Source organism: Polaribacter vadi, from assembly GCF_018861005.1.
GTDB lineage: Bacteria > Bacteroidota > Bacteroidia > Flavobacteriales > Flavobacteriaceae > Polaribacter > Polaribacter vadi_A.
The window spans coordinates 154,649-212,319 of record NZ_JAHKQL010000022.1; the positions used below are offsets into that span (position 1 = coordinate 154,649).

44 protein-coding genes (2 of these 44 running past the window's edge) are annotated in these 57,671 nt (G+C 28.8%); 30 read left to right on the forward strand and 14 right to left on the reverse strand.

Annotated features, from left to right (window positions below):
• Positions 1-246 carry the 3' portion of a phosphatase PAP2 family protein gene (locus KO506_RS11530; protein WP_215995060.1) on the forward strand. The gene continues 336 nt to the left of window position 1, outside the view, so the window shows 246 of its 582 coding nt (coding positions 337-582); its start codon lies off the left edge, out of view; the stop codon is at positions 244-246.
• A 4-nt stretch (positions 247-250) separates the two neighbouring features.
• Here KO506_RS11530 and KO506_RS11535 read toward each other — a convergent pair whose 3' ends face one another.
• Together KO506_RS11535 and KO506_RS11540 are read right to left on the reverse strand one after the other, a co-directional pair.
• Positions 251-1,912: an ArnT family glycosyltransferase gene (locus KO506_RS11535; protein WP_215995061.1), complete on the reverse strand. Its 1,662-nt coding sequence runs from the start codon at positions 1,910-1,912 to the stop codon at positions 251-253.
• Positions 1,913-1,941: 29 nt separating this feature from the next.
• Positions 1,942-3,162 (reverse strand): peroxiredoxin family protein, encoded by a 1,221-nt coding sequence (locus KO506_RS11540; RefSeq protein WP_215995062.1) that lies wholly within the window; start codon positions 3,160-3,162, stop codon positions 1,942-1,944.
• A 135-nt stretch (positions 3,163-3,297) separates the two neighbouring features.
• Between KO506_RS11540 and pheT the strand changes: the two genes are divergently transcribed.
• The 14 genes from pheT (at position 3,298) to hisIE (ending at position 17,098) form a co-directional block, all read left to right on the forward strand.
• The gene (gene pheT, locus KO506_RS11545) at positions 3,298-5,724 is read left to right on the forward strand and encodes a phenylalanine--tRNA ligase subunit beta (protein WP_215995063.1); all 2,427 of its coding nucleotides are present in this window, start codon (positions 3,298-3,300) and stop codon (positions 5,722-5,724) included.
• A 43-nt stretch (positions 5,725-5,767) separates the two neighbouring features.
• The gene (locus KO506_RS11550) at positions 5,768-6,799 is read left to right on the forward strand and encodes a quinone-dependent dihydroorotate dehydrogenase (protein WP_215995064.1); all 1,032 of its coding nucleotides are present in this window, start codon (positions 5,768-5,770) and stop codon (positions 6,797-6,799) included.
• Positions 6,800-6,923: 124 nt separating this feature from the next.
• On the forward strand, positions 6,924-7,796 hold the full coding sequence (locus KO506_RS11555) for a glycosyltransferase family 10 domain-containing protein (RefSeq protein ID WP_215995065.1): 873 nt from the start codon (positions 6,924-6,926) through the stop codon (positions 7,794-7,796).
• Positions 7,797-7,816: 20 nt separating this feature from the next.
• Positions 7,817-8,431 (forward strand): LysE family translocator, encoded by a 615-nt coding sequence (locus KO506_RS11560; RefSeq protein ID WP_215995066.1) that lies wholly within the window; start codon positions 7,817-7,819, stop codon positions 8,429-8,431.
• Positions 8,432-8,754: 323 nt separating this feature from the next.
• Positions 8,755-9,612, forward strand: coding sequence for an ATP phosphoribosyltransferase (gene hisG, locus KO506_RS11565; protein WP_215995067.1), 858 nt, complete (start codon positions 8,755-8,757; stop codon positions 9,610-9,612).
• 111 nt (positions 9,613-9,723) lie between these two features.
• Positions 9,724-11,010, forward strand: a complete 1,287-nt coding sequence (gene hisD, locus KO506_RS11570) for a histidinol dehydrogenase (RefSeq protein ID WP_215995068.1) — start codon at positions 9,724-9,726, stop codon at positions 11,008-11,010.
• Between the two features lie 37 nt (positions 11,011-11,047).
• Positions 11,048-12,100, forward strand: coding sequence for a histidinol-phosphate transaminase (gene hisC / locus KO506_RS11575; protein WP_215995069.1), 1,053 nt, complete (start codon positions 11,048-11,050; stop codon positions 12,098-12,100).
• Between the two features lie 2 nt (positions 12,101-12,102).
• Positions 12,103-13,239 (forward strand): bifunctional histidinol-phosphatase/imidazoleglycerol-phosphate dehydratase HisB, encoded by a 1,137-nt coding sequence (gene hisB, locus KO506_RS11580; protein WP_215995070.1) that lies wholly within the window; start codon positions 12,103-12,105, stop codon positions 13,237-13,239.
• A gap of 54 nt (positions 13,240-13,293) precedes the next feature.
• Positions 13,294-13,935 carry an imidazole glycerol phosphate synthase subunit HisH gene (hisH, locus tag KO506_RS11585; RefSeq protein ID WP_215995071.1) on the forward strand — a complete coding sequence of 214 codons (642 nt, stop codon included), beginning with the start codon at positions 13,294-13,296 and terminating at the stop codon, positions 13,933-13,935.
• A gap of 12 nt (positions 13,936-13,947) precedes the next feature.
• Entirely contained in the window at positions 13,948-14,463 is a 516-nt protein-coding gene (locus KO506_RS11590) for a TlpA family protein disulfide reductase (RefSeq protein ID WP_215995072.1), read from the forward strand.
• Between the two features lie 11 nt (positions 14,464-14,474).
• Positions 14,475-15,212, forward strand: a complete 738-nt coding sequence (gene hisA / locus KO506_RS11595; protein WP_215995073.1) for a 1-(5-phosphoribosyl)-5-[(5-phosphoribosylamino)methylideneamino]imidazole-4-carboxamide isomerase — start codon at positions 14,475-14,477, stop codon at positions 15,210-15,212.
• Positions 15,213-15,276: 64 nt separating this feature from the next.
• A complete protein-coding gene (gene hisF, locus KO506_RS11600; RefSeq protein ID WP_215995074.1) occupies positions 15,277-16,032 on the forward strand; it encodes an imidazole glycerol phosphate synthase subunit HisF in 756 nt (251 codons plus the stop codon).
• A 5-nt stretch (positions 16,033-16,037) separates the two neighbouring features.
• Entirely contained in the window at positions 16,038-16,499 is a 462-nt protein-coding gene (locus KO506_RS11605) for a GNAT family N-acetyltransferase (protein ID WP_215995075.1), read from the forward strand.
• Entirely contained in the window at positions 16,499-17,098 is a 600-nt protein-coding gene (gene hisIE / locus KO506_RS11610; RefSeq protein WP_215995076.1) for a bifunctional phosphoribosyl-AMP cyclohydrolase/phosphoribosyl-ATP diphosphatase HisIE, read from the forward strand. Before KO506_RS11605 ends, hisIE begins: the two co-directional genes overlap by 1 nt.
• Here hisIE and KO506_RS11615 read toward each other — a convergent pair whose 3' ends face one another.
• Together KO506_RS11615 and KO506_RS11620 are read right to left on the reverse strand one after the other, a co-directional pair.
• Entirely contained in the window at positions 17,099-17,590 is a 492-nt protein-coding gene (locus tag KO506_RS11615; protein ID WP_215995077.1) for a hypothetical protein, read from the reverse strand.
• A 65-nt stretch (positions 17,591-17,655) separates the two neighbouring features.
• On the reverse strand, positions 17,656-19,155 hold the full coding sequence (locus KO506_RS11620; RefSeq protein ID WP_215995078.1) for a hypothetical protein: 1,500 nt from the start codon (positions 19,153-19,155) through the stop codon (positions 17,656-17,658).
• A gap of 149 nt (positions 19,156-19,304) precedes the next feature.
• Between KO506_RS11620 and yiaA the strand changes: the two genes are divergently transcribed.
• From yiaA to KO506_RS11635, 3 genes are all read left to right on the forward strand, one after another.
• A complete protein-coding gene (gene yiaA, locus KO506_RS11625; RefSeq protein ID WP_215995079.1) occupies positions 19,305-19,790 on the forward strand; it encodes an inner membrane protein YiaA in 486 nt (161 codons plus the stop codon).
• A gap of 82 nt (positions 19,791-19,872) precedes the next feature.
• Positions 19,873-21,150 (forward strand): DUF2157 domain-containing protein, encoded by a 1,278-nt coding sequence (locus KO506_RS11630; RefSeq protein WP_215995080.1) that lies wholly within the window; start codon positions 19,873-19,875, stop codon positions 21,148-21,150.
• 10 nt (positions 21,151-21,160) lie between these two features.
• Entirely contained in the window at positions 21,161-21,724 is a 564-nt protein-coding gene (locus tag KO506_RS11635; protein ID WP_215995081.1) for a GDYXXLXY domain-containing protein, read from the forward strand.
• A gap of 9 nt (positions 21,725-21,733) precedes the next feature.
• On the opposite strand, the gene KO506_RS11640 is transcribed toward KO506_RS11635, so the two are convergent.
• The 5 genes from KO506_RS11640 to KO506_RS11660 form a co-directional block, all read right to left on the reverse strand.
• Positions 21,734-22,360 (reverse strand): TMEM175 family protein, encoded by a 627-nt coding sequence (locus tag KO506_RS11640; protein ID WP_215995082.1) that lies wholly within the window; start codon positions 22,358-22,360, stop codon positions 21,734-21,736.
• An 84-nt stretch (positions 22,361-22,444) separates the two neighbouring features.
• On the reverse strand, positions 22,445-22,720 hold the full coding sequence (locus KO506_RS11645) for a hypothetical protein (protein ID WP_215995083.1): 276 nt from the start codon (positions 22,718-22,720) through the stop codon (positions 22,445-22,447).
• Between the two features lie 6 nt (positions 22,721-22,726).
• Positions 22,727-22,882 (reverse strand): YqaE/Pmp3 family membrane protein, encoded by a 156-nt coding sequence (locus KO506_RS11650; RefSeq protein ID WP_215995084.1) that lies wholly within the window; start codon positions 22,880-22,882, stop codon positions 22,727-22,729.
• A 305-nt stretch (positions 22,883-23,187) separates the two neighbouring features.
• Positions 23,188-24,135, reverse strand: a complete 948-nt coding sequence (locus tag KO506_RS11655; protein WP_215995085.1) for a DUF5694 domain-containing protein — start codon at positions 24,133-24,135, stop codon at positions 23,188-23,190.
• Between the two features lie 93 nt (positions 24,136-24,228).
• A complete protein-coding gene (locus KO506_RS11660) occupies positions 24,229-25,023 on the reverse strand; it encodes a LytTR family DNA-binding domain-containing protein (protein WP_252726850.1) in 795 nt (264 codons plus the stop codon).
• 118 nt (positions 25,024-25,141) lie between these two features.
• On the opposite strand from KO506_RS11660, the gene KO506_RS11665 reads away from it, so the two are divergent.
• The 3 genes from KO506_RS11665 (at position 25,142) to KO506_RS11675 (ending at position 26,766) form a co-directional block, all read left to right on the forward strand.
• Complete coding sequence (locus KO506_RS11665) at positions 25,142-26,029, forward strand: EamA family transporter (RefSeq protein WP_215995113.1); 888 nt, start codon at positions 25,142-25,144, stop codon at positions 26,027-26,029.
• A gap of 126 nt (positions 26,030-26,155) precedes the next feature.
• Positions 26,156-26,359: a hypothetical protein gene (locus KO506_RS11670; RefSeq protein ID WP_215995087.1), complete on the forward strand. Its 204-nt coding sequence runs from the start codon at positions 26,156-26,158 to the stop codon at positions 26,357-26,359.
• A 203-nt stretch (positions 26,360-26,562) separates the two neighbouring features.
• A complete protein-coding gene (locus KO506_RS11675) occupies positions 26,563-26,766 on the forward strand; it encodes a hypothetical protein (protein ID WP_215995088.1) in 204 nt (67 codons plus the stop codon).
• A gap of 65 nt (positions 26,767-26,831) precedes the next feature.
• Here KO506_RS11675 and KO506_RS11680 read toward each other — a convergent pair whose 3' ends face one another.
• Genes KO506_RS11680 through KO506_RS11690 form a run of 3 tightly spaced genes read right to left on the reverse strand, consistent with a single transcriptional unit; the run spans position 26,832 to position 33,644 of the window.
• On the reverse strand, positions 26,832-27,725 hold the full coding sequence (locus KO506_RS11680; RefSeq protein ID WP_215995089.1) for a transglutaminase family protein: 894 nt from the start codon (positions 27,723-27,725) through the stop codon (positions 26,832-26,834).
• A gap of 1 nt (position 27,726) precedes the next feature.
• Complete coding sequence (locus tag KO506_RS11685) at positions 27,727-30,291, reverse strand: circularly permuted type 2 ATP-grasp protein (protein WP_252726851.1); 2,565 nt, start codon at positions 30,289-30,291, stop codon at positions 27,727-27,729.
• A 5-nt stretch (positions 30,292-30,296) separates the two neighbouring features.
• Positions 30,297-33,644 (reverse strand): DUF2126 domain-containing protein, encoded by a 3,348-nt coding sequence (locus KO506_RS11690; RefSeq protein WP_215995090.1) that lies wholly within the window; start codon positions 33,642-33,644, stop codon positions 30,297-30,299.
• A 247-nt stretch (positions 33,645-33,891) separates the two neighbouring features.
• Between KO506_RS11690 and KO506_RS11695 the strand changes: the two genes are divergently transcribed.
• Together KO506_RS11695 and KO506_RS11700 are read left to right on the forward strand one after the other, a co-directional pair.
• A complete protein-coding gene (locus tag KO506_RS11695) occupies positions 33,892-35,358 on the forward strand; it encodes a circularly permuted type 2 ATP-grasp protein (RefSeq protein ID WP_215995091.1) in 1,467 nt (488 codons plus the stop codon).
• A 9-nt stretch (positions 35,359-35,367) separates the two neighbouring features.
• The gene (locus KO506_RS11700; protein WP_215995092.1) at positions 35,368-36,318 is read left to right on the forward strand and encodes an alpha-E domain-containing protein; all 951 of its coding nucleotides are present in this window, start codon (positions 35,368-35,370) and stop codon (positions 36,316-36,318) included.
• A gap of 20 nt (positions 36,319-36,338) precedes the next feature.
• Here the strand turns inward: KO506_RS11700 and KO506_RS11705 are convergent, their stop codons facing one another.
• Together KO506_RS11705 and KO506_RS11710 are read right to left on the reverse strand one after the other, a co-directional pair.
• Entirely contained in the window at positions 36,339-36,698 is a 360-nt protein-coding gene (locus KO506_RS11705; protein WP_215995093.1) for a hypothetical protein, read from the reverse strand.
• Positions 36,699-36,795: 97 nt separating this feature from the next.
• The gene (locus tag KO506_RS11710; RefSeq protein ID WP_215995094.1) at positions 36,796-37,308 is read right to left on the reverse strand and encodes a hypothetical protein; all 513 of its coding nucleotides are present in this window, start codon (positions 37,306-37,308) and stop codon (positions 36,796-36,798) included.
• Positions 37,309-37,793: 485 nt separating this feature from the next.
• Here KO506_RS11710 and KO506_RS11715 point away from each other — a divergent pair, with 485 nt between their 5' ends.
• From KO506_RS11715 to KO506_RS11745, 7 genes are all read left to right on the forward strand, one after another.
• On the forward strand, positions 37,794-41,948 hold the full coding sequence (locus KO506_RS11715) for a hybrid sensor histidine kinase/response regulator transcription factor (RefSeq protein ID WP_215995095.1): 4,155 nt from the start codon (positions 37,794-37,796) through the stop codon (positions 41,946-41,948).
• Between the two features lie 260 nt (positions 41,949-42,208).
• Positions 42,209-44,770, forward strand: a complete 2,562-nt coding sequence (locus KO506_RS11720; protein WP_215995096.1) for a T9SS type A sorting domain-containing protein — start codon at positions 42,209-42,211, stop codon at positions 44,768-44,770.
• A 50-nt stretch (positions 44,771-44,820) separates the two neighbouring features.
• Positions 44,821-45,000, forward strand: a complete 180-nt coding sequence (locus tag KO506_RS11725) for a hypothetical protein (protein ID WP_215995097.1) — start codon at positions 44,821-44,823, stop codon at positions 44,998-45,000.
• Between the two features lie 556 nt (positions 45,001-45,556).
• Positions 45,557-48,589: a TonB-dependent receptor gene (locus KO506_RS11730; RefSeq protein ID WP_215995098.1), complete on the forward strand. Its 3,033-nt coding sequence runs from the start codon at positions 45,557-45,559 to the stop codon at positions 48,587-48,589.
• Between the two features lie 88 nt (positions 48,590-48,677).
• Positions 48,678-50,495: an alpha-L-fucosidase gene (locus KO506_RS11735; protein WP_215995099.1), complete on the forward strand. Its 1,818-nt coding sequence runs from the start codon at positions 48,678-48,680 to the stop codon at positions 50,493-50,495.
• 40 nt (positions 50,496-50,535) lie between these two features.
• Complete coding sequence (locus tag KO506_RS11740; protein WP_215995100.1) at positions 50,536-55,191, forward strand: CBM96 family carbohydrate-binding protein; 4,656 nt, start codon at positions 50,536-50,538, stop codon at positions 55,189-55,191.
• A gap of 32 nt (positions 55,192-55,223) precedes the next feature.
• Positions 55,224-57,671: the 5' portion of a CBM96 family carbohydrate-binding protein gene (locus tag KO506_RS11745; RefSeq protein ID WP_215995101.1), read on the forward strand. 1,422 nt of this gene lie beyond the right edge of the window; the window shows 2,448 of its 3,870 coding nt (coding positions 1-2,448); the start codon lies at positions 55,224-55,226; its stop codon lies beyond the right edge, outside the window.

A 57,671-nucleotide genomic window follows, 5' to 3' on the forward strand; every position in this document is an offset into this window, starting at 1 on the left:
CACGCAACAACATCTACATTTTTTTCTGTATTTGTAATCCTTTTGCTTAAAGATAAATTCAAATACATTTACTTCATTTTAATTTTTCCACTATTTTTTGCATATAGTAGAATGTATTTAGGAGTGCATTTTCCTTTGGATATTACATTGGGCGCTTTAATTGGTTTTACGCTGGCAAATTTGTATTATTTGCTGTTTAATAAAGTAGATCAGAAGTTGTTTGCAAAACAAATTGCAAAAGAGTAGCTTTTTAATTAACTTCTACCAAATATCTGATTTCTAAAGCCTCTTTTCTAGTATCTTTTTTTAGAAATTTATTATTAATTCTACTTACAGCAAAGTTTTCGATTTCTTTTATTATTTTAAAATTTACGTTTTGTCTTTTAAATAAATCAATTTCTTTTTTATTAAGATAAAAAATACGTCCTTTTTCTTGATGGATTTTTAAAGTATCAATTCTTTTAAAATTATCTTTTAAATAATATTCGAAGGCAAAATGACGATTCATATTATCTAACAAACTTCCTTTGCCTTTATAATTTTTATTTACAAAACGAGCTGCACTTACACCTCCTTGATAAGGTAAAATAGTTGGATAAAAATGTGTGAATAAAAAGGTGTAAATATTTAAAAAAAATACTGTAGAAACAAGGAATAGTTTCTGAATTGAGCTGTTTTTAGATTTGTAAATACTTCTGAATATAAAGATTGAAAAAGCTAAAACTGCTAAAAGTACAAAGTTAAATTCAGGTTGCATTACATAAAATAGAAAGCCGATAATTAAAATGGCAATTACATTTTGAAACCAGAAAATTACAGCATAACCTTTTGTAGTAACAATCCTATTGTTACTTAATTTGTCAATAAAATCAGCAACAATAATTGCCATAAAAGGAAATACAATATTAGTATAATGAGCTAATTGAAATTTACTTAAAGAGAAAATAATTATGGCTGATAAACATCCAAAAAGACTATAGAATTCCTCTTTTGTAATTATTTTTTTAAGGTTTCTTTTTACTTTGCTAAAAGTTGCTATGTAAAAAAGGATTCCAAAAGGTAAAAAAGCCCAAAGAATAGTGTGTAAAAAGAACGTTTTATCTCCAGTTCCTTTTATAGGGCCAGAATTAAAAAATCGACCAAACTGACTATCCCAAAAGAAAAATTTTAGTCCAGAAACATTGTTTCGTTCAAAAACTAGTTTTTCAGGATGCATATCAAACTGAACATATAATGTGTAAAGTTCTGGTAAAATAAAAATGAAAATTAGTACGGTTGCAAATAACCAAATAGGGTTAATAATTTGTTTCCATTTTCTTTTTAAAAACAACTCACCACCCAATGCAGCTATTATAGGAATCATCGCAAAAATACCTTTAGTCATAATTGCAAATGCAGAAAAAAGACAGGCAAAAATTAAATGTTTTATTCGTTTGTTTTTTAAGTAAACATCAAAATAATAAATGCTACTAATCATAAAAGCAGTTAAATAAGCTTCAGCTCTTACATCAAAATTAGAAATAATACTATGAGTTGCAGTTGCTAAAATAATTGCAGCATAAATACCAGTTTTTGTATTGTAATTATTTTTAGTGAATTTATAGGTGGTATAAATTCCGAAGAAAAAAATAAGCACTGCAGGTAGTTTGTAAGCAAAATTAGTAACTCCAAAAATTTTATAAGAAATTGCAGTAAGCCAAAAAGGTAAATGAGGTTTATCTAACCAATCATGGCCTAAAGAATATAGGTTTATATAATCGTTACCTTCTGCTATACTTTTAGAAATTGATGCGTATAATGCAGCATCAGGATCTATTAAATCTAAAGGAAGCCCAATAATAGTAACAATTAAAATTAAAGTAAAAATTAAAAAAAACAGATTATTTTCTTTTGATAAAAATTTGGCTAACATAAGTTTTTTGTAAAGTTTTTAAATCTATTTTATATATTGTGTTCTTCTAAAAGTTCTTGAACAAATTCTTCAAATTCTTTTTTAAACTCTTCATACTTTTTACCAGTTGCAGGTCCATTAAAACCAGTGTGAATTTTTTTAACTTTTCTGTTTTTATCCATAAAAATAGTGGTAGGATAAGAGATAATATGGTTTAACATTGGTAATTTTTTTTGCGCCAAAGTTTTATCAGCAACTTTACCATATTGTGCTAATAAAACAGGGTATTCTACACCAACTCTTTCTTTAAAACGCTTAATTCTTTGGTAAGCAATTTCTCTGGTTTTTGCCACTTCAAAAGCTAATGCAATTACTTGTAAATTTTCATTCGGATTTTCCTGTAAATAGTTTACCAAATACTTACTTTCATCCAAACAATTTGGGCACCAAGTTCCCATAATTTGAATGATGATAGTTTTGTCTTTAAATTCAGGATCACTTAAAGCAACAATTCTACCTCTTGTATCAGGAAAAGAAAAATCGAAATATTCGTACCCCTCTTTAATGTAGGTTAAATCTTCTTCTTTTGGCAACTCATAAGCATTGTTTAGTTTTGCTCTAAAAGGTTCTTTCCAATGATTTCCAGAATAGAAAAAACCATTCATTATAGAATCTGTAACCTTTGCTTTAAATAAAAATGCATGAGCACCATCAAAAGTAGAAAGCTTTAAAGAATCACCATCAATAATACCTTCTAAGTATCTATAATCTCCAGTAGTTGTTCTAAAAGTACCAGTTACTTTATTTTTAGTTTGATTAAAAATTCCTTTGGCAATGTATCTTTCATCAGGATTATTATCACTAAAAACAGTTTGCCAATTACCAGAAATATTAACTGATTCTTTTTTTGTTGATGAAAATCGGACACTATCTTTTTTTGCTTCAAAAAGTACAACTCTGTCTAAACTAGGTTTAATAAAACTACCTTTTAATCTGTTATTTGCAATTTTAGCAATAATATAACCTTCAAAAACAGGTGTTTGTATCGTAATTGAATCATTGCTGTAAGTAATTTCGTCAACAATAATTTTTTCATCAGCATTAATAATAGTGATTAAAGAATCGTTTTCAACTTTAAAAATAAATGGTAATTCTTGGTTGTCTTGCACCTTTAAAATAGCTCTGTAAGTACCTTTATCTAATTTTATTTCTGTTTTTTTATCACAAGAAATAAATATTAAAATACTGATTATCAATAAAAAAAATCTCATTACTAACTCTTTTTTAGAAAAATTGAAATTACAATAATTTGCGAACATTATTAAGGGCAAAATTATAATGAATATGTTTAATATAACCTTAAAATTGGTTAAATTCGCAGATTAAATATCATCATAAAAAAATAAATGAAAATATCGTATAATTGGTTACAGCAATTTTTAAAAGTTGATTGGGAAGCTGAAAAAACTGGTAAACTTTTAACGGATTTAGGTTTAGAAGTTGAAGGAATTGAAAAGATAGAATCTATTAAAGGTAGTTTAAAAGGAGTGGTTGTTGGTGAGGTTTTAACTTGTATTCAACACCCAAATGCAGATAGATTAAAAGTAACTACTGTTAATTTAGGCGATGAAAATCATGTGCAAATTGTTTGTGGAGCACCAAATGTTGCTGCTGGTCAAAAAGTACCTGTAGCCACAATTGGTACTATTTTATATGATGAAAAAGGCGAAGGATTTAAAATTAAAAAAGGTAAAATTAGAGGAGAAGAAAGCCATGGAATGATTTGCGCTGAAGACGAATTAGGTCTTGGTAAAGGACATGATGGAATTCTAGTTTTAGAAGCTGATTTAAAACCAGGTACACCTGCTGCAGAAGTTTTTGATATTGAAACTGATTATGTTTTCGAAATTGGTTTAACACCAAATAGATCTGATGCTATGAGTCATTTTGGGGTAGCAAGAGATTTACGTGCTGGCTTATTACAAAATGATTTAAATTTAGAATTAATATCGCCATCTGTAAGTGATTTTCATGTAGATGAAAGAACATTACGTTATGATGTTGAAGTAGAAAATAAAGAATTAGTACCTCGTTATTGTGGTATTACTATTACTGATGTAGAGGTTAAAGACTCACCAGATTGGATTAAAAATAGATTAAAAGCAATTGGTATTACACCTAAAAATAATATAGTTGATATTACCAACTATGTTTTGCATGAATTAGGTCAGCCTTTACATGCTTTTGATGCCCAGAAAATTAAAGGTAATAAGATTATTGTTAAAACTTTAGAAGAGGGTACAAAATTTACAACACTAGATGAAGTAGAAAGAGAGCTTTCTGCAGATGATATTATGATTTGTGATACTGATGGAAATCCACTTTGTATTGGTGGTGTTTTTGGAGGTTTAAAATCTGGAGTTACAGAACATACAAATTCAATATTTTTAGAAAGTGCATATTTTAATCCTGTTTCTGTAAGAAAAACAGCAAAAAGACATGCTTTAAACACAGATGCATCTTTTCGTTTTGAAAGAGGAATTGATATCAATATGACAGAGTATGCTTTAAAAAGAGCAGCTTTATTAATTGAAAAATATGCTAGTGGTAAATTGGCATCAGATATTTCTGATTTCTATCCTATTAAAATGGAAGATTTTCAAGTATTTCTTTCCTACGATAATGCTTATAGGTTAATTGGTCAAGAAATTCCGAAAGAAAAAATCAAGAACATTTTAGCTTCATTAGAAATTAAAATTAATAGTGAAACTGCAGGTGGTTTAGGACTAACAATACCATCTTATAGAACAGATGTTCAAAGAGAGGCAGATATTATAGAAGAGATTTTAAGAGTATATGGTTACAATAATATTGAGTTTTCATATAAATTAAATACTTCTATTTCTTTTGATTCTAATAATGATACAAAAGTAGAAAACATAGTTGCAAACCAGTTAAGTGCTTTAGGTTTTAACGAAACTATGGCTAATTCATTAACAAAACCTGAGTACAATTCTCTATCAGAAAGTATAAGTGAAGATGCTAAAGTGATGATGTTAAATCCGTTAAGTAACGATTTAGCTGTAATGCGTCAATCAATGTTATTTAGTGGTTTAGAATCTGTTTCTTACAACTTAAATAGAAAAAATACGGCTTTAAAGTTTTATGAATTTGGTAAAACTTACCATAAATATGGTGATAAATATCAAGAAGATAAGCATTTAACGCTTTTTGTTACAGGTAATAGAACAAAAGATTCTTGGCAATCAAACAATAATCCTTCAGATTTCTTTTATGTAAAAGGAGTAATAACTTCAGTTTTAGAAAGATTAGGGATTCAGAAATTAAAAGCTACTCCTGTTAAAAACGATGTTTTCTCAGAAGGTTTAGTTTTTAGTTTAGGTAAAATTAAAATTGCAGAATTTGGAGTTGTAAAAAGAAATGTTTTAAAAGAATTTGGTATAAAACAAGAAGTTTTATTTGCTGATTTTAATTGGGATAATGTTTTAAAATTCTCTGGTAATAAAAATGTTAAAGTAGCTAGTTTAACAAAGTTTCCTGCAGTAAAAAGAGATTTAGCATTATTGTTAAATTCTAAAACCGAATTTAAAGAGGTGTATAATTTAGCATTTCAATCAGAAAGAAAACTCTTAAAAGAAGTAGATTTGTTTGATGTTTATGAAGGTGATAATTTACCAGAAGGTAAAAAATCTTATGCTGTTAGTTTTGTTTTACAAGACGAAACAAAAACTTTAGAAGACAAGCAGATTGATAAAATAATGCAAAAATTACAACAAAGTTTCGAGAAAAATTTAGAAGCTGTTTTAAGATAATTACAAAGCTCCTTTTTAGGAGCTTTTTTTATAAAAGTAAATTATGTACAAATTAATAATAAGACCATTTTTCTTCCTTTTTGACCCTGAAAAAATACATTATTTTACATTTTCTTTGGTTAAATTTTTATCTAAAATACCTTTAGTACCAAATCTTTTTAGAAGCCTTTATCAAGTAAATGATAAAAAACTAGAACGTAATTTATTCGGATTAACATTTAAAAACCCAGTTGGTTTAGCAGCAGGTTTCGATAAAAATGCAGTTTTATATAATGAATTGGCAAATTTCGGATTTGGTTTTATAGAAATAGGTACTGTAACACCTAAAGGCCAAGTTGGTAATCCTAAAAAAAGATTATTTCGTTTAAAAGACGATCAAGGGATTGTCAATAGAATGGGGTTTAATAACGAAGGTTTAGCCATTGCAATTAAACAGTTAAAAAAGAATAAAGGCAAAGTAATTATTGGTGGTAATATTGGTAAAAACACTCAAACTTTACCAGAAAATTACACAGCAGACTATAAAGAATGTTTTAAAGGTTTACATCCTTATGTAGATTATTTTGTGTTGAATGTAAGTTGCCCAAATGTTGGTAGTCATGCAAAATTAAATGATAAAGATTATTTGGTTGAGTTAATTACAGAATGCCAGAAACTAAATAATTTAGAAGAAAAACAAAAGCCAATTTTATTAAAAATTGCACCAGATTTAAATGATGTTCAGCTTGATGAGATTATAGAACTAGTTGCAGAGACAAAGATTGATGGTGTAATTGCTTCAAATACATCAACCAATAGAAGTAATTTAAAAGCTTCAGAAGCACGTTTAAAAGAGATTGGTAATGGTGGTGTAAGTGGCCAGCCAATAAAAAATCAAAGTACAAAAGTGATTAAATATTTGGCAGATAATTCTAATAAATCTTTTCCAATTATTGGAGTAGGAGGTATCCATTCAGAACAAGATGCTTTAGATAAATTAAATGCAGGTGCAGATTTGGTTCAGATTTATACAGGTTTTATTTACGAAGGTCCAAGTTTGGTAAAAAGAATTAATAAAGCAATTTTAAAAAAGTAGTTTTATAAAGATGATGTTATATTATTCAGTTTAATCTCTAAGAAATTGAATATTTATTTTTCCTTTGAACTTTAAAAAAAATGAAAAAGAATTAAATTATTTTTTTTACTAAATTTATACTAAGATGAACTCTAAACCAGCAATAGGTCTTATTCCTTATGGAAAATTCCCAAACTTTGGACTTCGTAATATGTCTTTAGATGATTTACATTGGCCACTTGGTAGACCACAAAGATTAAAGAATGGTGTTGTTGCAGATTTGGAAAAAACAGACCATATTATAACAAACCCAAGAAAATCAGTTTTTTTATTCCCACGTTTTGGAGTTAAAGCGAAACTATCAGTAATAATTTGTGAGCCAGATATTATACATCAAAAATATATTAATCTATCTCATTATCTCAATTGGAGGTTTTATAAGATTTTAACAAAATCAGAAAAATTACTAGAAAGTATAAATAATGGAATTTTCTATATTTATGGAAGTACTTTTTTAAAGGATATTGATACAGTTAACACAAATAAAAAACACCTTATTTCACTTATTGCGTCAAATAAAAAGAATTTAATTGGTCATAAATTAAGACACGAAATTGTAGATTATTTACGAAATAATAATTCAGAAGCGCATATTATGGGGCGTGGTTATAAACCTTTTGATAACAAAGAAGATGGTTTAGCACCTTATAAATATTCTGTTGTTATAGAAAATAACCAAGAATCAAATTATTTTACAGAAAAATTGATAGACTGTTTTCTGTGTGAAACAGTTCCTATTTATTGGGGAGCTCCTAATATTGAAAAATATTTTGATCCTAAAGGTATGATTATTTGTAATTCATCAGAAGATATTAAGAATGCTATAAAAAGTATTAGTAATGATGATTATGAGTTAAGATTAGAAGCCCTTAAAGCAAATAAAGAAGAAGCTTACAATTACAACGATTTTGAAAAGAAAGCAGCTACATTGATTAATAATAGCTTGATAGAAAATTAAATATTAACCAATATTAAATAGTGTTAGAAACTCTTTTTTCTTTTGCTTTAGCAACATCTATACTAGCACTTTCTCCAGGTCCAGATAATATTTTTGTATTAACACAAAGTATTGTAAATGGCAGAAAATTTGGTTTAGCTACAGTTTTTGGTTTAATTTCTGGTTGTTTAGTACATACTTCTTTGTTGGCATTTGGAGTCTCTGCAATTATAAAAAACTCAGAAAATATATTTTTTGCAATTAAATTATTTGGTGCTATTTATTTACTTTATTTAGCTTACAAAGTATATAATTCTGATGCTAATATTATTCTTTCTAAAGATAATGTAGAACAAAAAACTACCACACAATTATTTAAACAAGGGTTTATTATGAATGTATTAAATCCGAAAGTATCTATTTTCTTTTTAGCATTTTTTCCAGGATTTTTATTTTCAGAAAGTATTTCTACTGTAATTCAATTCTATGTTTTAGGTTTTGTATTTATGTTAGTTTCACTTGTAATTTTTTCTACAATTGCAATTTTAGCAGGTACAATTTCAGAAAAAATCAAAGAAAATCAAAAAATTGGTTTGTATTTAAAATGGATGCAAATTGTAGTTTTTGTATTAATTGCTGTTTTTATATTTATTTAGGCTGATGTGATAAAGGAATTGTATTATCATTTTCGCTACTTTTTATTAAAAATCAAACAAAAAATCAAATCTTGATAAATATTATATTTAACTAAATTTTATAGTCACTTCATTTGGTTTTATCAAAATAAAATTTGAATATTTGTATAATTAATAAAGTAAATGAAATTTATTCAAAATCATCATCATCATTTTTACAATTGCTCTCAAGCGATTTAAAAATGTATTGAATAAAGTCAAGATATTTATAAACCTGTTTGAGCAAATCAAACAGGTTTTTTAATTTTAAAACCAAATTTGCTCAAACCAAACTAAAAACAAAAATGAGTAACTTAAGAATTGCAGTACAAAAATCAGGTAGATTAAATGAAGATTCAATGAGAATCTTAAAAGACATTGGTATTTCTATCGACAATGGTAAAGACCAATTAAAAGCAGCTGCTAGAGATTTTCCTGTAGAGGTTTTTTATCTTAGAAATGGCGATATTCCTCAGTATTTAAAAGACGGAGTAGTAGATGCAGCCATAATTGGGGAGAATGTTTTAATCGAAAAAGGAAACGATATTCAGTTTGTAGAACGTTTAGGTTTTTCTAAATGTAAAGTTTCTATTGCAGTGCCAAAAGAATCAAATGCTAGTTCATTAAAAGATTTGGCAGGCAAACGAATTGCAACTTCATACCCAGAAACTGTAAAAAAGTTTTTAAAAGAACAAAACATTGATGCTCAATTGCATAAAATTAACGGTTCAGTAGAAATTGCACCCAATATTGGTTTAGCAGATGGTATTTGCGATATCGTTTCTAGTGGAAGTACACTATTTAAAAACGGTTTAAAAGAGATTGAAGTTTTGTTAAAATCGGAAGCAGTTTTAGCAGTTTCACCTCAAATTAATGCTGAAAGAAAAGCAATTTTAGAGAAAATTCAATTTAGAATTCAATCTGTTTTAAAAGGTAGAAATTCAAAATATATCCTATTAAATGCACCAAATGATAACTTAGAAAGCATTCTAAAATTATTGCCAGGTATGAGAAGTCCAACTGTTTTGCCATTAGCAGAAAAAGGTTGGAGCTCAGTACACACTGTAATATCTAAAAATGAGTTTTGGGAAATTATAGACGAATTAAAAGCCAATGGAGCAGAAGGTATTTTAGTTTGTCCAATCGAAAAAATGGTGCTTTAATTTTTTTATTAGGGCGTTTTAACGGGCTTTACACTATATCTTTTTGTGAAAAACAAAAAGGATGTCGTTTCAATCCCTAACGCTTACGCAAGTTTATAAAGAGTAATTATTATGAAAATTATTAATAACCCATCAAAAGAAACTTGGTCTAAAATTTTAGAAAGACCAACAAAAACAGTTGATGATATAGAAGGTGTAGTAAATGAAGTCTTTGCTGATATTCAGAAAAATGGAGATAAAGCTGTACAGAAATATACAGCCAAATTCGATGGTATTTCTTTAGAAAACAATATTGTTACAGAAGCAGAAATTACAGAAGCTATAAATTTAGTTTCAGAAGATTTAAAAGCAGCTATTCAATTAGCCAAAGTAAATATTACTAATTTTCATAAAGCTCAAAAAACAGAAAAAGTTTTTGTAGAAACTGCAAACGGAGTAGAATGTTGGCAAGAAAAAAGACCAATTCAAAAAGTTGGTTTATATATTCCTGGAGGCACAGCACCTTTGTTTTCAACAGTATTAATGTTGACAGTTCCTGCTCAAATTGCAGGTTGTAAAGAAATTGTATTGTGCTCTCCACCAAATGCAGCAGGTAAAATAAATCCGGCAATTTTATACACAGCTAATTTATGTGGCGTTACTAAAATTATAAAAGTTGGCGGAATTCAAGCCATTGCAGGTTTTACTTTTGGTACAGAAACTATACCACAAGTTTATAAAATTTTCGGACCTGGAAATCAGTTTGTAACAGTAGCAAAACAGCTATCAACTAAATTTGGTGTGGCAATAGATATGCCTGCAGGACCAAGTGAGTTATTAGTAGCTGCAGACGATTTTGCAAATGCAAGTTTTGTTGCTTCAGATTTATTAAGTCAGGCAGAACATGGAGTAGATAGTCAAGTTATTTTAGTTTCAACATCAAAAGAATTAATTAATGAAGTTGAAATAGAAATTGAAAAACAATTAGCAGTATTACCAAGAGTAGAAATTGCTGAAAAAGCAATTGCCAATTCTAAATCTATTTTTGTTGAAAATGATGAAATAGCTTTAGAATTAATTAATGAATATGGCCCAGAACATTTTATTGTTTGTACAAATAATAATGATTATTATATAGATAATATTGCAAATGCAGGCTCTGTTTTTATAGGTAATTACACTCCAGAAAGTGCAGGAGATTATGCTTCTGGTACAAACCATACATTACCAACAAATGGGTTTTCTAAAGCCTATTCAGGTGTAAATTTAGATAGTTTTACAAAAAGTATTACTTTTCAAAAAATATCTAAAACAGGAATTCAAAACATTGGGAATGCCATAGAATTAATGGCAGATGCAGAAGGCTTACAAGCACATAAAAATGCAGTTTCTATTCGATTAAAAAATTTGCAAAAATAATTTGTAACTAAAACTCCTTTTTCGGAGTCTTTAAAGTATGAAAACAGACTTTAACATCAACAACCTAGTAAGAGAAAATATTAAATCTTTAAAACCATATTCATCTGCAAGAGACGAATATAAAGATATAACCTATAATGATATGATTTTCTTGGATGCCAATGAAAATCCTTTTGAAAATGGTGTAAATCGATATCCAGATCCACAACAACTTGGTGTAAAAGATATTTTATCTGAAATTAAAGGAGTTGATGTAGAAAATATACTTTTAGGAAATGGTAGTGACGAAGTTTTAGATTTAATTTACAGAGCTTTTTGTGAACCAAAAGTAGATAATGTTATTACTTTACCACCAACTTATGGTATGTATTCTGTTTTAGCAGATTTAAACAACATTGAAAATAAAAAGGTTTTATTGAGTACTGAATTTCAGCCAAATATTAAAGAAATTTTAAGTACTGTAAATAAAAATACTAAAATTCTATTTTTATGTTCACCCAATAACCCAACAGGCAATAGTTTTACAGAAAAATCAATACACGAATTACTAATAAAATTTAAAGGTTTAGTAGTTATTGATGAGGCTTATATCGATTTTTCTACTCAAAAAAGTTGGTTGAAAAAAATAGAGAAATTTCCTAACTTAATAATTACACAGACTTTGTCTAAAGCCTATGGTTTAGCAGGTATTCGTTTGGGCGTTTGTTATGCATCTAAAGCAATTATTAAAATTTTAAACAATATAAAACCACCCTATAATGTAAATGAATTAACACAACAAAGAGCAGTTAATCGTTTGCAAAAAATAGATGAAATTAATAACGAAGTTGCACAGCTAATTAGCGAAAGAAAACGTTTAAAACAAGAGTTAGAAAGTAGTATAAATTTTATAGAAAAAGTATACCCTTCAGATGGTAATTTTTTACTCTTAAAAGTAGATGATGCTAATAAGCGTTATAGACAATTAATAGAATATGGTGTAGTAATTAGAAATAGAACTACACAACCTTTATGCGAAAATTGCTTGCGAATTAGTGTTGGTATTTGCGAAGAAAATCAAAGATTAATCAGAGCTTTAAAATCATTATAATAATGAAAAAAGTATTATTTATAGATAGAGATGGAACTTTAGTTTTAGAACCACCTGTAGATTATCAATTAGATAGTTTAGAAAAATTAGAATATTACCCAAAAGTATTTCAATACATGGCAAAAATTGCCTCAGAATTAGATTATGAACTGGTAATGGTTACCAACCAAGATGGTTTAGGTACAGATTCTTTTCCAGAAGATACATTTTGGCCTGCACAGAATAAAGTAATTTCTGCATTCGAAAAAGAAGGTGTTATTTTTTCTGAAATATGTATTGATAAAACTTTTCCGCATGAAAACGCAGAAACTCGTAAACCAAGAACAGGTTTATTAACTAAATATTTTTCTAACGATTATGATTTAGAAAATTCTTTTGTTTTGGGTGATAGAATTACAGACATGGAACTGGCTAAAAATTTGGGCGCAAAAGGTATTTATTTATCAGAAAACCCAGAATTAGGAGCAGATGAAATAGAAACTTCTAAACAAGAAATTTTAGATTGTATTGCTTTAAAGTCTACAGATTGGGCAGCAATTTACGAGTTTTTAAAGCTAGAAGATAGAGTTTCTGAAATTACCAGAAATACCAACGAAACTAAAATTTACATTAAACTAAATTTAGATGGTTCTGGTAAAAATGATATTGATACTGGAGTTAAATTTTTCGATCACATGTTAGATCAAATTGGTAGACATGGAGCTATGGATTTAACTGTAAAAGTTGATGGTGATTTAGAGGTTGATGAGCATCATACAATAGAAGATACTATGATTGCTTTAGGTGAATTATTTCACAAAGCATTAGGTAATAAATTAGGTATAGAACGTTATGGTTTTTGTTTGCCAATGGATGATTGTTTAGCGCAAGCAGCAGTTGATTTTGGTGGTAGACCTTGGCTAGTTTGGGATGCAGATTTTAAACGAGAAATGATTGGAGATATGCCAACAGAAATGTTTTTACATTTGTTTAAATCGTTTACAGATGGTGCAAAATGTAATTTAAACATTAAAGCAGAAGGTGATAATGAGCATCATAAAATAGAAGGAATTTTTAAAGCCTTTGCAAAAGCAATGAAAATGGCCGTAAAAAGAGATGCTAACAAAATGTTTTTACCATCAACAAAAGGAGTGTTGTAAAAAGCCCATCCCAACCTTCCCTAAGGGAAGGAGTACCAATATTGAAAACAAAAAATGATTCATAAAAATAAAATCCACAACAGTGAGCAACCCTCCTCCTTTGGAGGAGTTGGAGGAGGCCTCGTAATAATTGATTACGGAGCAGGAAACATAAAAAGCATTCAATTTGCTTTTAAACGTTTGGGGGTAGATGCTGTTTTATCGAATAATATTGATGAAATAAAAGCTGCAGATAAAGTAATTTTTCCAGGAGTAGGAGAAGCAAGTTCTGCTATGAAAATGTTGCAAGAAAGTGGTTTAGATAAAGTGATTCCTACATTAGCACAACCGGTTTTAGGTATTTGTTTAGGTATGCAGTTAATGTGTAACTCATCAGAAGAAGGAAATACAAAGGGTTTAGGAATTTTTGATGTTGATGTTAAAAAGTTTTCGAATGCTGTTAAGGTTCCTCAAATGGGATGGAATGTAATTTACAACTTAGAGTCTGAATTGTTTGCTGGTATTAAAGAAAAAGAATTTATGTATTTAGTGCATAGTTTTTACGCAGAAGAATGCGCAGAATCAATTGCAACTACAGATTATGAAATCGAATATGCATCAGCATTAAAAAAGGGTAATTTTTATGGAGTTCAATTTCATCCAGAGAAATCATCAAAATCAGGTGAACAAATTTTGAAAAACTTCTTGAACATTTAAAATACTATAGCTATGAAAAAACAAATTTTAATGTTTGTAATTGTATTTGGTTTTTTAATTACAGGTTATGCTCAAAATAATCCAGTTCCTGTACATTTAGAGAACAAGCCTTTTTCTAAGGAACTCTTAAGTTTTAAAGTAACTAGTTTAGAAGGTAAAGTAGTTTCTTTAGGTGAAATTTTGGAGTTACATAAAGGAAAAAAAATAGTGATTGATTTTTGGGCTTCTTGGTGTAGAGATTGTATTATTGATGTGCCTGCTGCTAAGAAATTAAAGCGAAAAACAAAAAATACAGACTTTGTTTATATTTCTTTGGATAAAGATATAGAACGTTGGAAAAGAGCTATAGCTTATTGGAAAATAAAAGGAGATCATTATTACATAAAAGAGGGATGGGAAAATGAACTATCAAAATATGTAGATTTAGATTGGATACCAAGATATATAGTATTAGATGAAGCTGGAATTATTAAATTACCTAAAGCTTTAAAAATATCAGATAAAGAAATTAAAGAAATCGTAGATTAAAGAAAAATTATATGCGAATTATACCAGCAATAGACATCATAGAAGGAAAATGTGTTCGTTTAACAAAAGGCGATTACAATACCAAGAAAATTTATAACGAAAATCCGTTAGAAGTTGCTGCAGCATTTGAAGCTGCAGGAATCGAATATTTACACGTTGTAGATTTAGATGGTGCAAAAGCAAGCCAGATTATTAATTATAAAGTTTTAGAACAAATTGCCTCTAAAACCAATTTAAAAATTGATTTTGGTGGAGGATTAAAATCTGATAAAGATTTAGAAATTGCCTTTAATTCAGGCGCAAATCAAATTACGGGAGGTAGTATTGCTGTAAAAAATCCACAAATATTCGAAAGTTGGATTGCTAAATATGGTTCAGAGAAAATTATTTTAGGAGCCGATTTTTATCCTGATGCAACAGGAGGGAAAATTGCTACAAATGGATGGCAAGAAGAAAGTTCTTTAGAGTTAATTCCTTTTATTGCAAACTATCAACAAAAAAGAATTCAATATGTAATTTGTACAGATATTTCTAAAGATGGTATGTTACAAGGCCCAAGTTTTGATATTTATAAAGAAATTTTATCAGAAGTAAAACCTTTAAAATTAATTGCTTCTGGAGGGATTTCTACTTTTGATGAAATTCCTAAACTAGCAGAAAATGGCTGTGAAGGAGTAATTATTGGTAAAGCGATTTATGAAAATAAAATCAGTTTAAAACAATTAGAGAATTTTATAATAAAAAAATAGTCATTTGCTTTTAGCAGTTTGCTATTTGCGAACAGCCAAAAGCCTAGAGCCAAAAGCTATAAAAATGTTAACAAAAAGAATAGTGCCTTGTTTAGATATTAAAAACGGAAGAACTGTAAAAGGTGTTAATTTCGTTAATTTAATAGATGCAGGAGATCCTGTGGTTTTAGCAAAACAATATGCAGAATTAGGTGCAGACGAATTGGTGTTTTTAGATATTGCAGCTACTTTAGAAAATAGAGGAACTACTTTAGACATGGTTTTAAAAGTGGCAGAACAAGTAAATATTCCGTTTACAGTTGGTGGAGGAATATCTTCTGTAGAGCATGTAGATGCCTTATTAAAATGCGGTGCAGATAAGGTTTCTATAAATTCATCCGCAGTAAAAAGGCCTGAATTGGTAAGTGAATTGGCAGATAAATTCGGGAGTCAATGTGTGGTTGTTGCTATTGATGCAAAACAGATTGATGGAGAATGGTTTGTGCATTTAGCAGGAGGAACAATACCTACAGATATTAAATTATTTGATTGGGCAAAAGAAGTTGAAGAAAGAGGAGCAGGAGAAATTTTATTTACTTCTATGAATCACGATGGAACAAAAGCAGGTTTTGCAAATGAAGCTTTGGCACATTTATCAGAATTGCTAAACATACCAATTATTGCTTCTGGTGGAGCAGGAACAATTCAGCATTTTGCAGATACTTTTATTGATGGAAAATCTGATGCAGCTTTGGCAGCTAGCGTTTTTCATTTTGGTGAAATTCCGATTTTAGAATTAAAACAAGCATTAAAAGAACAAAATATTCCTGTTCGTTTATAATACAAATGGAGGGTTTAGAAATTATAGAATATAAGAATAAGTATCAAAAAGAATTCAGAGAACTTAATCTACATTGGCTTAAGAAATTTGAACTTTATGAAAAAGCTGATGATTATTTATTAGACAATCCTGAGGAATTTATAAAAAATGGAGCTACTATATTTTTGGCTCATTTAGATAATAATCTTGTTGGTACTATATGTTTAAATCCTTTAAATAACACAACTTATGAAATTTTAAAGTTTGCTGTTAGTGATGGATATAAGCGATTAGGAATAGGGAATAAATTATTGCAAATTGGTATTAATTTGTGCAAACAAAACAAAGCTGAAACAATTTTTTTAGAATCGAGTTCTAAATTACAAAATGCTTTAAAACTTTATGAAAAATATGGTTTTGAGCATGTAGAAGTTAAAGAAACTCATTTTGTTACAGCAGATATAAAAATGGAATTAAAATTAAAATAATGAATATAGATTTTAATAAAAATAACGATGGTTTAGTGCCAGCAATCATACAAGATGCAACAACTAAAAATGTGTTGATGTTGGGTTATATGAATGAAGAAGCTTTTGCAAAAACACAAGAAACTAAATTAGTTACTTTTTTTTCTAGAACTAAAAATAGACTTTGGACCAAAGGTGAAGAAAGTGGCAATGTTTTGAATTTAGTGGATATTAAACTAGATTGTGATAATGATACTTTATTGATTTTTGTAAATCCAAAAGGGCCAACTTGCCATACAGGAACTGACACTTGTTGGAGTGGAGAAAACAACCAAAACTATGGTTTCTTTTCTACTTTAGAAGATGTTATAACAGAAAGAGTTGCAAACAAAGACACTAAAAAATCTTATGTAGCTAGTTTATTTTCTAAAGGGATTAATAAAGTTGCCCAAAAAGTAGGAGAGGAAGCTGTAGAAACAGTAATTGAAGCTATGGATAATAATGATGAGTTATTTTTATACGAATCTGCAGATTTATTATTCCATTACTTAATGTTGTTACAAGCAAAAGGATTTACCTTAAAAGATATTGAAGCAGAGTTAAAAGGCAGACATAAATAATTAGTTTATTGCTGTAAGAATTAAGGTTTGCATATAATTTCCTTTATCACCAGCAGCAAAAAGCATTCTGTTTTCCGTTAATTCTTCCAGTTCTAGGATGGTTAATCTTGATCGAAAATCGTTATTGAAAGATTCGCCTCTACTTACGTTTAAGAAAACGCGCCCATTTAATTCGTTTATAGAATAGGTTAGGGTTGCTGCTTGTTCTGTTGGGTTATCAAAAAAACAGCTAACTGTGCCTAAATTGGCTTCAGCTTCATTCTTGTCTTTGTAAAAAGTAAAAGTATCGTCTGTATAGCAATCATTATATTCGCTTAAAATATTCGAGTTATAGTTGCTATAGAAACTATCTACTTGCCAAGTTTTAGAACTATTACCATCAATTTTTTGTAAATCGATGCTTGTAAATCCAGTCTCAATTTCATCATCTTTACTACAGCTAAACAATAATATTGACAGTATACTTAAAACAAATACTTTATAGGTTTTCATTAGGCGGATTTTAATTTATATTGTTTTATTTAGTCAATTATAGTGCCACTTATAATAGTTGTAATTTATTTTTTATTTATCAATTCTAAGGTAACATCATAAACGTTTTGTTTCGTCATTTTTGCTTTTAACCAAGCAAAGAAGCTCATTATAAAAATATCTTCTTTTTTGTGATCTAACCAAGTAAAAGATTTCTCCACTTTTTGATGGAATTCTTCTGAAGTAACAATTTCTGGATTCTTATAATAAGTTTCTATTAATTTTAAATAATTAATTACTTTTTCTTGATGTATGTTTTTTAAATACTCCTTGTAATTACGTTTAAAACTTAAAATTCTAGAGTCTACAACATCAATATTACCTAAATCTATTTGTAATAAAATTTCGATTAAATTCTTTTTTATTGTCCAGTCAAATCCTGCTTTATCAATATACCATTTGTCTGTGTGATAAAATTTTAAAAATAAACTTTGCGCTTTTTTTATTTCTTTTTTCTGTGCATAAAAAACGATCAATGATAAGTAAATGTCTAGTTGAGAAACAATGTCTAATTTTTTTTGATCTATAAAAGGTGTTAAAAGTTGTATGGCAAAATCTTGATTTCCAGAATAATTGTAATTTAAAGATACAAGTAATTGATGTTTTAGATAAAAGTCTTTATAATGTTTCTTTTTATTTTGATGCATATGTAGGTACATCAATTCTAAATATTCTAGAGATTGTTTAAACTTTTTATTTCTAAATAAAGTATTCGCAATTACATACAACACTTCTATGTGATAAAATAACTGTTTGTCTTTTGCCTTATGATTTCTTAAAGTTTCATAAGTTTCTAATAAAAATGGTTCTATGCTCCAATATTCAAAATTTTGAATAGTAGAAATATTTGTAATTTTTATAATTTGATATAAAGATTTAAATGATAATTCATTAGAAATAGTAATTTCATTTTCTTTAAAAACGGTTTCTATTACAGATTTTAAATCAATAATTTTTTGTTGATGTTCAATTTCATTTAAAGTTTTTGTAATCTTAGCATAAGCAATGTTTAATCTTTCTTCCAACTGATGTTGCTGTTGATTTTCTTTAAATTTTAGAATGATTTCATCAATATCAATAGTTTTTAAATGATTTACATATTCAATTTTAGTGTGATATATTTCATTTAATATCGTATATAATTGATATTCATTAGCTATTAATTCTGCTTTATCTAAAATTTTATAACCTACTTTATATTGCCCTTTTTTTAAAAAAGATCTAGCAGAAATAATGTGTTTTATTAAAGAAATATCAATAGAGTTTTCTTCTTTTAAATTAATATTTGCTGTATAATCGATTAAAGATTTAAATAAACGTTTTCTTAAAGCGTGTAAAGCTACTTTGTTTTCTTTACTATATAATTTTAAACAAATTTCTTTAGAAGAAAAGTTATCATCTATTAAAAACTTAACTAACTGAATGTTTTTAGCATCTTTTCTTTTGTTCTTTTTATCTAGATAATAAATAAAATCTTGTTGTTTTTCTTCGGTAAATGAACTTAGTATTTGTTTTAAATCAATCATTATGTCGTCAGTAATTACTTAACTAAAATACAAAATAATTGATATTTATATTAAAATTTTAAATTTATATCGTCAGTAATTACTTAATTATGTTTTTACCAAGTTAAATTTCTAAACCAAATTTGCAATGTAATTATTAAACTAAAATTATGAATTATCAAACAACAGTTTCATCTAATGAAGAAACTAAAAAACAGAAAACAAAAAATAAATTAATTGCAGAAATGAATCAAAAACCAACATCTGCTTATGTAGGTGCAACTTGGGGTGTTGTTAGTATTGGGTTACTTTCTTATTGTATTGGTTTATGGAATGCAAGTATGCAACTCAATGAAAAAGGATATTACTTTGCTATTTTATTAATGGGGATTTATGCAGTAATTTCTTTGCAAAAAGCTGTAAGAGATAAAGCAGAAAGTTTAAAAGTGAGTGATATGTATTATAGTATAAGTTGGGTAGTTGTAATTGTTGCTTTGCTTTTATTAATCATTGGTTTAAGAAATGCAGATTTAACTTTGAGTGAAAAAGGTTTTTACGGAATCTCTTATTTATTAAGTCTTTTTGGGGCAATTACAGTACAGAAAAATGCAAGAGATATAGATTTTATTAAAACTAAAAAAGAACTAGAAGAGTAGTTAGTTTGATAATGGTTGTTAACCAAAACCTCATAAATTAAGGTTTATGAGGTTTAAAATTACTAACTTTAAAAAAAATATTATGAATTCTAAATTAATAAGAGAATTACAAACTCTAGTAAAGAACGAAGTAATTTCTTTAGAAGTTGCAGATAAAATAGAAGCATATTACAATTCTAAATCTCCAAACCAAAGCAATAAACTTCTAACCATTTTTGGTGTTATTGGTAGCCTTTTGGTTGGTTTAGGAATTATATTGGTTTTGGCTCATAATTGGGATAATTTTTCTAAAATTACTAAAACAGTTCTTGCCTTTTTACCACTTCTAGTAGGACAAATAATTGTGGGTTATTCATTACTAAAGAAAAAATCTAAAACTTGGTTAGAATCGTCTGGAGTATTTTTGTTTTTTGCAGTTGGTAGTTCAATTTCATTAGTAAGTCAGATTTATAATATTCCTGGAAATTTAAGTTCATTTTTATTGACTTGGATTTTACTTTGTGTACCGTTAATTTATCTATTAAAATCAAAAGCACTTTTTTTATTAATATTGGTTTTTGCTACAGTTTATAGTTTTGATGTTGGCTATAATTTTTCTGGAATTAGAAAAGTTCCTTGGATGTATTTGTTGATTATCGCAATTCTTTTACCAAAGTATTTAATGCTTCTAAAAGATGAGGTTGTACAAAATTATACTTCACTTTTAAATTGGCTTTTTCCATTAAGTTTTATTATCGTTTTTGGTGCATTTATCAATTCAAATTTTTTGTTTGAATTAATTTTATACATCTTACTATTTGGATTACTTTATAACATTGGATTACTTAAAAAAAATGATAAAACAAGATTAGTTAAAAATGGATTTTTAGTTATTGGCTCAATAGGCTTAGTGATAACTTTATTATTAGCGAGTTCTAAAAGTTTTTGGTATAAAAATATAGATGTTTCTAATTTAGAAATTAAAGAAATATTAATTGTAATTCTATTGATATTAAGTACTGTTTTTGTGCTGCTTAAAAATAATTTCTTCAAAAATAAAGGGTATCAAAAACTATTTCAATCTGCATCAATAATAATGATTTTTATATTTATTGTTCATTATTTTGATGTTACTGTTGCTCTTAGCCTTATAAATTTCACAATTTTAGCTTTAGGTATTATAACTATAAAAAAAGGAGTAGATACAATCAATTTTACTTTATTAAACTACGGATTGTTAATTATTACAGCATTAATAATAACTCGTTTTTTTGATACAAATATGTCTTTTGTTGTACGTGGTTTGTTATTTATTTTAGTAGGTGTTGGTTTCTTTTCTACTAACTATTTATTGGCAAAAAAAATAAAAAAGAATGCTTAAATTTTATCGAATGAAATCAAAAAAAATAATTTTTATACTTTTTTTATTGGTAGCAATATTGCAATTATTAGCGCCAACAAAAATGATTTACGATCAAGAAAATACACTAAAAAAAGGAAAAGCTCTTAAGTTTTTAACAGAACCAATAGATCCTAATGATCCTTTTAGAGGTAAATATATCAGAATGAATTATGATATAAATTCATTTAAGACTAAAGATACAATTTGGGAAAGAAAACAAGAAATTTATGTTTATTTAAACGATAGTTTAGGATTTGCTACTTTAAAAACTGTTAGTAAAACAAAATTAGAAATTGATAATAATTATGTGAAAGCAGAGGTAAGTTGGTATGATAATTACAATAATAAATTAAGATTTAATTTACCTTTTGATCGTTTTTATATGGAAGAATCTAAGGCAAAACCAGCAGAAGATTTGGTAAGGATAAATAATAGAAGAGATAGTTTAAAAACAAATATTACGTTTGCTATGGTTTATTTAAATGATGATAAATTTGTCTTAGAAAATGTTTTTATAAATGGTGTTTCAATTAAAGATTTAGTGGGTAAATAAGTTGTAAGGCTATATATTTCTTTCTTTCATCAATTTTTTCTTAAAGTATTTGGTTATAAAAATTTCACTAATAAATAAGAAAATAAATAAAAATCTAGAAAACATAGGTAAAGTAAAAGCCAAACAACCTGCTATAACCCAAACTAAAAATCCGTTTAAAGCTCTTAATTTATAATATTTACCTAAAGTAGCTGTAATACCAGTTAAACCTTTTTCTTTTTTAATAATATAAAAATTCATTAAAACGTTAAAAAGCCCAATAGCAGAAAGATTAAAACAGTAAAAAGCAAATGGACCATTGTAAGAAAAGCCTTTTACATAGAAAGCTGTAGAAAAGGGGAGAAGTACAATAAAAAATAGTAGCATTATATTTAGCCATAATAACTTATTATTAATGCTAGAAACATATTTTATAATACGCAAATGAGAAACCCAATAAATAGCAGTTACCATAAAACTAACTACTAAGCCAATAAAACTTGGTATTCTATTTCTTAGAATTAATAAAGTATCTCCTGTTTTTAATTCTTTATAGCTTGGTATAACAACTTCTAGCACTAATAAAGTAATTGCTATAGAAAAAACAGCATCACTAAAACTTATTACTCTGGCTTTGTCAAAAGTTTCGTTTTTCATTATAAATAATCTATACTTTCAAATATAGTATTTTAAAAATGTTATTTAAAAAAGGGATAGAATTTTATTACGTTATTTTTTAAATTAGTTAACACTATCAATTTCTAAACTCTCATTATCATCACTACCTAAACTATAAAGTTGATTTTCTTCATCTTTTAAACTTTTTTTAGATGTTTTAATTAATGATTTTCTACCTGGTACATCTAAATCTTTACCTTCAAAATCGGTATCATTTACTTTGTTTTTTAGTAGCTCATCATCACTATTGTCATTTCTTAAATTCCCAGATTTATCACCTAAAGTTTTTAAATCTTCTTTTGTAATTTCTGGATTGTATTTTGTGTTTTTTGTGTTCATATTTTTTTATTTACTGTTAACATAAAATGCGTGTATTACTCCTGGTAACCAACCTAAAATTGTTAATAAAACATTTATTACAAATTCTTTACCTAAACCATGTTTTAAAAGTACTGCTACAGGTGGTAATAAAATGCTTAAAATTATTGTTAAAATTGACATGTTTTTGTTTGTTTTTAATTGATATACAAAACTAAATTTTAATCTAATTTTAGATTACCTTAAAAGATATAAGTTTTAACTCATTACCTATTTTAATAATTTAAAATATTAATTAATAGTTGTTTAACTTAATTCATGAAAGTTAATGCTTACATAAAAATTAACTTAAAAAATAAGAGTGATGGAAATTATTATAAAAAATGAGAGAAAAAAGCAACAAAATTCATAATTATAAATAGTTGTATATAAAAACTAACGCTCACATTTTATGTGAGCGTTTTCTAATTAAAAGTAAAATAGAAAGTTTAATACTCATTCATTAGAATTACTGTTAAGTTTGGGTACTTTGTTTTCAACTCTTTTTCTAAGCCAATAACATGTGCTGCACCCACAATAACTAAATTTCTTTTTTTGTTTGATGTTAAAACTTGTTCTGCAATATTTTTAGCCATTCTCATGTTTCTCTCATTCCAATATTTTCTACCTTCTTTACAGCCTTCAGTATCTTCTAAAACATAGCTAAAAGAACTCATTTTATGCAATCTGTTTAAAGATTTTCTTTTATTTACATGTTTACCTAAACCTCTAAAAATAGCAGGTAAAATGGCTGAATTGTAATCTTTTTTATTCAATTTAGAATTTTCTGCATTATTTCCATTTTTAACACCTTCTTTAGAGCACTTGCTCCAAGCTTTATGATAGAGACCATTAGTCTGCTGATCATCCATATTTGTAACTTTTAAATTTTGATGAATTGCCAATTTAAAGGTTAAATCTCCATCTTCATGTCTTGTTGGGTTTTTAGCACCTTTTAAGCCATAAGTTTTTAAATATTTCAATAAATCATAATTACCATTATCTCTTTTGTATGTGTAAGCGTTTATTAGATAATCAATTTCATTTTCATTTATATCATTTAAATTTTTGTTTGCTAAAGTTTTAAATTTATCAGTCTTAAACAGAAAAGTATCTTTAATATTTTTAGACGATTTATAAAATTGAATATAATTTTTAGACCATCCATCTTTTAAATAATTCCAAGATATAGAATCATTTGCCATTGGCGATTCTACATAAATTGCTTCAGGATTGTATTTTTTTGCAAAACGTAACATGGGTTTATAACTATGTTTTACAATTTTTGGTACTTTGTGCATTGTACCAATAATTACAACTTCTTGTTGTTGTTCTTGAGATGATAAATTAAAATTTAAAACGAATAATAAGGTAAATAGAGTAACTAGATTTTTCATAATGATGTTTTTATTGATTAAACTTTCTGATACAAAACTAGAAAGGAATCGTTTAAAAACTCAGTATTACAAAGCAATTGGGGCGAAAAGCAGTTATTCTGTGGTAGAATTAAGAGCCGCTTTTACATCATTTTGATAGGTTCTTGAAACTGGCACTTCTATGTGGTGAAATAACAATACAAACAATTTGCTTTTTTCTGTTTTCCATTGTAAAAAGTGAAAAGGATTAATTAAATAAGAACGATGAGTTCTTAAAAGTGATGGAAATTCATCTGCAACAACAGACAATTTATTTCTAATTAAACTTTTTTTAATTTCATTATTTGAGATGTAAAAAACTTCTATATAGTTGTCTGAAGATATTATACAAATAATATCATTCAAAAATAAGCGCAAACCTTCATAATTACCTTCTCCTTTTATTTCTATCTTTTTTGCTTCAGTTTGTTTGTTTTTATATTTTCCAAAAGCAAAACGACCAATAAATACAATTGGTAAAATTGTAGTTAATGCTGGTAAAATTATTGCAGTTAAATGATATGTAAATGTATAAGGGTTTCTATCTGGTTTAACTATATATAAATAAAAAAATCTCGCAGCTACAATTGCAATTAAAACAAACAATAAAAAGAAAAATAATTCAGTTTTTAAATACCAATTCTTGTTGTTTTTGATGTATAGGTAATTTTGAAGAGGTAAAAAAATAGCATAACAAACAGCACCTAATAAACCATATAAAGGTAAATAAATTAATTTTTCTACACTTTTAAATTCATTTATATCTACAGGTTCAGAAAAGTATAGAAATATAAATATCCAAAAAGCCAAACCTAAAGCAATTATAAAATGATGCTTTAATGAAGAGTCAAAAGGGTATTTTTTGTTCAACAAATCTTTTATTGTAATGGTATAAAATTCAAATATACTTATATTATAAACATTCTTGTAAATTAAATGCTTTGGATGATTATTAATAGTATTTTTGATAAACTAAAATTTTTATGTCCTGAAAAATTCTAAAATATTAATAGTTTTATCGTTTATCTCTATTTACATCATTTGGGGGTCAACTTATTTATTTAATAAAGTAGCTGTTACAGAATTACCTCCTTTTTTTTTGGCGTCAATTCGATTTTCTGTGGCAGGTTTTTTTATGATTTTAATGGCAATTTTATTAAAACAGCCTTTAAAAATTTCTAAAAAACAATTTTTAAATTCTATAATAGCTTCATTTTTCTTTTTAGTGTATGGTAATGGAGTTTTTGTTTGGGCTTTACGATATGTAGATAGTGGTTTTGGAGCTCTATTGGCTTCTACACAACCGCTTTTTGTGCTTTTTTTATTAAGGTTGATAGATAGAAAACCACTACAAAAAAAATCGTTGATTGGTGTTGCTTTGGGTATGTTTGGGATGTATTTATTAGTTAGCCAAAAAGAACTAGTTACATCCGAAGATACATTGTTGGGAGTTTTTATGATGTTAACTTGTGTGCTTAGCTGGAGTTTTGGTAGTGTTTTTGTTTCTAAAGCCAATTTACCCAAAAGTTTTATGGTTTCTACTGGCTACCAAATGTTAGCCGCTAGTTTTATACTTTTTTTATTAAGCATAAGTACTAATGAGAGCTGGAGTTCTCCTTTAAGTTGGAGTAGAGAGGTTCAATTATCAATGTTATTATTAATTGTTTTTGGAGGTATTATTGCTTTTACAGCTTTTAATTATTTGTTAAAAGTGGTTTCTCCAGAAAAGGTATCTACATCTGCTTACGTAAACCCTGTAATAGCTCTTTTTATGGGATGGTATTTTTTAGATGAAAAATTAACTCCTCAGTCTATTATTGCTTCATCAATATTACTAACAGGAGTTTACTTTATAACATCTAGAAAAAGGAAATAAATTATAGTTACATTCTATTTAATTTGCGAAAAATGCATGAATACCTATGTGTTAATGTTTTACAAATTTTTAACATTTTAAATGAAAAAAAAGTATATATTTGTTTAACCTTAAAAATTAACCCCTATGTCACACTTAAACCTAACTGCTACAGAGCAGTCTGTACTTAATGCAGTACAAGAAGAACACCTAACTAGTTTCGAAATTCTTAAAAAAGTTGAAAACGTATCTTTAATATTATCTTTATATAATATTTTAGATAGACTTAACAGTAAAGGTGTATTGAAAAGTTACATGAAACAAAACAGAAAGTATCATTACGCTGCTTAAACGTTTTGCTTATATGTGAAAAAAACGTTAGTTAAGTTTAATTTTAAACTTAACTAACGTTTTTTTTATAAATGATCTTTTAGCTTTTTACAGTTCATCTATTAAAAAGGGTTGTATAAATGATAAATAATTACGTTTATCTAATTTTTTTAATTTCATGGTAAATCTTGTGTATTTTTACACTATTCTTAAAAATAAACGCAATGGAATTACATAATTTAACAGAACAACAATTATCAGTTTTACAAGTTATACAAAACGAACCTCTAACTAGTTTTCAAATTTTAAAAAGAGTTGAAAATGTTTCTATGATATTATCTTTATATAATATTATGGATGAGTTAAAAAGTAAAGGAGCGCTTAAGAGTTATATTGTAGAAGATGTGAAATATCATATTGCTTGCTAATAAATATAAAAATTTTAAGCTTAAAAATAATTATTAAAAAATGATTTTTTTTAATCTTTTTAAATTTATAAAATTGCAGGTCTAATATCTACAGAAACATCCATTATACTTTTTCCTGATCCATAAATAACTCCTTTTAAAGGAGGTACATCATAATAATCTCTACCATAAGAAATTACTATGTGTTGATTTTTAGGTATTTGATCATTTGTAGGGTCGAAATCTACCCAGCCAAATTCTGGTATAAATACAGAAAACCAAGCATGAGATGCATCTGTACCAACCAATTTTTCTTTTCCAGGAGGAGGTAAAGTTTCTATATAACCACTTACATATCTTGCTGGTAAACCAATAGAACGTACACATGCAATAGCTAATTGTGCAAAATCTTGGCAAACTCCTTTTTTTGCCTCCATAACTTCTTGAATAGGTGTGGCTATTGTACTAAAATTACTGTCAAATTTAAATTCTGTAAATATTCTTTTCATTAATTCATTAGCAGCATCAAAAACAGAACGATCTTTTTTAAAAGATACTTTAGCATAATCTTTAATGGTAGATGAAATATTTTTTATTAAAACAGAGTCTAATAAAAATTGTTTAGCTTCTATGATTTCTGGTGTTAATGAGTTTAATTTAGATAATGCTGTTTCTAGTGTTATAGATTTACAAGCTTCTGAATTTATATCGTTTTTTTGTAGTTCATAAGATCTATTTACTTTGCTTTTTGCAGTAACAATAAGTTCTTTATGTTGTTTTTCAATAGAAAAATGCGTTACAGAATTACCAAAAAAATCGATATTTTCATTAATTACTGTTGGTTTTGGTTCTATTTCTAAATCGTATTCTAGTAATTCTTGGCCAGCAAAAAGTTTTGGTTTTAGAATAGCCAAATTATGACAATAAGTTACATTATTATCATATTTATAAATCGTTTTATGTATGATAGAAAAAATCATATTAAGATGTATAATTTTGATTGAATAACTGTATTTGCTCTTCTGAATGATTAAAATACATATCTGTTAAAGACATTGATGTGTCATGAATTAAATCGCTTAAAGTGGCCAATAATTCTTCTAACTCTAATCTAGTAAACGAATCTTTATCAACCTTAATTAAGTTAGTTGCATTTGCTTTATCAATTAAATTACAAGCATTTAAAATTGATGATTGAACAGCAGTTAGGTTTGAGTCTTCATTTCTTTTTGGCAACCTAAAGATGTCTTTTCTTATCCTGTTTAATTGATATTTTAAAGACCTAGAATAAGATTTATCTAGTAAAATAAGGTTGATTACATTTTCTATATCTAAATATGATCTAAAACTGTATCTATAAATATTTAAACTTTCATGGCTATTTAATAGAGATTCTAAAATTTCATATTCAACATCTTCTTCATAATTAATTGTCAGTAAAGCTCTACATTTATCTATATTCATCATAGCTTGTTCCATTTGTATGCCTATAAAATAAACTAACAAGCCTTGTTCTACTAATATGCTTTCTTCAATTAAACCAATAAATGCAATTAAATTAATGATAACTGAATCTAATAGTTTTGTGATTTTTTGAATGTTGTTATAATCTTCTTTATCAAATTCTTGCCAAGTTTTTTGTAATACATCATAAACTCGCCACATATCTTTAGACCAAAGATTTCGCAAAGAATAATAAGAATTATTGAAAGATGATAAAGAGTGAGCTAAACTACCAACTTGAGATTTATCAAAAAGTACTTTTATTATTTCTTTTAACGGGTCTTTTAGGGCTTCTTCTTTGTTTTTACCAGTAAAACCAGGGAAAATAGAAGTTAAATGCGTTATAGATTGATATAGAATCTGTAAACTTTCTGAGTCTGATTCTCGTTTATTAATCTCAGAATTAGACATTTGGTTTAACACCATTCTAATGTACCTAGCTGTAACTAAAGTTCTTGCTAAATATCTACCAGACCAAAATAAATTTTCGGCTGTATTACTAGGTATATTTCCTATACCTGATAAATTATTTGTAGTAGAATGATGCCAATGATATCTTTGACGTTTTTTGTAAGCTCTTTTTTCGCTATTTGTAATCCAAAAATCTTTACTTGTACCTCCTTTTTGATTAGAAACTTTTAAACGTTCTGTTTCTGAAGCAACTCTAACTAAACCACCAGGCATAATGCTATAGCTATTCTCTTTAGCAACAGCAAATGTTCTACACATAACCTTACGAGGTTCTAAATGTTCTTTTGCTAAATTAGGAGCTGTAGAAAAAGAAATTTTTTCTTGTGCTACATAATGATATGGTTTTGCTAAAATTTCTTTTTTTAGATCTTCTAATTCAGTTTCATTTAAAAATTCGCAGAAATAAATATGTTCTCTGTGTGTGTTGTCTATTGGCTTTACAACAAAGTTTTTTAGATTATCTAAAACGTGTTTGCGTTCTTTTTCTTGACCACACCACCAAGAAGCTATTTGCGGTAAAATTAAATCTTCTTTTAAGAAATATTTACAAATAGAATTCATAAAAGGAATTAAACCTGGGTTTTCTAAAACGCCACTTCCTATAGGATTCATAATTGCAACATTTTGCTGCCTTACTACATTTAATAAGCCTGCAACACCTAAATAAGAATTTCCATTAAGTTCTAAAGGATCTGAATATTCATCATCTACTCGTCTATAAATTACATCAACTTGTATTAAACCTTTTAAAGTTTTTATCCAAACTTTATTGTCTCTTACTACTAAATCATTTCCTTTTACTAAAGGATATCCGAAGAAAGAAGATAAGTATGCATGCTCAAAATAGGTTTCGTTATGAGGCCCAGGAGTTAAAATAACAATTGTAGGATTCTCTTTATTTGATGGTGCTGCATTTATAAGTAACTCATTGAAATCTTTAATAAAATTAAATGGTTGCTTTACGTTAATTTCGTTGTAAAAATCGGGAACAACTTCACTTGTAGAAAAACGGTTTTCTAGAGAATAGCCAAGACCAGAAGGTGCTTCTGTTCTATCATTAACTACCCACATTTGTCCATTTGGTCCTCTAGCTAAATCTGCTGAATGAAATAATAATTGTTTTGCTGTTTTATATTGAATTTGATGGCAAGGTCGTAAAAAACCACGATGAGAAAATATAATTTCGTGAGGTACAATACCGTTTTTAATTAATTCCCTTTTACCATAAATATCTTTTAATACTAAATCTAATACTTTTGCACGTTGTTCTAATCCTTTTTCTATATTTTTCCATTCTTTTCTTTCAATTACAAACGGAATAATATTCAAATTCCATGGTCTATTTAAACCATTAGGATCATTATATACATTATAGGTTACCCCATTTTCAGCAAGTAACCAATCTAAATCTTCTTGTCTTTTAGTTAATTCTTTTAATCCTAATTTAGAAAAGTTTGTCAACAATTTTTCCCAATTAGGATTTATCTCCATATTAGATTTTAAAACTTCGTCATAATTTTCAAAATCTTTAAAGTAATCTTTAAAAAAAGAGGTTATTGGTGTTTTTGTCAAGTTAATTATTTTTTAAGACGCAAATCTAAGGTATTTGGATATTCTGAGTTAACAGGATATACTTTATATCTATAAATATTTGAACTTTCTTCTTCTTCAACACTTTTTTCGGTTACTCCTTTATCACTTTGCATTAATTCTTCAATATAACTTGCATCAGTTTGGGTCTCTCCAATATCCCAAAAACGGTTAATTCTTCTTGATTCTGCTTCAAAACTATTAACAGGATATGTTTCATAAGATCTACCTCCAGGATGTGCAACAAAGTATTTACAACCACCAATAGATTTTTTACTCCAAGTATCTACAATATCAAAAGCTAAAGGTGTATCTACACCAATTGTTGGGTGTAAAGCTGAATATGGATCCCAAGCTTTGTATCTAATACCAGCAACATATTCACCTTTTTTAGTTGTTGGTTGTAATTGTACTTTTACGCCATTACAAGTTAATACATATCTTTCGTTTGTAAAATTAGATACTTTAACTTGTAAACGCTCTAAAGAAGAATCTACATAACGTGCAGTTCCACCACCTGTCATTTCTTCACCTAAAACATTCCAAGGTTCTATACCTGCTCTTAATTCTAAGTGTATATTATTAATATCTACCATCCCATGTAATGGAAATCTAAATTCAAAGAAAGGATCGAACCAATCTACTTCAAACTCATAACCTGCTTTGTTTAATTGCTCAACAATATCTTTAATATCTTCTCTTACAAAATGTTCTATTAAAAATTTATCATGTAATTCTGTACCCCATCTAACTAAGTTATGTTCGTAAGGTTTTTCCCAGAACCAAGCCACTAATGTTCTTACCAATAGCATTTGCATTAAACTCATCTGTGGATGTGGAGGCATATCAAAACCACGAAGTTCTAAAATACCTAATCTACCAGAAGAAGAATCTGGAGAATATAATTTATCTATACAAAATTCTGCTCTGTGAGTGTTACCAGTTAAATCTGTTAGTAAATGTCTAAATAAACGATCTGTTAACCAAAAAGGTACTTCACCACCTTTTGGTATTTGGCTAAAAGCAATTTCTAACTCGTATAAGTTTTCCATTCTAGCTTCATCTATTCTAGGAGCTTGACTTGTAGCACCTACAAATGCACCAGAAAATAAATAAGATAATCCTGGGTGATGCTGCCAAAATGTTAGTAAACTTCTTAATAAGCTAGGCTTTCTTAATAATGGGCTATCAGAAGGTTTAAAGCCACCTAAAGTTACATGGTTTCCACCTCCAGTTCCTGTGTGTTTACCATCAATCATAAACTTCTCTGTTCCTAAACGAGATTTTTTAGCTTCAGCATATAGGGTTAAGGTATTGTTTACTAATTCTCCCCAACTTTTCATTGGGTGTACATTTATTTCAATTACACCTGGATCTGGTGTAATTTTCATAGATTGTAATCTATTGTCATGAGGTGGGTTATATCCTTCTAGAATAACAGGAATATTTAATTCTTGTGCTGTTGCTTCTATAGATGCAATTAAGTCTAAGAAAGCATCTGCAGATTCTAAAGGCGGTAAAAACAGATATAATTTGCCATCTCTAATTTCTGAACAAATTGCAGTTTTTACAAAATATTTTGGTTTATCTGTATTAATACCTTTTGCAATAAACTTTTTATGTCTTTTACTTACCTTAGTTTTAAAATTAGGTAAAGGCTTACGCTCTTTAAATAAATCTGGTTCGTAAACAGGGAATACTCCATATTCTGGTTTTACTATTAAAGATTTAATAGGTAATCTTAAACCAATAGGAGAAGTACCAGGAGTTAATAGTAAATTTTTTCTTCTAAAAGACCATTTGCTAGAAAACCATTCATCTTCATGATTGTTTAATGGTAAAACATAACCAACAGGTTTATGAGTTCCTTGCGCTAAAATATCTGCAAGTCTATTTCTTACTAAATCATCGCTATCTTTTTTACTGATATCAATATCTACAGGTAATTTACCTTCTTCCCAAAGCAAATAAAAAGCATCTTCGAAAGTTGGTGTTATATTTTGATTGGATATGCTTAAATATCTAGTTAAAGTAGTTAAAAATCGAATATCTGCATCTTTTGGAACAATTGGATTAGGTGCAAATGATGATAATAAATCTTGATTATACCAAATAGGCTTTCTATCAATTCTCCAATACAATTGAATTTCCCATCTTGGTAATGGTTCTCCTGGATACCATTTTCCTTGTGCATGATGTAACATACCACGAATTCCAATTTTGTCCATTAACCTTTTGGTTAAATTATTGGCTAATCTACGTTTATGTGGGCCATCTGCATCAGTGTTCCATTCAGGAGACTCCATATCATCTATTGAAACAAAGGTAGGTTCACCACCCATTGTTAAACGAACATCTCCTTCTTCTAATTGTTTTTCTACTTTATAACCTAATTTTTCTATGGCTTTCCATTGTTCTGTAGTGTATGGTTTTGTAACTCTTGGAGACTCTAATATTCTAGTTACAGAATTATCAAACTCAAACTCTGTTTCTATTTTTTCATTTGACATAATTCCTCCTGTAACTGCTGCTGCACTTTTATAGTGAGGAGTACAAGATAAAGGTATATGGCCTTCACCTACTAATAAACCAGAGGTAGAGTCAAAACCAATCCAACCAGCACCTGGTATATAAACTTCTGTCCAGGCATGTAAATCTGTAAAATCTTGTTCAGGTCCAGATGGGCCATCTAAAGATTTTTCATCTGCTTTTAGTTGTACAATATAACCCGAAACAAACCTTGCACCAAATCCTAAATGTCTCATTACTTGTACAAATAACCAAGAATAATCTCTACAAGAACCTGTTTTACAAGTTAAAGTTTCTTCAGATGATTGTACACCTGGTTCTAAACGGATGTTGTATTTTAAATATTCGTAAATTTTTCTATTTACATCAATTAGAAAATATATTGTTTTTCTTGGTGTATAATCTATGGTTTTTAAAAAGTCTTGTAGTATTTCACTGTCTTCATTAACTTCTAAATAAGGCGCTAATTCTTTTTTTGTAATCTCATCATACTTAAAAGGGTATTCTTCTGCATCATCTTCTACAAAAAAGTCAAAAGGGTTTATCGTCTTTAAATCTGCAATAATTTCTACTGCGATAGACAATTCTTTTGTTTTTTCTGGAAAAACAACTCTTGCCTGATAATTACCAAAAGGATCTTGTTGCCAGTTAAAAAAATGATTTTCTGGTTTTATTTTTAATGAATAAGATTCTATGGGTGTTCTAGAATGAGGTGCAGGTCTCAATCTAAAAATATGTGGAGAAAGCTTTACAGAACGATCGTATTTATATGTTGTTTTGTGTGATATTACAATTTTTAATGCCATAAATGCCTTTTTAAAATTATTTTGGTTTAAGCGAACGTTAATTTAACGAAACTACTACAATTTAACTACAAATATCAAAAAATTAATTCGACTTTTTGTTGATTATTGTATTTTTAATAAAAACAAAGTTTTGATAAATTAAAGCTAAGCTTTTTGTAAAATTAGTTAAAATAATTTAACATAAATCGTAAATTTAGGTATATATTTATGTTTTATTTTATTAAATTTACCAAAAAAAGGACTCAATTTGAAAGCACCAACTAGTTTACCAATTTTTTCTTCTTATGAATTTGATTCAAGATTTTATGACGAAATTTTTACAAAAAATAATGAAGTAAGAGAAGTATATCAAACACTTTTTAACTTATTTAGCGAGTACTCTGTAGATGACTTTGTAAATTTAAATGACAAAGCAAAAGATGCTTTTTTTAATCAAGGTATTACATTTCAGGTATATAGTGATCAAGAAACAAAAGAGAAAATATTTCCTTTTGATTTATTTCCTAGAATTATAGGAAATGATGAATGGACCAAAATAGAAAAAGGAGCGTTACAACGTAGCAAGGCTTTAAATCTTTTTTTATGGGATTTATATCATGATCAAAAAATAATTAAACAAGGTATTGTACCAATAGAATTAATAAATTCATCTGCAAACTATTTAAAGCAAATGCATGGCTTTAATCCTCCTGGAGGTGTATATAACCATATTTCTGGTACAGATTTAATAAAACATTTAGATGGAGAATATTATGTATTAGAAGATAATATTAGGTGCCCTTCTGGTGTTAGTTACGTTGTAGGTAATAGATCTGCATTAAAGAGAACATTATTTGGGGTTTTTAATCATTATAAATCTTTTAATGTTTCTGATTATGGAGAAAATTTATTAGAAGTTATAGAATCTGTAAAACCTAAAGGGGTAGATTTACCTAAATGTGTTGTTTTAACACCTGGTGTGTATAATTCTGCTTATTATGAACATTCTTTTTTAGCCAAACAAATGGGTGTTGAGCTTGTTGAAGGGCGAGATTTATTCATAGAAAACGACTTTGTTTATATGAAAACTATTAAAGGGTTAGAAAGAGTAGATGTTATTTACAGAAGAGTAGATGATGAATTTATAGATCCTTTAGAGTTTAAAAAAGATTCATTATTAGGGGTGCCAGGTTTGTTTAAATGTTATATGAAAGGTAAAGTAAATCTAGTTAATGCACCAGGAACTGGTGTTGCAGATGATAAAGCTATTTATACGTATATGCCTCAGATTATAAAATATTATTTAGATGAAGAACCAATTTTAAATAATGTACATACTTATCATTGTAGTAGACCAGATGAATTGAAATATGTTTTAGAAAATGTAGATAAATTGGTTGTGAAACCTGTAGACGAATCTGGAGGATATGGAATATCTATTGGTAATAAATTAACCAAAGAAGAAATTGAAAAAGTAAAAGAAACCATTAAAGAAAGCCCAAGAAAATATATTGCACAACCTATTATGTCGCTTTCTACACATGCAACTTATATAGAAGAAGAAAATTCTTTTGAACCAAGACATGTAGATTTAAGAACTTTTACTTTATTAGGTAAAGATGTAGATTTTGTCTTAAAAGGTGGTTTAACAAGAGTAGCATTAAAAAGAGGGAATTTAGTTGTAAATTCATCACAAGGAGGAGGATCTAAAGATACTTGGGTATTAAAAAAATAAAACTATTTTATGTTAGCAAGAGTAGCCAATAATTTATTTTGGATGGGACGTTATATAGAACGTTCTGAGCATTTAGCAAGGTATATGAATGTCAATTATTTTTCATCATTAGATGCACCTAATGATATTTCTCAATCAAGACAATTTGTACTGCGTTCTATGTTGTTTGTAGCAGATGAAGAAGAATTAAAAGAGACTAAAGAATTAGAAGAGCAAGATGTGCTTTTTGATATTGGTTTAAATCCAGAAAAGTCTTTCTCTATAGTTTCTGCTATTAATAATGCACAACAAAATGCAAATGGAGCTAGAGATTTAATATCTACAGAGCTTTATGAGTCTATTAATACTTTAAAAAGAACTGTAAATAATTACGATAAAAATCGATTTGTAAAAAATAGTTTATTCGATTTTACAACAATGATAACTGCAAATGTTGCTTCTCTAAGAACTAAAATTAGAGGTACTTTATTACACGATGAAGTTTATGCAATTATAATGTTGGGTATTTATATAGAAAGAGCAAACCAAGTAATTAGAATTATAAATTCTAAATATAATGATGCGTTAATAGAAAAAGTAAATTTTGGTAGTTCACTAACCAAAAGTTATGAATGGACAACTTTATTAAAGTGTGTAGAATCTTATGATATGATGCGTAGATATTATAGAAAAGTACCTACAAGCCATACAGTTTTAGACTTTTTAATTTTAAATCCACACTGTCCAAGATCTATTATGAACTCTTTAAACTGTATACATAGTTATATATGTTACTTGTCTAAAGACGAAATGCCACACAAAGATTCTGCTGCTTTTTTAATTGGTAAATTAAAATACGAGCATGAATATAAAACCATAGAAGATGTGCAGGGAGATTTAAAAGGATTTATAGAAAAATTAGTAGATGATTTATCTTTAGTAGGTGAAAAAATGGATAATGATTATTTTTCTTTATACTAAGTAACTTACTAACAATACAATTAATTTAAAACTGTTTTAGAATCTTTAATTCTAAAACAGTTTTCTGTTCCTAAGAACTTCGGATTTCCAAATTCTTCAGACCAAAATCCCTCCAAAATATCTTTACTTATACATTTATAGACTACAGTACCATAATATACTGAGTTTTCATCACCTTGATAATTAAAGTTGATGACCAAAATGTTCTTATTAAAAAAACCTATCCCAAATTGCTCTTGACTTTTATTGATGAGCCACTTTGCAACAATCCTATTTTTATCATCTAAACTAAGCGTTAATTCGCCTTTGTAGGTTTCTTTTGATTCATTTTGATTAGAACCAAGGATAGAAAAGTTACCTAAAATATCTTCTTTATTCATTTATGTTAGATTTCAATAAAAAATACGAAGACCTAAGGTAATCAATAAGTCGAATAAAATTTTAATTTTTATGATTTAAAAAAGTATTCAGACCTAATTAAAATCGTTTACCAATACCAATACCTATAGACCAAGTACCAAAGTTGTTAGAACGATAATCGTAAAAAACAGTAGGGGCAACATCCCAATGATTACCAAATTCAATTTCGTATTCTAAACCTGTTCTAATAATAAATAAATCTTCATTTTTTTCAAACTCAATACCAGTTCCAAAAACTAAAATCCATTCTTTGTGAAATTTCCAAAGAGCATCTAAAGTTAAAACTACAGGAAACTCCTTTTCTATAAAAATCTGATGTTCTTTTTCAATTTCGAAAGTTTCTAATTCTAAATCGTTATGGAAACCAAATCCCCATTTTTTATTAAACCAATATTCTACATCTAAACCAATAGAAGGTACAATTACGGTTTTATCTCCATCATTTGTAGCCATTGGAATGTAAGTATGACTAAGCACTGGACTAATTCTAAAATGTTTAAAATGTTCTTCTTGTGCAGCTAACTTTATGGTGCTTAATAAGATTACTAAAACTAGAATGTTTTTTTTCAAAATAATTTAATTTTATATTAATTCTAACACAAAATTAAGAGCAAGTTTTTTAAAAAAATATGATAAATGTTAACTCTTTATAAAGAAAATAGATTAGAAAAAATAAGTGTAAACTTTCTGATACAATATAAAATTTTCCTTTATTTAAAAGTCGCCACAAGTTATTAATTAGAGTTTTTTTTCTTTTAGTTGATTTTGTCAAGTAAAAGAAAAACTATAAACTTTATTTATAATTACATTTTATATTTTTTTACATATATCTCCTTGACTTGTTATTTTAATAACGAAAAATTCAGGAGATTTGGTTGTAAATAATGTGGCTAATAATAGGGTTAAATTTACAGATGCTCATACTTCATCATCATTATGTACAACTAAGTTGTGGAATTTTAACAGACAGTTACTTAGTTTAAAATTGATCAAATTCTATGATATAATGTTAAAAAATTTCTTTTTTTTTAAGAAAAATAAATTAAATTTGAAATATGAAGAAATATTTAAGACTTCTATATATTTCCAACTTCTTACTATTTAATATTTTTATAATATCAGGACAAAATTTCGAGAGGTTTTCCAATAAAGAAGGTTTTTACCAAAATACTATAAATTCCATTGCTCAAGACAAATATGGATTTTTATGGTTTGGAACACCAAACGGATTGATTAAATACGATGGGTATGAATTTGCAACTTATTCTGCTCAATCTAACACAGATGGAACTATTTCTAGTAATAATATAACCACCTTACACAAAGAATCTAATGGTGTATTATGGATTGGTACTAATGTAGGAGTAAATGTATATATTCCTTGGCTCGAAAGATTTTATACTGTTCCAATTCTTTCTAAAATAGAAGTTAGTCAAATAATTTCTGACCCAAATGGACAAGGAGTTTGGTTTTCAGGAGAAAACCATTTGTACCATTGTAAATTAAAAGATATAGAAAAAGGTGTTTTCAACGTTTCTGAAAATCTACTAATAGACGCTACTAATATCTTAACTATAAAAGATTTTAGTTTTATTAATAAAAAAGAGCTAATCTTAGCTACCAATTCTGGGATAAAAAAAATAAAATTAGAACAAGACACTTCAACTTATACTTTTAAGGTAAAATCAATTTTAAATTTTGACAACTTTGACAATACCTTTATTCATGTCGTAAAAAAGCTAGGAAACATTTTTTGGATTGGAACCGATAAAGGCTTGTATAAAACCACTCTAATAGAAAATAAGTTATTAATAATTGATGTTATTGATTATATTGATGGAGCAAAAAAAACGAACCCTCCTTTGTCTATTAATTCTGTATTTGAAGATAATAATGGTGATGTATGGATTGGAACAAAAAAGAATGGTTTATTAAAATATTCAGACAAAGAAAGCCAAATATTAAATTATAGATACAATCCAAAAAATGAATTTGGATTAACTAGTAATTATATCAATACTATTTTTCAAGATAATTATGGAGTTTTATGGATTGGTACAGCTCAAGGTGCTATTAATAAATTAGATATTTCCCAAAAACAATTTATAAATTACTCTAAAAATCCCTATGATAAGTTTGCCTTAACAGATAACTTGATAACATCTATATTAGAAGATAACACAGGTAGACTTTGGCTATCTTTTTTTAATAATAAGGATTTATTAAGAAGCACAAAAAAAATTAACGAGAAACAAATTTATAATCTTAAGTTTGAAAGTGTTAAAAATAAAATTCCTTTTCCATTTAATAATACAATTAGATGTATTTATGAAGATGATAAAGGGTTTATTTGGTTTGGAGCCGATTTTAATTTGTTTGTTTATAATCCATCAAATGAAAGTTTTAAAAAGGTAGATTTAAAAAAGGATGATGAGATTCTGGAGAAGCAAGGCTATAGAGATATTCTTCAGTTAGATGAAAACAATATTGTATTTGTAGGACGTAAAATTTCTGTAATCGAAAATCCTTGGTCAAGGATTAAAAAACAACAATCTCCAGAATTAGAAGTTAAATCATTTATAAATTTATATGGAAGAACATTTTGCCACACTATAATTAAGGATACTAAAAATAGAATTTGGATTGGTACAAATAAAGGGTTATTATATGGTTCTTTTATTGACGGTGAATTAGTTGTAAACGGAAAGCTATCTGATGAAAAAACAACTGAATTAAAGTTAAGTAATTCCAACGTGTTTTCGTTATATACAGATAATAAAAACCATGTTTGGGCAGGTACATTTGGTGGTGGATTAAATAAAATTACGACTAATACCTCAGGAATTCCTGAGAAAATAGAATATTACAGAAAGAAAGATGTACTCCCAGATGATGCAATATATGGTATTTTAGAAGAGAATGATAAGTATTGTTGGTTGAGTACAGACATGGGGTTGGTAAAGTTTAATATGAAAACTAATACAACAAATGTTTTTGATGTTAGAGATGGTTTGGCACAAAACAATTTTAGGCAAGGCGCTTACTTTAAAGGTAATTCAGGTTATTATTACTATGGAGGACTAAATGGATTAACCATTTTTAAGCCAGAAAATATAGAGCAAAATAATACACCTCCTAAAATAATAATCACGGCTTTATTTATTAATAATAAGGAAGTAAAAATAGGTGAAAAATTAAATAAGGAAACCATACTTAAAAAATCAATTTCTGAAACAGAAAGTATTTCTGTAAGTCAAAATGAACAAACCATTGCATTTCAATTGGTTGTTGATCATACATCAACACCTTCAAAAAATAAATTAGCATATAAATTAGAAGGTTTTAATAATGATTGGATTGAGTCTGAAAGTGGTAAAACTACCATAAGTTATACAAATCTTTCTTCTGGAGATTACACATTACTAATAAAAGCTGCCAATGGAGATGGTATTTGGAACTCAGAAATAAAAAAAATAAAACTTAAAATTTTACCACCTTGGTATCGAACTTTTTGGAGTTATTTATTGTTTACTATAGTTGTAGTATTAATAGTTGTAGGGATAATGATATATCTTATCAAACATGAAAAGTTAAAACAAAAACTGATTTATGAAAAATTAGATAAGGAGAGAATAGATACAATCAATCAAGGTAAATTTCGTTATTTCACAAATATTTCCCATGAATTTAGAACGCCTTTAACCCTTATAGCTAGTCCTTTAGAGCAGGTTATAAATATTAATAAAGATGAAGCTCAATCAAAATACTTAGCAATTATTCAAAAAAACACAAAAAGGTTATTAAGTTTGGCAGATCAATTAATAACGTTTCGTCAAGCAGAACAAGGATTTATCAGTTTAAATCTAAATAAAATTACACTTGGAAATTTTATTTATCCAGCAACAGAAGCCTTTGAGAATTATGCGATTGAAAAAAACATAAACTTCTTTTATAAAGTTAGTTCACCTAATGAAGAAATTATAATAGATGTTGGAAAAATAGAGCGTATACTCTTTAATCTTTTATCAAATTCTTTTAAAAATACACCTCCAAATGGTAATATTAGCATAGAAGCTGATATTATAACTACAGAAAACGGTAAACAGATAAAAATAGATGTTATAGACACAGGTAAAGGAATTCCTGCAAAAGATTTAGATAATATTTTTGAGCGTTTTTATCAATTAGGAAATAATAAAGAGAATAATAGTGGAGGGGGGATTGGTTTGGCCTTTTGTAAGTCTTTAGTAGAACTTTTTAAAGGTGAAATTAAGGTGAAAAGTCAACCAAATGTTGAAACAAAATTTTCAATTATAATCCCATCAACAACGAATAATGAACAAAATATTTCTGAAATAGATATAACTAATAAATCTTATATTAAAGACTGGGTACCTTTACCAAGTGAGTATAAACAAGAAATTATAGAAAATGAAAAGGAAAGTGAAAAAAACAAGCATACTATTCTTATTGTAGAAGATGAAGAGGATCTTCAAATATTTTTAAGAAATTTCCTTTCTAATCGCTATAATATATTAATGGCAAAAAATGGACTTGAAGCATTAGAACACATTAAATTACAAGAACCAGACTTAGTTGTTAGTGATGTAATGATGCCAATAATGGATGGTTTTGCTTTATGCGAACAAATTAAAATAAATCCAGAAACCTGTCATATTCCAGTATTACTTTTAACGGCACTTGGTGATGATGAAAATTTAATAAAAGGTTTAGAGTTTGGTGCAGAAGAATATATTAGCAAACCCTTTTCATTAAAACATTTAGCAATTCGAGCAGAGAGACTTATACAAAATAGTATAAAACTTAAAAAACATTTTTCTAAAAATAGTTCTATACCTAAAGGAGATATTGAAATGTCTGCAAGAGATAAAGAATTTTTAAGTAATATAATTACCGCTATTGAAAAAAATATTTCTGATTCAAGTTTTGGGGTAGAAGAATTATCAAAAGAAATAGGATTGAGTACGTCTTATTTTTATAAACGCTTAAAACTACTTACAGGTCAGGTACCAAATGTGTATTTAAGAAACTTTAGACTACAACGTGCTGCAGATTTATTAAAAAGCAATAAAGGTTTTAATGTAACCGAAGTTATGTATCAAATAGGCATTGAATCACCTTCCCATTTTTCTACTTCATTTAAAAAATTACTCGGTGTTTCTCCTTCTGAATATTTGAAGAAGAAATAAATATCACTTTCCTTAAAATTTATAATTAACTATATTTCAGGTGTTTATTTTTTAAAAATCGATTTGAGAAAGAAAAAAATCGATTTGAGAAAAGAGTCATAGGTGTAGCAATATTAATTTTACCCCAAATTAATTAAACACTATTTACATTTATGAAAAAAACTATTTTACCACTTTCCTATAGAAAAGAAAAACTTACGCTTTTAGATTTAAAACCGACTAACAAAAAATAACCACTATTTTTTTAAAAAACATTAATTATGAAAAAAACACTATTTACATTTCTATTTTTAGCAAGCTCAATAATAAGTTATGGGCAATTGTATGATGTACATGATTTAGACGATTGTAGATCATTATCTTACCTTTCCAACGCAAATGGAGCGACTTATACAGCCTCAACAACAAACCCAGATGCAGGAGACACTGATAATCCAAACGTATCTTTAATAACTTCAAATGCTAGTAATAGCCAAGTAAGACTAAGTTTACCCTATACATTGGCTGATGGTTTTGAATTAGAATGGAGTATACGTATATATTCAGCATCTAATACCAACACTGGTTCTGTGTCTTTAAGGATATATAATTCAGGTACAGGTTTGGCAGGAAGTAACACTGTTATTCTTACACCATCTGGAACACGAACTGCAGGTTCTTGGACAACTATTTCAGGTACTACAACCTTAACAACTACAAATAATGTTGCAACTTTTAATACTTTAAACATTTTACCATCTTTAGATGCATCAGCTTTTGAAGACTTGTATATAGATGATATACAGTTTAATGTTAACCCAGCTACACCAATAACTGATGATACAGCAGATTTAGCTTTTGGTAATGCTTGGTTGTATGACAATAGACCATCCAATACAAAAACAACGGTTTCTGGTGATAATTTGGTGACTATTGAAGAAAATGTGGCAACACCCTCTACAGATGGTAATGCTTCTACTACAGTGTTAAAAGTTACAAGAGGTAGTAATAAGTTCGGATTCTTTAAATTTAATCATGAAACATTGTCTGCTAAGCCATCAGGAACTGTGAGTTTTAGAGTATATCCAGAATGTATAAATACAGGTAGTGTAACACCATCAGTTCAATATCGTATAAGAAATAATGCTAATAATGAAGGTTATCAATCAGCAAATCAAACTTTAACTGCAAATCAATGGAATGAAGTGACAATTAATTACTCTGCTATGACTGCATTTTCTGGTGGGTCTTCATCTTTAGATGAGTCGTTAATTTATTTTAATTTTAATGATGCTAGTGCAGATTTAGATGGTGCAGTTATGTATATAGATGCAGTACAATTCCCTGCTTTATCTGCTACTTGGGATGGAAGTGAAAGTACAGATTGGGCTAATGGAGACAATTGGGATATAGGTTCAGTACCAAATTCTACTTATAATGTTTCAATACCTTCAGGACAAAATCCTGTTATTAGTGGTTCTACAGGAGTAAGTGTAAATAATTTAACAGTTGATGGTGCAGGCTCTTTAACTGTAAATTCGGGTGGATCATTAATTGTAAATGGAACTTCTACTGGTAATATTACTTATAATAGAACAATAAGTACAACAAATTGGTATACAATTGCTTCTCCAGTTGTTGGGCAAGGTGAAGATGATTTTGCAACTGCTTCAGGTCTTGCAATAAGTGTAGATAATGCACCTAACCAAGGTTTGGCTTCTTATAATACAGTAGATAATACTTGGTCTTATTATGATGGTACTGCAAGTGCAAATACACTTACAAATGGTAAAGGTTATTCAATAAAATTGGCTGCTTCAGGAAGTATATCTTATACTGGTTCAGTGCTTACAGATGATTTAACACCTATTACCCTTACAACAACAGGAGATGGTTTCAATCTTGCAGGTAACCCATACACATCTTATGTGAACAGTGCAACAATGCTAACAACAAATACTGAATCATTAGATTCACAAACTATTTGGGTTTGGAATCAAGGATCAGGTGATTATGATCCTATTGTTACTGTTGATGATTTTCAAATTGCTCCAGGACAAGGATTTTTTGTAAAATCTGATGGAGCTGCAGGTACACTTGCTATTAACGAAGATTTCCAAAGTATTCAAGGGTCAGATACTTTTCAAAAAGGAGGAGATAAATCTGAAATTTATTTAAATCTTTCAGATGGTACTACTCAGAAATTAGCCAAAGTATATTATATAGATGGTGCATCAACTGGTTTTGATAACGGTTTCGATGGTCCAATGTTTAGTGGTGTAAGTAATACTTTTGCAATCTTTACCAAAGCATTAAATGGTGAAGGAAGAGATTTAGGTATTCAATCTTTACCAAATGATAATTATGAAGGAATGGTTATACCTGTTGGTGTAAATGCTTTGGCTGGAAAAGAAATTACTTTTTCTGCAACTGCTTTAAATTTACCTTCAGTAATAAAGGTTATCCTTGAAGATAGAGAAAAAAATGTATTTACTGATTTAGGTGAAACAAGTTATAAAGTTACTTTAGAAGAAGAGGTTGATGGCATTGGTAGATTTTATTTACATACTTCTGCTAAATCTGTGTTGAGTGTAGATGATACTATTACTTTAGATGGTATTAGTATATTTAAAACAAATAGTTCAACATTAAGAGTTGCTGGTTTACAGCAAGGTAATGCTAGTGTTAAATTATATAATATTCTTGGTAAACAAGTTTTAAGTAGCTCTTTTGTTACAAGTGGTGTTAAAGATATTACTTTGTCAAAATTAGCAAAAGGGATGTATATTGTTCAGCTTCAAACAGAAACGGGTACGTTGAATAAAAAAATTATTATGGAATAATTTTTTAAATAATATATACTTAATAATTATAACTTATAAAAAATAACATCATGAATAAAAATATAGATAACAATAATAAAGAACAAGACATTACTCGTAAAGACGCAATTAAAAAAATAGGAAACTATAGTAAATATGCAGCTTTAACTGCTCTTGGTACATATATGATTTTAAACCCACAGAAAGCCCAAGCAGCATCAGCACCTGCTGATCCTGGGTCTGGGTTTTAATGTAGTTTTTCCAATAGTAAACTTAAAATAATGAAAGAGACTGTCTGAAAAGGCAGTCTCTTTTTTGTACTTATTAAATTGTACTTATATGTATTTAAGTTACTATTTACTATTGGTGCTTTGTAATTCTTAGTAAGAAATAGAATTTAATTATTTGTTTAGTTAAGTAAGGTGAGAATATAGAAACAGAACATGAAGTTTTCAATCGTAATTTGATAACAATTTGCAAAAACAACAACAATTATTTTCGATGATAAGGTTAATTATGAAGTAATAATTTTGGTTATAAATACTTTGATTTTTAAAATAAAAACCTCGATTTGTTAAACTTAATTGCTAAAATAAATAGCAATAATTTTTAATTAAGTTGTGATTTTTAATTAAAATAGGAATTAGAATGGAATTTTAAAAAACTGTTAATCAGATAATTATATTGTGTATTTATGTAATGATTGAAATAAGAAAGAATAATACCGATTTGAGTAAGCTAACTTTTTAGTTTTTGTATTTTTTTGTTATCAAATATTTAATCAATTAAAAACTAAATTTAACGATTATGAAAAAAATCAGACTAAACAAAATCTTGTTTATGTTATGTATGTTACAAGGGCTTTTTGCTTTTTCTCAAAAAAAACAAATTTCCGGTAAAGTATTAGACGAAACAAGTCAACCTATTATTGGTGTTTCAGTTTTTGCAGTAGGAACTTCTACAGGAACAACTACAGACATTGATGGGAACTATAAAATTAGTGTTCCAGGTAGTGCAACTACACTTAGATTTTCTTATTTAGGATATCAAACCTTAGATAAAGCTATTGGTGAACAGTCTACAATTAATATTATATTAAAAGAAAGTTCTGCGCAATTAGATGAAATCATTATTACTGGTTTTAGAGGTGCTGAGCAAAGAGCAATTGCAGTAAAAAGAAAAGCTGCAAGTATTGTAGAAGCTATTACTCCAGAAGATATTGGAAATTATTCTGATGAAAACATTGCAGATGCTTTACAACGTGTACCTGGTCTTCAGGTAGAACGTGATGATTCTGGTAATGGTGGAGGAGACCGAGTTTCTGTAAGAGGTGTTGGTCCTCAATTTGTAAAAATCACCGTTAATGGTAGAACACCACTTTCTGCAGGTAATGAAGGTATAGATGGGTTAAGACAATTTAATTTAGATGTTCTACCAACAGAAGTTGTGGGAGGTGCAATGGTGTATAAATCATCAGAAGCTCATCTTGTTGAGCCAGGTTTAGGTGGTGCTGTAGATTTTCAAACGATAAAGCCACTTTCTTTACGCTATGGAGATAAAAATCATTATTTAGCAATTAATGCACGTGGAGATGTAAATGATTACGGAGACAACAGTGCGTTTAGACCTCGTGTAAGTGCTATTTTTGGTATAAAATCAAAAAATGAAAAAGTTGGTTTCATGTTATCTTCAATAACTAGTAATTCAAAAAGAGCATTTGATTCTTATAATATGGGGTATCTTTCAAGAAATATAAATGAAGATACAGATGGAGATGGTACAGCAGATATATCTCATACAGGTGTTTTGTCTCCTGGATTAACTAGATATAATCCAGTTCGTAATACAGTAGACAGAAGTGGTATTTCAGCAGCATTTCAATGGAAAATTAATGAAAAATTAGAGTTAAATGCAGATGTTTTATACACTTCGTTTGATAACCGTTCTACACGTAATCAATTTAGATTATTTCCTCAATTAGAAACAAATAATGTAACATTTCCTTCAGCAGATTTAAATATCGATGAAAACAATGTATTAAGAGGTTTTAATACTCAAAATTCTAGTAATCCAGTTGCTAGAACCGCAAATGTGCCTACACAATATGATAATTTCCAGACAAGTTTTATGACTGGATTAAATTTAAAATGGGAAAAAGATAATTGGAAAATTACAGGAGATTTATCACTTTCTAATATAGATTTTGATCAAAGACTTACTTTAACCCAATCTTGGTTTAATGTGCCGTCATTAAGCTATGATGGTACAGGTGATTTGGCTGTTTTTAATTTTGATCAAGCAGCATCTACAGATATTGCAAATGCAAACCCAAGAGACTATGCTTTTTTAAGAGATATTATGCTAAAAGGAAATAATCATGCTGTACGAATTGATTTTGAAAATACAATTAATGATAAATTAAAACTACGATTTGGTGGGCGTTATAGTGCAACAAATTTAGATAGTAGACAAGCGCAATTAGCAGGTGCAGGTCAATCTTGGGAAGCAAACTACCTAGATCCTGAATATTATTACAATACTTATGTTACAGGAGTATCTAGTTCAGATTTTGCTGCGGGTAGAAATATTGGTAACAACAGTTTTTTAATGATCAATCAAGAGTTATTAAGAGCAAACAACCCAGATGTATTTAATAGAACTGCAGGTTCTTCATTTGAAGGAGATTTATTTAGTGTTACAAATGGAGATCTTCCATTACTTACTCAAAACTCTTGGGATTTAGATGAAAAAACAACTTCTGTTTATGGGCAGTTAGATTTTAAATCTAAATTTGCTGGTGTTCCAGTTTCTGGTAATGTTGGGGTAAGAGCTGTAAATTGGCAAGTAGAAGGGCGTGCATTTTCTACAATTACACTAACTGACCCATCTGATACTATAGGTCCAGAAAATTTTGCAGGAGTACCAACAACTTCATCTTCATCTAGATGGGATGTTTTACCTTCTTTAAATTTAAACTTTGCATTGAAAGATAATTTTAATTTACGTTTCTCGGCTGTAAACACAGTTTCTAGACCAGATTACTTAGATTTAAGACCAACAAATACACTTAGTTATATTAATCCAGACTCTCCAGATGCAGGTTCTCAAAACGGAACAGCGACATTGTCTAACACTAACTTAAAACCATTTAGTAGCTGGCAATTTGATGCTACAGGTGAGTGGTATAATAAAGCTGGTGGAGCTTTTGTATTAAGTGGTTTTTATAAATTGATAAACGATTTTATAATAGATGAAACAACGTTTGGTTCTCAATTATCTGACTTTGGTGATGTTAATTTTGATGCTAGCCCATCAGGACTTGATGGTCAGTTATTTGATGCAACAACTCCAGTGAATTTTACAGGAGTACAATTATATGGGTTTGAGGCAGGTTTTAGACAGCCATTTAGCTTTATTGGAGATGCATTTAGAAACTTTGGAGTACAAGCAAATTATACTTATGTAGATAGTAAATTTGATGAAGAAATAAACGATATTGATAATAGTTTCCCTGGTTCATCTAAACATAACTTAAACTCTGTTTTATATTATGATGGTAGCGTTTTTGGTGTTCGTGTAGCATATAATACCAGGAGTAGTTTTCTTAGAAACATAGGTGGTGGAAGTGATATTCGTTCAAATGTAACATACACAGATGGTTTTGATAGATTAGATATTCGTGCCAACTATGAGGTAACCAAAAAGTTACAATTATCAGCAAGTGTTCAAAATCTTACTGCGAGTGATAGAAGAGATTATATAAACAATGATCCTTCTTTATTTACACAATTAACTAGACAAGGAGCTGTATATACAGTAGGAGCTAGGTATAAATTATAATTTACCAAAAGTCTACTCTAATTAATAATAATTAGAGTAGACTTTTTAAACTTAAAAATCATAAACATCTAAAAAAACCTACAAGATTTTGAAAAGAAAAAAACACATCACAATTATCTGTTTAATGATGCTTACAGTTGTATCATTTTTATCTTGTCAGGATAAAAAAGAAACAGTTGTTAAAGAGAGTAAAAGTGAAAATATGGATGAGATGTGGGGAGCAAAAGATGTCTCTCTACAAGAATTAAAAGAAGGAAAAGCAAAACTTTTTGACGAAGGTAATTTTGGAATGTTTATTCATTGGGGATTATATTCAAAATTAGCAGGTGTTTGGAATAAAAAAACATATTATGGAATTGGCGAATGGATTATGCATCCCAGAGTAGCAGATATTCCACCAAAAGAATACATGAAAATTGCGGACGATTATAATCCAATAAATTTTGATGCAAAAAAAATAGCACAGTTAGCAAAAGATGCTGGTATGAAATATATCATTATAACCAGTAAACATCACGAAGGTTTTGCAATGTTTGACTCAAAAGTAAGCGATTTTAATATTGTAAACACTCCTTTTGGGAGAGATCCTATGAAAGAATTATCAGCAGCCTGCAAAGAACTTGGTTTAGGTTTTGGCTTTTATTATTCTCATAATCAAGATTGGACATCACCTGGTGCAACTGGAGGACCCAAAAAAGATGCTAATGGACAAGAAGCTAGCTTTAAAGATTATTTCTACAACAAATGTAAACCTCAAGTTAAAGAAATATGCACTAATTATGGCGATTTAGACTTTGTTTGGTTTGATACGCCTGGAAATATGAAAAAAGAATATGTTGTTGAATTGGCAACTATGGTTAGAGAATTACAACCAAATGCTATGATGAGTAGTAGAGTAGGGCATGGAATGGGAGATTACTCTAGTAATGGAGATATGGAAGTGCCTAATAAAAACATAAAAGGACTTTGGGAAACCTGCGATACCAATAACGATTCTTGGTCTTATGCATGGTATGATAATAATTTTAAAAGTCCTAAAGAAATATTGAATCGACTTATTTCAACTGTTGCAAGAGGAGGAACTTATTTGTTTAATGTAGGGCCAAATCAAGATGGTGAAATTCCAGAAATTGGAGTTAAATTCTTAAAAGAAGCAGGAGATTGGATTAAAAAATACCCACAAGTTGTATATAATGCAGGGGCTTCACCTTGGCAACATGCTTTACCTTGGGGTGATGTAACTACAAAAGAAAACTCATTATTTCTTTCTGTTTTAGATTGGCCAGAAGATGGAAAATTGTATTTGCCTGGTCTTACTGCAAAAATTATATCTGCTTCCTTATTAAAAGGAAATAAAACTCAGAATCTAACTTTTACAAAAAAGAAAGATTGGACACTTATAGAACTACCATTTCAACCATCAGATTCGCCAGTTTCTGTTATTGAAGTAAAACTAGATACAGCAACAAAAAATATAAAAGTAGATACAACATTAGGTGTATATCCAAATTACGATGCTCTTTTACGTGCTGAATTTGCAGAAGTAGATAATGCAGAAGAAAAAGAAATAAAATGGATGGAGAAATTTGGGGAGTGGAAACACGTAAACCAAGTGAGTAATTGGAATGATAAAAGTAAAGTAACATGGACAGTTAATGTACAAGAAGCAGGCTATTACTACTTAGAATTAAATTATAAAGGCGAAAAACGTTTGGTATGGAAAACCGAAACAGATGAAGGTATAATGATTCAAAACCAGCAAGCAGCTACAGAAAAATATAACTTTTACAATATGGGTATCATAGAGTTTAAAACCTCAGGAAAACATACTGTTACAGTTTCTTTAGTTGAAGGTAATCCTAAAACATCTAGTTTAAAAGCAGTTTTAATTAAGCCTATTAAATAAAATATTTTATATCAGAATAATTAAAATAATATTAAAAGTTATGATAATAAAAAATCACATAAAAAGAATAATATCTTTTGTAGTATTGTCTTTCTTGCTTATTCAAACTGCAGTTTTCAGTCAAAATGTTACGCATACCTATGCTAGTGGTGATACACAATATTCAATAAAAAGTAATTTTTCAATTACTGTAGATAATTCACATCAATTAGACTTAGTACTAGAAGATGCTGCAGACGCAACTTACTTAACACTTTCTCAAAATGGTAGTGGATATAATGTTACTTTAATAAGTCGTGATTCAGAAATGAGTCATCATATTAATATCATAGGAAGTATAAAAGATTCAGAAGGAAATATAGTCACAAGTTATAATAATACATTTACAGTACAACAAGAAACACCTTCTAGCGAAGATAGCACAGCTTCATGGATGTCTGGAAAATGGGGAGTACGTTTTACGGTGCAAGGAGGTTCTAAGTTAGATGCTGTTGTAGCTGCAGGTGCCAATTATAATAATGGTGTAAAACAAATAGCAGATACCTTAAAAACAGTTGGTTATGTAATTTCTAATTTAACAAACAATGCTCACGGATATCATTATACACTAAGAAACCATCCTTATATTGATATTGCAAATGAAATACACCCAGATTTTGTTCCTTCTCTAGAAAATGAACAAATTATTATTGACGCCTTACAAGCTTTTAAAGATAGTGGTAAAAAAGTAATTTTATATATAGCTTCTGATGGGCCTTCTGCAAGTGGAGGTACACCTAATAATGCAGAATATAAAGCTGCTTGGCAAGCATATTATAATGAAAATTTTGATGGACAAGAAGGACCAGCTTGGAGAAATCTTTGTCAAGGATTTGTTGAACGATTTAATGATTTAGGTTTAGTAGATGGTTTTTGGGTAGATCATGCTACTTCACTTCCTGGAGGAGTAACAAATTTTGTAAATATGTTAAAAGCTGTAAATCCAAATTTCGCGATTACAGTAAATTATGGAAAAAGATATTTTCAGAATGAGGACCTTTCTTATAGGTATGTTAGTTCTAATGGAATTGGTATGTCTGCAAATCATAAAGTTGTAAACTTATGGCCAACAGGAGGTGCTTATAATGATTTTACAGCTGGTCATCCTACTCCACTTGCTACAGGTGCAGCTCCTAATTCTTGGGGATATGAAGAATTAACTTTAGAAGAAACTAAAGATGTACCATGGGTATCTTTTGATAATAAAATGATGCTAAGACACTTTTGGACTCCTATGCGTCAAAATTGGACAAGTACAAATTCCATCTACCCTGTTTTATTTGATACTGAACAAGCTTATAGGTTTGTAAGATCCTTAACAGATGCTGGAGGAGCCCATAGCTGGGCTAATACAGTTACTTCTGGGGCAATAACTCAAGAAGAATTTGAAATGTTTAAGACTATTGATGAACGCATGCAACAATCTCAAAAACCAGATTATGAAGCATACGTTAGACCTATAGGAGCATATTTCAACGATGAATATAGATTTACAGGGGCATTTAATACAAATTATTGGAGTCACGATTCAAATTGGTCAAGTGGTCAAGTTCCAACTTCTACAAGCGATGTAATTATTCAAGCAGGAGATTCAGTTCTTGTTGCATTAGATGCAAGTGTAAGAGACGTTTTAATTGAAGAAGGAGGGAGTTTAAGCGTTTCTAATCAGATTGATTTTCAAATTTTAGGTAAAGTTAGAGGTACAATTAATTATCTAGAATCCATACCAGCACCATCAGAACCTGGAATTGTATCTCAATATCTTTTTGAAAATAATTTAAATGATGAAATTAGCGATAATCATGGAACTTCAGTAGGAAATCCAACTTTTAATAATTCAGTAGTTAAAGAAGGAAATTATTCTTTATTATTAGATGGAACTGATGACCAAATAAATTTAGTAGATCATATTAATGATTTTCCAAAAGAAGGTTCAGCACGTACTATTATGGGCTGGTTCAATACAACATCAAGCACAGGAACTCTATTTACTTATGGAACAGAAGCAACAGGTGAACGTTTTCAAATTATTGGAAATCTTAGTGAATTAAGTGTGGCTGTAAATGGGCATAAATGGGGTAACAGCAGTTTGTCTCTTTCTTCAGATTGGCATCATTTTACTGTGGTTTTGCCAAGTATGCAGGCACCTCAAACAGATGATTTATTATTATATATAGATGGTCAATTAATTACATCATCTACACTTGCAGGGAATCCTAAAGATTTAATTACAGGCGATACTTTTGCAATTATAGGGGTAGGTTTTAATGGTTATTTAGATGATTTTAGAATTTATAACACAGCTTTAGATGTTTCAGAAATCAACAAAATATTTACAGGTCCAGTATTAGTTTCTTCATTATCTTTTGATGATAATACAATAGAAGTTTTTGAGAATAATACCATACAAATGGAATTGTCAGTTTTACCTGAAAATGCAGATAACCAGAGTGTAACTTGGTCTGTTTTAGATGGTACAGGTTCAGCAACTATAGATGAAAACGGAATATTAACAGGTGTTAATATTGGTACTGTAACAGTTACAGCTACTTCTAATGATGGTACTAACATTTCTACTCAAACAGAAGTAATAGTAAGTGAATTGAATCCTGTTACTTCTATATCAGTTCAAGGAATTGGAGGGATTATGGCTGTAGAACTTGGAGCAGAACTACAAATGGAAGCTTTTGTATTACCAGAAAATGCATCCATAAAAGAAGTCATTTGGGAGGTAGAACCAGAAGGAGGAGATGGAACTATAGATTCAAATGGTGTGTTTATTGGTAGTAATGATGGAACTGTTTATATCCATGCTAAAGCAGCAGATAATTCAGGGGTTGAAGGTTTGGTATCTATTACTGTTGTTACCAAGCCACTTGTAAAATCTATTAGTGTATTTGGTTCAAATGGAGTGAATGCTGTGCAATTAGGACATACGCTTCAAATGCAATCTTCAATTTTACCTGTTGATGCAAATGACCCTAGTATTGTATGGTCTGTTGCTGATGGTACAGGTTCAGCAACTATAAATGCAACAGGTTTATTAACAGGGCAAACTTTAGGAACAATTACTGTTACAGCAACTGCTACTGATGGATCTGCAGTTTATGGGCAAAAAGAAATTACAGTGCAAGAAGATGCTGTAAATACGGATGTAACTATCTACACAACTGCAGATGCTTATGTTTGGGATAGATGGCCTACAAATAATTATGGTACAGTTAGATTAATAGTTAGAGATGACCCTTCAGATTTGAATCGTGTTTCATTTGTTAAATTTGATATAAGTAGACTTTCATCCATAAATAATGCAAAGTTTAGAATTACTTTAGAGGGTAGTATTCCTTCATCAACAAGAAATTATGAAGCTTTTTTAGTAACGAATGATAGTTGGACAGAAGATGGTATAACCTGGTCTAATGCTCCAAATAGTGAGGTGTCTTTTGGTGTAACAACTAATAATGGACAAATTATAGAGTGGGATGTTACCAGTACAGTACTTTCACAAATGTCAGATGATGATGTTTTATCAATTAAAATTGTTTCAACAGATTCAGAAATTACAAATAATATTTATAGTAAAGAAGTCGCATTAACTGATGCTGATAAACCTCAACTAATTTGTACAAATTCATCTTCTTCTTCGTTAGTAACTTCAATTGCAGTATCAGGTGTAAATGGTACTAGTTCTGTTGATGTAGGAGCAACACTTCAAATGGAGGCTCTGGTTTTACCAAATAGTGCCAATGATTCAAGTGTAACTTGGTCTGTTATAAATAATACAGGTTCAGCAACAATAGATTCTTCAGGATTGATAACTGGTGTAACAACTGGTACAGTAACTGTTAAAGCAATAGCTAACGATGGTTCAGGTGTTTTTGGACAAAAAGAAATTACTGTACAAGATGAAGCTATAAATACTCCTGAAACCATTTATACAATTGCAGATGCTTATGTATGGGACAGGTTTCCTACTTTAAATTATGGTGAGGAAAAATTACTTGTTAGAGATGATCCTTCAGATTTGAATCGACATTCATTTGTGAAATTTGATTTGAACTCACTTTCGAATGTAAATACGGCTAAGTTTAGATTAACATTATTTACAGACCCAGGAACTACTAGGAATTATGAAGCTTTTTTAGTAACTAATGATAATTGGACAGAAAATGGTATTAATTGGAATAATGCACCAGTAAGTGGAACATCTTTAGGTACAGCTACTAACAATGGTCAGATAATAGAATGGGATGTAACTGATGTTGTACTTTCAGAAATAGATGATAATGGTATCCTTTCAATTATGGTTGTTTCTAAAGATGTGAGTATTACTAATACTATATATAGTAAAGAAGCTGCGTTAATTGATGTTGATAAACCTAGAATAATAACCAATGAAATGACATTATCAACAGACAACAACCATGTTGATGTCAATAATATTGTTGTTTATCCTAATCCTACTACAAGTTATGTTTATATAAACGGATTAGATAATACACAAACTTTTGTGTCTGTATATAACAACGTAGGGCAACTATTGCAACAAGAAACGTACAAATCTAGTATAAATTTGAGTGCATTAAAACCAGGGATTTATTATGTAAAAATTTTAAATCAACAAGAACAAAAAATACATAAGATTATTAAAAAATAATTGATTGAAATTGAAATATAATAAACTAAACCATGAAAAATAAAATAATAAAAAACAAGTATTTAACACAGTTTTGGATACTGACTTTATTGCTTCTTCATACAGCAATTTTTAGTCAAACTGTTATAGAAACCTATGCAGATGGAGACACTCAAAATTCAATAAAAAATGATTTTTCAATATCTGTTGATGCTTCATATCAATTAGATTTATCATTAGAAAATGCAACAGATGCAACTTATCTTACCCTTTCTCAAAACGGTACTGGCTATGATGTAGTATTAAAAAGTCGTGATACAGAAGAAAGCCATCATATTAGTATTGTTGGAAGTATAAAAGATACAGAAGGTAATGAAGTTAAAACGTATTCTGAAAAGTTTACAGTACAACAAGCAACCCCTTCAAGTTCAGAAAGTACAGCTTCTTGGATGTCTGGAAAATGGGGAGTAAGATTTGCAATACAAGGAGGTTCTAAACTAGATGCAGCAGTTGCAGCAGGAGCAAACTATTACAATGGAATAAAGCAAATAGCTGATACTTTAAAAACTGTGGGTTACGTAATTTCTAATTTAACCAACAATGCACATGGATATCATTTTACTTTAAGGGATCATCCATACATAGACATTGCCAACGAGATTCATCCAGATTTTGTTCCTTCAATAGAAAACGAACAAATTATTTTAGATGTATTAAAGGCTTTTAAAGACAGTGGTAAAAAAGTGATTTTATACATTGCATCAGATGGTCCTTCTGCTAGTGGAGGTACACCAAACAATGCAGAATACAAAGCTGCTTGGGAAGCTTATTATAACGAAAATTTTGATGGAGCAGAAGCTGCTGCTTGGAAACATTTAGTTAAAGGATATGTAGAAAGATTTAATGATTTAGGTTTGGTAGATGGTTTTTGGGTAGATCATGCAGTTGCACTTCCTGGAGGTCCAACTGGTTTTGTAAATATGCTAATGGAGGTAAATCCTAATTTTGCAATTACAGTAAATTATGGGAAAAAATATTTTGACAAAACAGTAGCTTCAAATGGTATTGATATGCCTACAAATCATAAAGTTGTAAATTTATGGCCTACAGGTGGTGATTACAATGATTTTACAGCAGGTCACCCAACTCCACTTGCTACAGGAGCAGCTCCAAATTCTTGGGCGTATGAAGAATTGACTTTGGAAGAAACAAAAAATGCACCTTGGGTAGCACTGAATGATAAAAAAATACTAAGACATTTTTGGACTCCTGTTCGTCAAAACTGGACAAGTCCAAACTCAGATAACTTTCCTGTTTTGTTTGATGCTGAACAAGCATATCGTTTTGTAAGAACGTTAACAGATGCAGGTGCAGCTCATAGTTTTGCAAATACAATTAGTTTGGGGTCAATTACGCAACAAGAATTTGAAATGTTTAAGATTATAGACGAGCGTATGCAGCAATCTCAAAAACCAGATTACGAGTCATATATTAGACCTATAGGAGCTTATTTTAAAGAAGAATACAGGTTTGATGGTTCCTTTAATACAAATTACTGGGATAATGCTGCAAATTGGTCAAGTGGTCAATTACCTTCGTCAACATCAGATGTAGTCATCAAAGCAGGAGATTCAATTCTGGTAGCTTCAGACTCAAGTGTAAGAGATCTTTTAATAGAAGAAGGTGCTAGTTTAAATGTTTCAAAAGAAATTAATTTTCAAATTTATGGTAATGTAAGAGGTACAATTAACTATATAGAATCTATAGCTCCAGCTCCAGTACCAGGAATTGTTTCTCAATATCTTTTTGAAAATAATTTGAATGATGAAATTGGAGACAATCATGGAACTTTAGTTGGTGAACCAACTTTTGTCAATTCTGGTGTAAAGGAAGGAGATTATTCATTGTTATTAGATGATGATAATGATCAAATCGATTTAATAAATCATATTGAAGATTTCCCAAAAGGAGGAGCTGCACGTACAATTACAGGCTGGTTTAACACAACATCTACAACAGGAAGTATCTTTAATTATGGTACAGAAGCAACTGGTGAACGTTTTGAAATTATAGGAAACCTTAATGAGTTTAGCGTGGCTGTGAGTGGTTTTAAATGGGGAGTAGATAATTTATCACTTTCTTCAGATTGGCATCATTTTGCAGTGGTTTTACCAAGTATAGCAGATCCGCAATCAGATGATTTATTATTATATCTAGATGGTGAATTAATTACAGCTGCAAGACTTGCAGGAGCTGTAAGAAGTATTAATACCGGCGATAGCTTTGCTGTTATAGGTGCTGCATACAATGGTACTTTAGATGATTTTAGAATTTACAATACAGCTTTAGATGCTTCAGAAATATATACAGTAATACATGGTCCTATATTGGTTAGTTCCTTGTCTTTTGAAGATGATTTAGTGGTTTATGAGAACAATTCAATTCAAATGACAGTCTCTGTTTTACCAGAAGATGCAGCTGATAAAAGTGTTTCTTGGTCT

What these genes read in the sequence shown, in the direction of transcription:
- KO506_RS11535 (WP_215995061.1), bottom strand. Translation starts at nt 1,912, where the DNA reads ATGTTAGCCAAATTTTTATCAAAAGAAAATAATCTGTTTTTTTTAATT.
- KO506_RS11540 (WP_215995062.1), bottom strand. Translation starts at nt 3,162, where the DNA reads ATGAGATTTTTTTTATTGATAATCAGTATTTTAATATTTATTTCTTGT.
- pheT (WP_215995063.1), top strand. Translation starts at nt 3,298, where the DNA reads ATGAAAATATCGTATAATTGGTTACAGCAATTTTTAAAAGTTGATTGG.
- KO506_RS11550 (WP_215995064.1), top strand. Translation starts at nt 5,768, where the DNA reads ATGTACAAATTAATAATAAGACCATTTTTCTTCCTTTTTGACCCTGAA.
- KO506_RS11555 (WP_215995065.1), top strand. Translation starts at nt 6,924, where the DNA reads ATGAACTCTAAACCAGCAATAGGTCTTATTCCTTATGGAAAATTCCCA.
- hisG (WP_215995067.1), top strand. Translation starts at nt 8,755, where the DNA reads ATGAGTAACTTAAGAATTGCAGTACAAAAATCAGGTAGATTAAATGAA.
- hisD (WP_215995068.1), top strand. Translation starts at nt 9,724, where the DNA reads ATGAAAATTATTAATAACCCATCAAAAGAAACTTGGTCTAAAATTTTA.
- hisC (WP_215995069.1), top strand. Translation starts at nt 11,048, where the DNA reads ATGAAAACAGACTTTAACATCAACAACCTAGTAAGAGAAAATATTAAA.
- hisB (WP_215995070.1), top strand. Translation starts at nt 12,103, where the DNA reads ATGAAAAAAGTATTATTTATAGATAGAGATGGAACTTTAGTTTTAGAA.
- hisH (WP_215995071.1), top strand. Translation starts at nt 13,294, where the DNA reads ATGATTCATAAAAATAAAATCCACAACAGTGAGCAACCCTCCTCCTTT.
- KO506_RS11590 (WP_215995072.1), top strand. Translation starts at nt 13,948, where the DNA reads ATGAAAAAACAAATTTTAATGTTTGTAATTGTATTTGGTTTTTTAATT.
- hisA (WP_215995073.1), top strand. Translation starts at nt 14,475, where the DNA reads ATGCGAATTATACCAGCAATAGACATCATAGAAGGAAAATGTGTTCGT.
- hisF (WP_215995074.1), top strand. Translation starts at nt 15,277, where the DNA reads ATGTTAACAAAAAGAATAGTGCCTTGTTTAGATATTAAAAACGGAAGA.
- KO506_RS11605 (WP_215995075.1), top strand. Translation starts at nt 16,038, where the DNA reads ATGGAGGGTTTAGAAATTATAGAATATAAGAATAAGTATCAAAAAGAA.
- hisIE (WP_215995076.1), top strand. Translation starts at nt 16,499, where the DNA reads ATGAATATAGATTTTAATAAAAATAACGATGGTTTAGTGCCAGCAATC.
- KO506_RS11615 (WP_215995077.1), bottom strand. Translation starts at nt 17,590, where the DNA reads ATGAAAACCTATAAAGTATTTGTTTTAAGTATACTGTCAATATTATTG.
- KO506_RS11620 (WP_215995078.1), bottom strand. Translation starts at nt 19,155, where the DNA reads ATGATTGATTTAAAACAAATACTAAGTTCATTTACCGAAGAAAAACAA.
- yiaA (WP_215995079.1), top strand. Translation starts at nt 19,305, where the DNA reads ATGAATTATCAAACAACAGTTTCATCTAATGAAGAAACTAAAAAACAG.
- KO506_RS11630 (WP_215995080.1), top strand. Translation starts at nt 19,873, where the DNA reads ATGAATTCTAAATTAATAAGAGAATTACAAACTCTAGTAAAGAACGAA.
- KO506_RS11635 (WP_215995081.1), top strand. Translation starts at nt 21,161, where the DNA reads ATGAAATCAAAAAAAATAATTTTTATACTTTTTTTATTGGTAGCAATA.
- KO506_RS11640 (WP_215995082.1), bottom strand. Translation starts at nt 22,360, where the DNA reads ATGAAAAACGAAACTTTTGACAAAGCCAGAGTAATAAGTTTTAGTGAT.
- KO506_RS11645 (WP_215995083.1), bottom strand. Translation starts at nt 22,720, where the DNA reads ATGAACACAAAAAACACAAAATACAATCCAGAAATTACAAAAGAAGAT.
- KO506_RS11650 (WP_215995084.1), bottom strand. Translation starts at nt 22,882, where the DNA reads ATGTCAATTTTAACAATAATTTTAAGCATTTTATTACCACCTGTAGCA.
- KO506_RS11655 (WP_215995085.1), bottom strand. Translation starts at nt 24,135, where the DNA reads ATGAAAAATCTAGTTACTCTATTTACCTTATTATTCGTTTTAAATTTT.
- KO506_RS11670 (WP_215995087.1), top strand. Translation starts at nt 26,156, where the DNA reads ATGTCACACTTAAACCTAACTGCTACAGAGCAGTCTGTACTTAATGCA.
- KO506_RS11675 (WP_215995088.1), top strand. Translation starts at nt 26,563, where the DNA reads ATGGAATTACATAATTTAACAGAACAACAATTATCAGTTTTACAAGTT.
- KO506_RS11680 (WP_215995089.1), bottom strand. Translation starts at nt 27,725, where the DNA reads ATGATTTTTTCTATCATACATAAAACGATTTATAAATATGATAATAAT.
- KO506_RS11690 (WP_215995090.1), bottom strand. Translation starts at nt 33,644, where the DNA reads ATGGCATTAAAAATTGTAATATCACACAAAACAACATATAAATACGAT.
- KO506_RS11700 (WP_215995092.1), top strand. Translation starts at nt 35,368, where the DNA reads ATGTTAGCAAGAGTAGCCAATAATTTATTTTGGATGGGACGTTATATA.
- KO506_RS11705 (WP_215995093.1), bottom strand. Translation starts at nt 36,698, where the DNA reads ATGAATAAAGAAGATATTTTAGGTAACTTTTCTATCCTTGGTTCTAAT.
- KO506_RS11715 (WP_215995095.1), top strand. Translation starts at nt 37,794, where the DNA reads ATGAAGAAATATTTAAGACTTCTATATATTTCCAACTTCTTACTATTT.
- KO506_RS11720 (WP_215995096.1), top strand. Translation starts at nt 42,209, where the DNA reads ATGAAAAAAACACTATTTACATTTCTATTTTTAGCAAGCTCAATAATA.
- KO506_RS11725 (WP_215995097.1), top strand. Translation starts at nt 44,821, where the DNA reads ATGAATAAAAATATAGATAACAATAATAAAGAACAAGACATTACTCGT.
- KO506_RS11730 (WP_215995098.1), top strand. Translation starts at nt 45,557, where the DNA reads ATGAAAAAAATCAGACTAAACAAAATCTTGTTTATGTTATGTATGTTA.
- KO506_RS11740 (WP_215995100.1), top strand. Translation starts at nt 50,536, where the DNA reads ATGATAATAAAAAATCACATAAAAAGAATAATATCTTTTGTAGTATTG.